The sequence below is a fragment of the Phormidesmis sp. 146-20 genome (assembly GCF_052939475.1).
This window is the reverse complement of record NZ_JBJPHT010000058.1, coordinates 1-41,374: the sequence shown is the minus strand read 5'-3', so window position 1 is coordinate 41,374 and position 41,374 is coordinate 1. Positions and strand designations below refer to the sequence as shown.

38 protein-coding genes and 1 riboswitch are annotated in these 41,374 nt (G+C 49.6%); of the genes, 23 read left to right on the top strand and 15 right to left on the bottom strand.

Going from position 1 to position 41,374, the window contains the following annotated elements; genetic code table 11:
• Positions 1 to 581: 581 nt before the first annotated feature.
• Positions 582 to 1,367 carry a nickel pincer cofactor biosynthesis protein LarB gene (gene larB / locus ACKFKH_RS28885; protein WP_446861819.1) on the top strand — a complete coding sequence of 262 codons (786 nt, stop codon included), beginning with the start codon at positions 582 to 584 and terminating at the stop codon, positions 1,365 to 1,367.
• A 172-nt stretch (positions 1,368 to 1,539) separates the two neighbouring features.
• Here larB and hppD read toward each other — a convergent pair whose 3' ends face one another.
• On the bottom strand, positions 1,540 to 2,655 hold the full coding sequence (hppD, locus tag ACKFKH_RS28880; protein WP_446861818.1) for a 4-hydroxyphenylpyruvate dioxygenase: 1,116 nt from the start codon (positions 2,653 to 2,655) through the stop codon (positions 1,540 to 1,542).
• A 301-nt stretch (positions 2,656 to 2,956) separates the two neighbouring features.
• On the opposite strand from hppD, the gene ACKFKH_RS28875 reads away from it, so the two are divergent.
• Positions 2,957 to 3,838 (top strand): helix-turn-helix domain-containing protein, encoded by an 882-nt coding sequence (locus ACKFKH_RS28875; RefSeq protein ID WP_446861817.1) that lies wholly within the window; start codon positions 2,957 to 2,959, stop codon positions 3,836 to 3,838.
• 69 nt (positions 3,839 to 3,907) lie between these two features.
• Here ACKFKH_RS28875 and ACKFKH_RS28870 read toward each other — a convergent pair whose 3' ends face one another.
• Together ACKFKH_RS28870 and ACKFKH_RS28865 are read right to left on the bottom strand one after the other, a co-directional pair.
• The gene (locus ACKFKH_RS28870; RefSeq protein ID WP_446861816.1) at positions 3,908 to 4,087 is read right to left on the bottom strand and encodes a hypothetical protein; all 180 of its coding nucleotides are present in this window, start codon (positions 4,085 to 4,087) and stop codon (positions 3,908 to 3,910) included.
• An 84-nt stretch (positions 4,088 to 4,171) separates the two neighbouring features.
• The gene (locus tag ACKFKH_RS28865) at positions 4,172 to 4,732 is read right to left on the bottom strand and encodes a hypothetical protein (RefSeq protein ID WP_446861815.1); all 561 of its coding nucleotides are present in this window, start codon (positions 4,730 to 4,732) and stop codon (positions 4,172 to 4,174) included.
• Positions 4,733 to 5,117: 385 nt separating this feature from the next.
• On the opposite strand from ACKFKH_RS28865, the gene tnpC reads away from it, so the two are divergent.
• Positions 5,118 to 6,482: an IS66 family transposase gene (gene tnpC, locus ACKFKH_RS28860; RefSeq protein ID WP_446861814.1), complete on the top strand. Its 1,365-nt coding sequence runs from the start codon at positions 5,118 to 5,120 to the stop codon at positions 6,480 to 6,482.
• 164 nt (positions 6,483 to 6,646) lie between these two features.
• A complete protein-coding gene (locus ACKFKH_RS28855) occupies positions 6,647 to 8,158 on the top strand; it encodes a UbiD family decarboxylase (protein ID WP_446861813.1) in 1,512 nt (503 codons plus the stop codon).
• A 37-nt stretch (positions 8,159 to 8,195) separates the two neighbouring features.
• On the opposite strand, the gene ACKFKH_RS28850 is transcribed toward ACKFKH_RS28855, so the two are convergent.
• The gene (locus tag ACKFKH_RS28850) at positions 8,196 to 9,692 is read right to left on the bottom strand and encodes a hydroxysqualene dehydroxylase (RefSeq protein WP_446861812.1); all 1,497 of its coding nucleotides are present in this window, start codon (positions 9,690 to 9,692) and stop codon (positions 8,196 to 8,198) included.
• Positions 9,693 to 9,793: 101 nt separating this feature from the next.
• Between ACKFKH_RS28850 and ACKFKH_RS28845 the strand changes: the two genes are divergently transcribed.
• Both ACKFKH_RS28845 and ACKFKH_RS28840 read left to right on the top strand, forming a co-directional pair.
• On the top strand, positions 9,794 to 10,087 hold the full coding sequence (locus tag ACKFKH_RS28845; protein WP_446861811.1) for a DUF2470 domain-containing protein: 294 nt from the start codon (positions 9,794 to 9,796) through the stop codon (positions 10,085 to 10,087).
• Positions 10,088 to 10,090: 3 nt separating this feature from the next.
• Positions 10,091 to 11,350 (top strand): glycosyltransferase family 4 protein, encoded by a 1,260-nt coding sequence (locus tag ACKFKH_RS28840; RefSeq protein WP_446861810.1) that lies wholly within the window; start codon positions 10,091 to 10,093, stop codon positions 11,348 to 11,350.
• A 2-nt stretch (positions 11,351 to 11,352) separates the two neighbouring features.
• Here the strand turns inward: ACKFKH_RS28840 and kaiC are convergent, their stop codons facing one another.
• From kaiC to ACKFKH_RS28825, 3 genes are all read right to left on the bottom strand, one after another.
• Positions 11,353 to 12,906, bottom strand: coding sequence for a circadian clock protein KaiC (gene kaiC / locus ACKFKH_RS28835; RefSeq protein ID WP_446861809.1), 1,554 nt, complete (start codon positions 12,904 to 12,906; stop codon positions 11,353 to 11,355).
• A gap of 125 nt (positions 12,907 to 13,031) precedes the next feature.
• A complete protein-coding gene (kaiB, locus tag ACKFKH_RS28830; protein ID WP_446861808.1) occupies positions 13,032 to 13,346 on the bottom strand; it encodes a circadian clock protein KaiB in 315 nt (104 codons plus the stop codon).
• A gap of 61 nt (positions 13,347 to 13,407) precedes the next feature.
• Positions 13,408 to 14,298 (bottom strand): circadian clock protein KaiA, encoded by an 891-nt coding sequence (locus tag ACKFKH_RS28825; RefSeq protein WP_446861807.1) that lies wholly within the window; start codon positions 14,296 to 14,298, stop codon positions 13,408 to 13,410.
• 359 nt (positions 14,299 to 14,657) lie between these two features.
• On the opposite strand from ACKFKH_RS28825, the gene ACKFKH_RS28820 reads away from it, so the two are divergent.
• The 10 genes from ACKFKH_RS28820 (at position 14,658) to ACKFKH_RS28775 (ending at position 25,617) form a co-directional block, all read left to right on the top strand.
• Positions 14,658 to 14,924 carry a hypothetical protein gene (locus tag ACKFKH_RS28820; protein ID WP_446861806.1) on the top strand — a complete coding sequence of 89 codons (267 nt, stop codon included), beginning with the start codon at positions 14,658 to 14,660 and terminating at the stop codon, positions 14,922 to 14,924.
• Between the two features lie 91 nt (positions 14,925 to 15,015).
• Positions 15,016 to 18,189: an ATP-binding protein gene (locus ACKFKH_RS28815; RefSeq protein WP_446861805.1), complete on the top strand. Its 3,174-nt coding sequence runs from the start codon at positions 15,016 to 15,018 to the stop codon at positions 18,187 to 18,189.
• Between the two features lie 306 nt (positions 18,190 to 18,495).
• Entirely contained in the window at positions 18,496 to 20,736 is a 2,241-nt protein-coding gene (locus ACKFKH_RS28810; protein ID WP_446861803.1) for an amylo-alpha-1,6-glucosidase, read from the top strand.
• A gap of 154 nt (positions 20,737 to 20,890) precedes the next feature.
• Positions 20,891 to 21,466, top strand: a complete 576-nt coding sequence (locus ACKFKH_RS28805) for a hypothetical protein (protein ID WP_446861802.1) — start codon at positions 20,891 to 20,893, stop codon at positions 21,464 to 21,466.
• Between the two features lie 279 nt (positions 21,467 to 21,745).
• Positions 21,746 to 22,060 (top strand): hypothetical protein, encoded by a 315-nt coding sequence (locus ACKFKH_RS28800; RefSeq protein WP_446861801.1) that lies wholly within the window; start codon positions 21,746 to 21,748, stop codon positions 22,058 to 22,060.
• Between the two features lie 79 nt (positions 22,061 to 22,139).
• A complete protein-coding gene (locus tag ACKFKH_RS28795) occupies positions 22,140 to 22,541 on the top strand; it encodes a hypothetical protein (protein ID WP_446861800.1) in 402 nt (133 codons plus the stop codon).
• Positions 22,542 to 22,630: 89 nt separating this feature from the next.
• Entirely contained in the window at positions 22,631 to 23,032 is a 402-nt protein-coding gene (locus ACKFKH_RS28790; RefSeq protein ID WP_446861799.1) for an HNH endonuclease, read from the top strand.
• A 64-nt stretch (positions 23,033 to 23,096) separates the two neighbouring features.
• Positions 23,097 to 23,714 carry a DUF938 domain-containing protein gene (locus tag ACKFKH_RS28785; RefSeq protein WP_446861798.1) on the top strand — a complete coding sequence of 206 codons (618 nt, stop codon included), beginning with the start codon at positions 23,097 to 23,099 and terminating at the stop codon, positions 23,712 to 23,714.
• Between the two features lie 319 nt (positions 23,715 to 24,033).
• On the top strand, positions 24,034 to 24,894 hold the full coding sequence (locus tag ACKFKH_RS28780; RefSeq protein ID WP_446861797.1) for a hypothetical protein: 861 nt from the start codon (positions 24,034 to 24,036) through the stop codon (positions 24,892 to 24,894).
• Between the two features lie 120 nt (positions 24,895 to 25,014).
• A complete protein-coding gene (locus tag ACKFKH_RS28775) occupies positions 25,015 to 25,617 on the top strand; it encodes a DUF6391 domain-containing protein (RefSeq protein ID WP_446861796.1) in 603 nt (200 codons plus the stop codon).
• Positions 25,618 to 25,724: 107 nt separating this feature from the next.
• Here the strand turns inward: ACKFKH_RS28775 and ACKFKH_RS28770 are convergent, their stop codons facing one another.
• On the bottom strand, positions 25,725 to 26,099 hold the full coding sequence (locus tag ACKFKH_RS28770) for a phospholipid-binding protein (RefSeq protein ID WP_446861795.1): 375 nt from the start codon (positions 26,097 to 26,099) through the stop codon (positions 25,725 to 25,727).
• A 320-nt stretch (positions 26,100 to 26,419) separates the two neighbouring features.
• On the opposite strand from ACKFKH_RS28770, the gene ilvN reads away from it, so the two are divergent.
• The 3 genes from ilvN to ACKFKH_RS28755 all read left to right on the top strand — a co-directional run bounded on the left by ilvN (position 26,420) and on the right by ACKFKH_RS28755 (position 28,945).
• Positions 26,420 to 26,938: an acetolactate synthase small subunit gene (gene ilvN, locus ACKFKH_RS28765; protein WP_446861794.1), complete on the top strand. Its 519-nt coding sequence runs from the start codon at positions 26,420 to 26,422 to the stop codon at positions 26,936 to 26,938.
• Positions 26,939 to 27,141: 203 nt separating this feature from the next.
• A complete protein-coding gene (locus ACKFKH_RS28760; protein ID WP_446861793.1) occupies positions 27,142 to 28,212 on the top strand; it encodes a ParA family protein in 1,071 nt (356 codons plus the stop codon).
• The gene (locus tag ACKFKH_RS28755; protein WP_446861792.1) at positions 28,196 to 28,945 is read left to right on the top strand and encodes a HEPN domain-containing protein; all 750 of its coding nucleotides are present in this window, start codon (positions 28,196 to 28,198) and stop codon (positions 28,943 to 28,945) included. Before ACKFKH_RS28760 ends, ACKFKH_RS28755 begins: the two co-directional genes overlap by 17 nt.
• A gap of 215 nt (positions 28,946 to 29,160) precedes the next feature.
• Here ACKFKH_RS28755 and pcrA read toward each other — a convergent pair whose 3' ends face one another.
• The 5 genes from pcrA to ACKFKH_RS28730 form a co-directional block, all read right to left on the bottom strand.
• A complete protein-coding gene (gene pcrA, locus ACKFKH_RS28750) occupies positions 29,161 to 31,506 on the bottom strand; it encodes a DNA helicase PcrA (protein ID WP_446861791.1) in 2,346 nt (781 codons plus the stop codon).
• 105 nt (positions 31,507 to 31,611) lie between these two features.
• The gene (locus ACKFKH_RS28745) at positions 31,612 to 34,143 is read right to left on the bottom strand and encodes a DUF3656 domain-containing U32 family peptidase (protein WP_446861790.1); all 2,532 of its coding nucleotides are present in this window, start codon (positions 34,141 to 34,143) and stop codon (positions 31,612 to 31,614) included.
• Between the two features lie 314 nt (positions 34,144 to 34,457).
• Positions 34,458 to 34,526: a hypothetical protein gene (locus ACKFKH_RS28740; RefSeq protein WP_446861820.1), complete on the bottom strand. Its 69-nt coding sequence runs from the start codon at positions 34,524 to 34,526 to the stop codon at positions 34,458 to 34,460.
• 38 nt (positions 34,527 to 34,564) lie between these two features.
• The gene (locus ACKFKH_RS28735) at positions 34,565 to 34,714 is read right to left on the bottom strand and encodes a CHAT domain-containing protein (protein ID WP_446861789.1); all 150 of its coding nucleotides are present in this window, start codon (positions 34,712 to 34,714) and stop codon (positions 34,565 to 34,567) included.
• A 111-nt stretch (positions 34,715 to 34,825) separates the two neighbouring features.
• Positions 34,826 to 35,680: an ABC transporter permease gene (locus ACKFKH_RS28730; RefSeq protein WP_446861788.1), complete on the bottom strand. Its 855-nt coding sequence runs from the start codon at positions 35,678 to 35,680 to the stop codon at positions 34,826 to 34,828.
• Between the two features lie 354 nt (positions 35,681 to 36,034).
• On the opposite strand from ACKFKH_RS28730, the gene ACKFKH_RS28725 reads away from it, so the two are divergent.
• The 3 genes from ACKFKH_RS28725 to ACKFKH_RS28715 all read left to right on the top strand — a co-directional run bounded on the left by ACKFKH_RS28725 (position 36,035) and on the right by ACKFKH_RS28715 (position 39,243).
• Complete coding sequence (locus tag ACKFKH_RS28725; protein ID WP_446861787.1) at positions 36,035 to 36,853, top strand: ABC transporter ATP-binding protein; 819 nt, start codon at positions 36,035 to 36,037, stop codon at positions 36,851 to 36,853.
• 249 nt (positions 36,854 to 37,102) lie between these two features.
• A riboswitch (guanidine-I (ykkC/yxkD leader) is annotated at positions 37,103 to 37,207 on the top strand.
• A gap of 100 nt (positions 37,208 to 37,307) precedes the next feature.
• A complete protein-coding gene (locus tag ACKFKH_RS28720; RefSeq protein ID WP_446861786.1) occupies positions 37,308 to 38,315 on the top strand; it encodes an ABC transporter substrate-binding protein in 1,008 nt (335 codons plus the stop codon).
• A gap of 172 nt (positions 38,316 to 38,487) precedes the next feature.
• Complete coding sequence (locus tag ACKFKH_RS28715; RefSeq protein WP_446861785.1) at positions 38,488 to 39,243, top strand: SDR family NAD(P)-dependent oxidoreductase; 756 nt, start codon at positions 38,488 to 38,490, stop codon at positions 39,241 to 39,243.
• On the opposite strand, the gene ACKFKH_RS28710 is transcribed toward ACKFKH_RS28715, so the two are convergent.
• Positions 39,211 to 40,008 (bottom strand): MBL fold metallo-hydrolase, encoded by a 798-nt coding sequence (locus tag ACKFKH_RS28710; RefSeq protein WP_446861784.1) that lies wholly within the window; start codon positions 40,006 to 40,008, stop codon positions 39,211 to 39,213. The genes ACKFKH_RS28715 and ACKFKH_RS28710 overlap by 33 nt on opposite strands.
• 14 nt (positions 40,009 to 40,022) lie before the next feature.
• Between ACKFKH_RS28710 and ACKFKH_RS28705 the strand changes: the two genes are divergently transcribed.
• On the top strand, positions 40,023 to 40,517 hold the full coding sequence (locus ACKFKH_RS28705; protein ID WP_446861783.1) for a GAF domain-containing protein: 495 nt from the start codon (positions 40,023 to 40,025) through the stop codon (positions 40,515 to 40,517).
• Here ACKFKH_RS28705 and ACKFKH_RS28700 read toward each other — a convergent pair.
• On the bottom strand, positions 40,462 to 41,289 hold the full coding sequence (locus tag ACKFKH_RS28700; RefSeq protein WP_446861782.1) for a creatininase: 828 nt from the start codon (positions 41,287 to 41,289) through the stop codon (positions 40,462 to 40,464). The genes ACKFKH_RS28705 and ACKFKH_RS28700 overlap by 56 nt on opposite strands.
• Positions 41,290 to 41,374: the final 85 nt, after the last annotated feature.

Here is a 41,374-nt window from a genome sequence, read left to right as displayed (position 1 = left end):
CCGATTTCCCCTCTAACTTTTCACCTTTGACACAAAACTATTGACATACCCTTGCTAGACATCCTGCGCCTACCTCAGACCATCACTGCCGAACCCTGGATCATCCCACTCCCACCTCAGAGTATCGTCAACTCACCTCAGAGTATCGCATTTGATTCTTTGAGCACCGTCAACCCACCTCAGAGCATCAGCAACCCACCTCAGAGTATCGCGCTTGATTCTTTGAGTATCGCCAACCCACTTCAGAGTATCGTCAACTCACCTCAGAGTATCGCGCTTGATTGTTTGAGTATCGCCAACCCACCTCAAATTAACGTGAATTCGATGAAGTTTTTTTGCTTCGTTCTTCAGTGCTTCTGCCCCCCAACCCCCCAAAAATGGGGGACTTTCAGACAAGATTTTGGGTTCAAAGTCCCTCACTCGTGGGGGATTTAGGGGGCTGCCTAGATTCACAACCGCAGCGAAAGATTTCATCGAATTCACGTCAAACTATCACCGCCGCACCTCAGACCATCAACTCAGATATAAACCGCTTCCCATTCGTCCCTCCTCACTCCTTACTCCTCACTCCTCACTTCAAAATGACTCAACCCGAAGTTCTCAAAAACCTCCTCAACGCCGTCGCCCAAGGAAACGTCAGCCCAGACGAAGCCATGACCAAACTCAAGCATCTCGACTACGAACCCGTCGGAGACTTTGCACACATTGACCATCATCGTGCCCTGCGGACTGGTTTTCCAGAAGTGATCTGGGGACAAGGCAAAACCCCCGACCAAATCGCTCAAATTATGGAAGCAATGCGCGATCGAGCCTCCGTTGTCATGGCTACCCGCGTCGATCCTGAAACCTACGCCTGGATCAAAGAGATGATCCCCGATGCTGAATACTACTCAATGGCTCGAATCTGTGCCCTAAAGCGTTCTGCCAACTCATCTCAGAGCTACACGAATCCGGGGACGATCGGCATCCTCTCGGCAGGCACCGCTGATCTCCCCGTCGCCGAAGAAGCGGCCGTCACAGCAGAACTTTCTGGCTTTCACGTCAAGCGACTCTGGGACGTAGGCGTTGCGGGCATTCATCGACTGTTGAGCAATCTGCATGTGATCGCCGATGCTGACGTGCTGATTGTCGTGGCTGGAATGGAGGGAGCCTTACCTAGTGTGGTGGCGGGTCTGGCAGACTGTGCGATCGTCGCAGTTCCCACAAGTGTCGGCTATGGGGCCAGCTTCAACGGTCTCGCCCCGCTTCTCACCATGCTCAATTCTTGTGCCGCAGGCGTAGGAGTCGTCAACATCGATAACGGCTTTGGGGCCGCAATTCTAGCCGGACAAATCCTCAGAACGGCTGCCAGACTCAAAGCTCAATAGCTGAGAATGTTAATTGAGCAAGTTTTTTTGCTTCGTTGTTCAGCGCTTCTGCCCCCCAAGCTGCCAATTCTGGAGGACTTTAAGAGAAGAGTTCCAGTTCATCCCTCCTCCCTCCTCCCTCCTCGCGCAGCGGATTACCCCCAAAGGGGGAACAGATCATCGCAGTTCTTCCTCATCCCTTCAAACTGCCTCGCCTGAGTTGCTCACGCTCGATCGCTTCAAACAACGCCCGAAAGTTTCCTTCTCCAAAGCCCTGTGCTTGTAGAAGTCGATCGTCCAGTGCATAAGTTCGCCGCTCGATCAGTTCAAAAAAGAAAGTCGGACACTCAAAGATCGGCTGAGTAAAAGTTTGAATCAACACCCCCTCTGGTCGATCGATTTGCCAATCTACCAAAAGCTGTTGCGCTCTAATCTCCATCAGTTGAGACTCAGAAAGCCGATAACTGGGACGCTGTTGTAGCTGCGTGTAATAACAGTCTGGAACCTGCAAAAAAGATAAACCCGTCTGACGAAACTGAGCGATCGCCTCCACAATATTTTCAGTGTGCAACGCAATATGTTGAATGCCTGCCCCCCGATTCAAATCCAAAAACTCCTGAATTTGTGAGCTTTCCGAAGTCGGCTCATTGATGGGCAACTTTACTGAACTGTCGGGATACTGCATGACACGACTGCACAACCCAGAGCGATCGGTCTTAATCGCAAACATCTGCTGCGGCTGAAACCCTAAAACTGCCTCATACCATCTAACCGCTTTCCCTAAGTCTCCTGATGCGACATTGAGAACGACGTGATCGATTTCGGTGAATTGGGTGAGGTGTGAGGTGTGAGGTGTGAGGTGTGAGGCGTGAGGCGTGAAGCGTGAGGAATCTAGCAAGCTTGGACTGCTTGAAGCTGTTCGCTCAATCAAAGTGTGTTTCAGCGTTCCCCAGGCGGCGATTTGAGCTGATTTGACCCTTGCTTGAGCGTCAAGTCGAATCGGCTGTAACACTGGAGTGCCAAGGGCGATCGCCCTTTCTATCACCGCCTCTAAATCCTGCACACAAAACGCCACATCGACTACGCCCGGAGGATGTTGCTGTAAAAAACGCTTGACAGGACTGGACGCGGCTAAAGGCGACGAGAGCAAAAACTTAACGGCACCATTGACGATCGTTTCCGTTTGAGTGTCATGATTCTGATTCTGCTCAACCGCTTGAAACCCCATCTTGTCAACGAACCAACTTCGAGCTGCGATCGCATCGTTTACATAAAAATGAATATGGTCAATTTTCATAAAAGCCAGCAAATTTGTCCAAAAAGCTTGCCTGTTGATTTTGCCGCGATTATCGAATTTTCAGGTCACTCTCAAGGAATAAACCAGATTGATCGAGACATCCCCCAGTTTTTCAGCTTCTATATCCGCACAGGGCTGACTCATCTCATTGGGCTGACAAGGATGACCCTGCTCTGCATCTTTATTTACATTTCTTTACGTCATTCTCCATCATACTGAACTCATCTCTAAATCGAGCAGCGCACTGATACCAAGCCGTTACTCTTGACTGAGATGGTACAGGCTGTTCTATCGTTTTAGAGTGAGATTAGTTGTGAAAAGAGGGGGAAGTGTGGAGTATCTGGAGTCATCGGGGCAGGCAGAACAGTTGCGAGAAATTGGGTCAAAACTCAGCCAAGAACGTCAAGCGCGATCGATATCCCTAGAAGAAATTGCCGCAAAAACCTACATTCCCATGCGATTGTTGGGCGCGATCGATGCAGGTCGCCTGGATCTGTTGCCAGAACCTGTCTTTATTCAAGGATTTATTCGTCGCTACGCGGATGCATTGGGTTTAGACGGTACAGTTTTGTCAAAGGGGTTCTCGATCGAACAGCCGCAAGCCCCACCCAAGCCAAATCTGATGGAAGCCCCTCAACACCCGCCCGAAGAGGTCTATCAGCCTCCTGTCTCTAAGCAACCTAACTGGCTCTACGTTGTCGGCGGCGTAGTTGGATTGGGTGTCCTGGGACTGATCGCCACCAGTCTTGCCAACCGCCCCAAAGTGGCGGAGCCATCCAAACCGATCTCGACTCAAAAGCCTGTTGTATCAGCCGCTTCATCTCCCGCCAAAAAAGCCTCACCCAAGGCGAGTCCGAGTGTGGTTGCTGCAAGCTCCGTCAAGGTTTCACCGAGTCCGAGTGTGGCTCCTTCACCGAGTCTCAGTCCTGCTGTCGCAACGGGCCCAGTCGAGGTCAAGGTCAACTTAATCGACGAAAGCTGGGTAGAAGTCCAGGTGGACGGCAAGCTGGCCTACGAGGGAACGCTACCCAAGGGCACACAAAAAAGCTGGTCAGGTAAGCAGCAGGTGGTGATCAGTTCGGGCAATGCGGGCGCAGTCTCGGCATCCTTTAACAATACAACCGCAAAACCTTTGGGAGCGTTGGGCGCAGTCACATCGGTGAGCTTTCCACCTGTCGCTTCTGCTGGGAATTAGGGACGCTGGACATGGGACTAAGCAGCATTTAGAGTTTCGGTCTAGTGTCTTTGATCTCCTGTCTTTGGTCTAGAGACTTTTTGGGGCGATCGCCACCGCCCGATCCAAACTTTGCGCCCGGTAAGTGTTGGGAGAATATTGGTCGAGGTGCTGAAATAGGGCGACTCTTGCAGTTTCTAAGCAGTGCGTTCCTGCGTTGCGGCAGGTGAAAAACTCCAGGGCTGCTTTGCCGTCGGGAAAGAGCCGCACCTTGGGCGACAGGTCTTTGATCCCTGAAGTGCGCCATTGCCACTGAGCAGACGGCAGCGAGTTGATCAGGTGATGGTCTGACCACTAGCGAGTTTTGCCCAATGCACCAGATTCTAAAAGCTCTCGGCGCAAAATCGAGGCAATGACGTAAGACATGGGAGACCGATCGCCCTCCACCGCCTCCATAAAATCAGCAAGTGCGCCCTTTGGCTCAGGCGGCTTGTCTCGATCCCCACCCATTCTCAGGGCCTCTTGAAGATGGGCTGTTGTGCTTAAGGATTCGGGTAGGGCCCAGGTTGCGTTGATGCCGTCTAGCTCGCGCCCTTGCTCAAGGCGATACAGATAGCTAACAAGCCGCATTTCTGGTTTTAGCCTCAGTCCGGGTAGCTTGGCTAACACTGACCCAGGATTGACTGCACTGATAAACCATTGCCCTTGAGTGTTGGGGCTGTGAATTGTTTCTTCAGGAATACCGCCAAAGTGAAACAGATCCCCCAGTCCATCTAGCGAATCAGGCTCTGGTAGTTCTTTGCCGCCAGCAGACCACTTTTTAGGATGATTCTCGGAATCGGGGAAGGTCAGCGCACTTGTAAGATACCGACGAATCTTTTGTAGGGCTTCGAGGGGGACTTTCTGAGTTGCCATGAGCACCGGAAGAGAGCGTGCTTCTAAGATACCCAAACGATCGGGAAAGTGAGGAGGGAGGGGCGAGGAGGGAGGAGGGAGGAGTGTTCTAGCAAGAGATGCCCTAAATCTTCTACAAGTGAGGGAGCTTGAACCGAAAATTGCCTTTCTAAAACGAATTCATCCTCTATGCCTCCCCGCGAAGCGGATTACCCCCAAAAGGGGAGCAGATCATCGAAGTTCTCCCTTCTCCCTCATAATGCTACCGTGTACACACAAGTCCGGAATCGCTTCGTTTCAATCGGCTTCAGCCCCCTAAATCCCCCATTCTGGGGGACTTTGACAAAGGAAAGATGTAATTGCTCAACCCCCTTGACGGATAGAGAAATTTGAGTAGGGTAAAGAGATGGATAAACTGCCCAACCTCAAAGAACTGTCAAGCGAGGCAAAAGATGCCTTGATCGAGCAGCTATGGGAAAAAGTAGAGGCATTGCAGCGGCAGATAGAAAGCAGAGACAAGCCCCCGAAGAAAACAGCCCAGAATTCAAGTTTGCCGTCGTCCAAGGGATTTAAGGCAAATGTCCAACCTGTGTCAGGACAGGGGGTAAAGCGGCAAGCCAGCGTTGGACGAGTAGGCGGCGGACGAAAGTTACACCCCGACCCCGACCAGGTGATTGTGGCGAAACTGAAGCGTTGTCCGGTGTGTGAGCAAGCAATCACGGCAGAACAACAACAGTTAGAGGGGCGCTATGACAAGATTGAGTTGCCGCCAGTGCAGCCAATCGTGACTCGGATAGAGCGTTACAGCGGATACTGCGAGTGCTGCCAACAGCGGTTTGTTGCGCCAGTGCCCGCGGGAATGGAATCGGGTAGTCCCTTTGGACGGAGCATTGAGAGTGTGGCCACTTATTGGCGCTACAGTCATGCCCTGAGCTACCAACGCTTGTCGCAGATGTTTGCCGAGGTGTTTGGACTGAGCATTTCAGAGGGCGGGCTTGCCCAACTGTTTGCGCGCGTCAAGACGCGATTAGATGCCCAAGTCGAGGCGATTTTGAGCCGCTTGCAGCAGAGCCGACTGGTTTGCTCAGACGAGACAAGTGCGCGGGTAAATGGTCAGACGCAGTGGGAATGGGTGTTTCAGAATGAATTGCTCTGTCTGCATGTGATTCGCCCGTCGCGGGGCACTCAAGTGATTCGAGAGGTCTTCCCGGAGCAGCGTCCGCAAGTCTGGGTGTCTGATTTGTTTAGTGCCCAGAAAAATCATCCCGCTTACCAGTGGCAAGTCTGTTTGGCACATCAACTGAGAGATTGCCAGTTTGCCATCGATGCTGGAGACCAGGTGTTTGCACCTGTCATGAAGCAACTGTTGCTCCGCTCCTTTGTGATTCACAAGCGTCGAGAACGCCTTGCCGATTCTACGCGCTATCAATATCGCTGCGATCTCTCGCGTCGCTTGCAGAAAGCCTTAGCGCTTGAACCGAAACAAAAGGATGGCATCCGATTACAGAAACGCTACGACAAGCTTCAAGACCACTTATTTCTGTTTCTTGAAGATGCGACGATTCCACCGACTAATAATTCCAGTGAGCAAGCCTTGCGCATGAGCGTCGTGTTTCGCAAAGTCACCCCCGGCTTTCGTTCCGATTGGGGACGGGACTTGTTTGCAGCAGTGCGTTCCGTTGTCAACACGGGCAAACGGCAGGGCTTGTCGGCTTTTGACTCAATTCAGAAAGCCCTCTCTGACAATCCTTCTCTATTTGAACCGGGTTGAGCAATTACGGAAAGATTTCCAAAGTTCAAAGCCATGACGACAGCTCAAAGTCCCCCAATTTTGGGGGATTTAGGGGGCGAAGGGTCTCGGCAATGATGGATCTAATCAACTTGTGTGTACACGGTAGCCCTCATAATGAGAAAAGACCTTTACATTGCTTCATCATGGCGAGAGATTTGCGGGGATTTATCAAACAGCTTGAGCAACGGGGCCAACTGCGACGGATTAGCGCTCCCGTAGATTCAGACTTGGAGATTGCCGAAATTGCGACCCGAATGTTGCAGCGAGGTGGGCCGGGGTTGCTGTTTGAAAATGTCAAAGGATCACCCTATCCCGTTGCGATCAATCTAATGGGAACGGTTCAGCGAGTCTGCTACGCCATGAATATGGAAACCCCCCAGGAGTTAGAATCGCTCGGCAAAAAATTGGCGCTGCTGTATCAGCCCAGACCTCCCAAAAAGATTTCTCAAGCGATCGACCTGGGTAAAGTTCTTTTTGATGTGATTAAGGCGAAACCCGATCGCGATCTCTTTCCCGTTTGCCAGCAGGTTGTTCTCAAAGACGATGAGGTCGATTTGACGAAACTGCCGCTGTTGCGTGTCTATCCCGGAGATGCCAACAAGGTGATGACGTTGGGGTTGATGATCACCAAAGATCCTGAAACCAAAATTGTCAACGTGGGCGTGTATCGCTTGCAGTTGCAGTCCAAAAACACGATGACGGTGCAGTGGCTATCGGTGCGGGGAGCGACTCGGCACTTGAGAAAAGCGGCTGCAATGGGCAAGAATCTGGAGGTGGCGATCGCTCTTGGGGTTGATCCTTTAGTGATCATGGCGGCAGCGACTCCCCTACCCGTAGACCTTTCAGAATGGTTGTTTGCGGGAATTTATGGCGGTAAAGGAATCAATCTTGCCAAGTGCAAAACCGTTGATTTAGAAGTGCCTGCGGATTCTGAAATCGTGTTGGAAGGAACGATTACCCCAGGCGAGACAGGTGTAGATGGGCCAGCAGGCGATCACATGGGCTACTACGGTGGCGTAAACGAGAAAGCGCCCTTGATTCACTTTAACTGCATGACGCACCGCAGAGATCCGATTTACCTAACCACATTTAGCGGTCGTCCTCCTAAAGAAGACGCAATGATGGCGATCGCCCTCAACCGCATTTACACCCCAATTCTCAGACAGCAGGTTCCCGAAATCATCGACTTCTTTTTGCCAATGGAAGCTTTGAGCTATAAGGCAGCGGTGATCTCAATCGACAAGGCCTATCCCGGACAGGCTCGACGGGCAGCTTTAGCGTTTTGGAGTGCGTTGCCTCAGTTCACATATACCAAGTTTGTGATTGTGGTCGATAAAGACATTAGCATTCGCGATCCAAGAGCCGTTGTGTGGGCGATTACCTCAAAAGTTGATCCTGCCAGAGACGTGTTTATTTTGCCCGACAATCCCTTTGACTCGCTAGATTTTGCGACTGAGAAGCCCGGTTTGGGCAGTCGCATGGGCATTGATGCAACGACGAAAATTTACCCCGAAACCGATCGACCCTGGGCAGCTCCGTTGAAGTCCGATCCCGATGTGGCGGCAATGGTCGAACGTCGCTGGGCAGAATACGGATTGGCAGACCTGCAAGCGGGCGAAGTCGATCCCAACCTGTTTGGCTACGACATGCGGTAAGCTTCGTGGGCGCTTTGATACGGGGCATCCGAGTCAATCAAGGCAGCCAAAAATTAGGCAGTAAGGCTTTACCGAGATCTCGCAGCGATCGATTCACTTGTCGAGCAGCCTGAATATGAGGTTCGTCGGCTGCGATCGGGAGAATCGTCGCATGAGAGCCACCGAAGCGATCGATGACGCGATTAGCCGCTTCTAACCCGGTCACGTAGGCTTTTTCTTGTGACCAGGAGCCATGATGAGTCATGACCCAATCGCCGCTCATAAACAAGTTTTGCACACTGGTTGTGCCGGGCAGCATGGAGGCGTAGCTTCCGGGTGAAAAGTGGGTGACGGCTCTGGGCAGGCGAATCACACTACTATCAACGACGCGGGCATCGCCAAAGGCAGGAAGACAGGTCGCCAAATCGCGGTGAACGATCGCCACAATTTCCTCATTGCTCAAGGGCAAAAACTGATTGGCGTGATAAAAGTCCGCTTCGACAACGGTTCCGGGTTCCTGCTGGTATTCGTCGTGCAGAGTGTTGAGGTCAAAGAACGTCCAGCCAGTTGTCTTGTCAAACCCAAAGCAGGCGTTTGAGGGGCGAGGAATGGCTACTTTGCGATCGAACCACAATCGAGTTGCCAAAACATCGATCGCGCCCAAATTCATCACATTGCGAAACTCAGGAAATCGCTGCAAACTCGGACTGTTGCTGATGATTTTCTGCATTCCACTCACGCCCACGGCAAAAATCACCGCATCCGCTTCAAACACCTCATCCCCACACACAACGCCTTTAACCGAGGCAAAATCGCCATCCTCCAAACTTAGATCACTCACCCGCCGCTGCGTTAAAACCTTGCCGCCGATCGCCTCGATTTTCTCAACCCACGGGCGAAAAATCATTTCTCCAACCGTTCCGCGACACCAGACCACATCAAAATCGGGCTGATGAGCGAGGATAAAGTAATAGAGCATTCCCAAAGCTGCCGCCGCCGAACACTGCTCACCAGGCGCAAACAGACCGACCAGCAGCATCGGTTCAAACGAGTCTTTGTAGAGCCGTGCCGAAACGCCAAAATCTTTGAACAATTCTCGCGCCGTGATTGCGTCGTAACGCTTCCAGGCTTCATCGGAGTTGTCAAAATCGACGATCGAGTACAGCAAAGGCAGCGCAGAAAGCCGATCGATTAGAGGCAACCGCTGAAATTCTGTATAGAGAAAGGTGCCAAGGGGAGTCGGTAGTCGAGGCTGATCTTGAAAAATCGGCGAAACCACTTCCAACCCGGCTGGAGAATACTGAGACGATCGCGTCCAGGGCGTAAAGGGACTCAACCCCAACTCTTTAACCAGCGAGAAAATATTGAAATAGGGATACCAGAAGCCATGAATGCCTGCTTCTACAGACCGTCCTCCGGCTGTCTTCCAGCCTGCAACCAATCCGCCCGGATAGCTTCCTGCCTCTAGCAGCGTCACGTCATAGCCCTGTTTTGCCAGGTGATAAGTGGCTCCCAATCCTGCCCAACCTGCCCCAACGACCACCACCTTCGCCATAGACCACCTCAAACTGCTGTTTTTAGGATGGCACGATCGAGCATTTTGGGTTGGATTCTCCTGATGCTAAGATCCCTGACAGTGAATTGGATCTGTTGAAAATGTCAGAAGTTAGTAATGACGTGTTTTCTAAAGCTGTGAGCGATCGCATCTGCAAACATATGAATGATGACCATGCCAGTGCGATCCTGGTGTATGCAAAAGTCTATGGTCAGACGGCTGAAGCGACAAAGGCAGAAATGTTGGCGATCGACGCGACCGGAATGGATCTCAACGCGCGAGTGAATGGAGAACCCGTGTCTTTGCGGATTCCGTTTGACCATGTGCTAAAAGATGCTGAAGACGCTCACCATACACTGGTTGATATGGCGAAGCAAGCACGTAATAAGGGATGAGGGATGAGGGAAGAAGGGTTAGCAGCAGAACTTGGATCGAGGCGGTTAGAACCTGGGTTGGAGAGTGACAATCATCTGAATCCATCAGGCGAGGAGTCAGCTTGTTCCTCCCTCCTCCCTCCTCCCTCCTCTCTCAAAAACGTGTTTGTGTTTTTGGAAATTTTTTCGATCGAAGGTGGCATTCAGTCCTACGTGAAGGATATTTTGCAGGCGTATTCTTCGCAGGTTGGGGGGGCGGATGTTTTTTTGTTGAGAGACGGAGCGGATGTAGAGAATCCGTTTGAGGCAAGTTCGCTCAAGTTTCACTATCTGAAGACTCGTTCTGTAAGTCTGGGACGAATTCGATTAGCCGCCGTTCTGTTTGCTCATTTGCTCAAAAATCGACCGCGACGGGTTTTTTGTGGTCACATCAATCTGGCTCCGTTGATTCGGGCGCTCTGTCAGCCGTTGGGCATTCCCTATACGGTGCTGACCTATGGCAAAGAAGTCTGGGAACCGCTGCCTGAAAATAAACGCAGAGCACTTCAGCAAGCCGATCGCATCTGGACGATTAGCCGATATTCTCGCGATCGCTGCTGTGCGGCTAACGAAATCGATCCCAACCGTGTCGAAATGTTGGCTTGTGCGATCGACGGCACTGCTTTCACACCGGGGGCGAGATTGGTTGAACTGGTCGATCGCTATCAGTTGACAGGTTCAAAGGTTCTGATGACCGTGGCGCGTCTCTGGTCAGGCGATCCCTATAAGGGCGTGGATGTGACGATTCGGGCGCTGCCTGAAATTCTCCGCGCCTTTCCGACGGTCAAATATCTGGTGATTGGGCGAGGAGACGATCAGCCCAGACTGGCGAAACTGGCCCAAGAATTGGGAGTGAGCGATCGCGTCGTCTTTGCAGGGTTTGTCGCGACTGAAGCGTTGGTCGATCATTATCGCTTGGCGGACGCTTACATCATGCCGTCTCAGGAAGGGTTTGGAATCGTCTACCTCGAAGCGATGGCCTGCGGAATTCCAGTTTTGTCAGGGGATGCTGATGGATCTGCTGATCCGCTCCAAGATGGTCAGTTGGGCTGGCGAGTGCCTCATCGCGATCCGTCTGCGGTGGCGGCGGCTTGTATTGAAATTCTTAAGGGCAACGATCGCCGCTGTGAGGGAACCTGGCTGAGGGAGCGATCGCTCGACCTGTTTGACAAACCTGCCTTTGCACAACGGTTGAAAGCGCTAGTGAGGAGTGAGGAGGATTCAATTCAAAACTACTCTTTTTAGAACTACTCTTTCTCGTCCTTTACGCCCTTAACAATTCGGGCGAGATCCATCTTTTCGTCTACTGCAATTCGGGTCGGTGAGCCGCTGATGATTCGCTCAAAGTTGCGGAATGAGTCTTTGATGTCGGGGCCTTGAGCGCTGATTGTGTATTCCCGAATGCCTTTATCGTGCCACGAGCCGCGCATCTTAAAGACGTTGAGCGCACGAGACATTTCGCCGCGAATCTCGACGTATTGCAGCATGATGATCGTGTCGGTGATCGTCGAGATGTGGGAATCGGTGATCGAATGTGACCCCATAAACTGATCGGTGGTGTTGGTGAAAAACCCGGTGATTTCTTCCTGTTTGGCAAAGCCCGTCACCCCAATCACAAACTGACGAAAGGCATTGTTGCTCACACCTCGCGCCAAAGCAGAGAGGGAATCGATCGCAATCCTCGACGGTTTGAATTCGGCAATCTCTGATTTGATGATTTGCAGATGATCCTCCAGTCCGGCGGATTCAGGGTAAGCGCAGATAATTTTTAGCAAGCCTTTCTGTTCTAAATCCTCAAAGTCGATGCCCCAGGAATACGCATTTCGAGAAAGCTGGGCGCGGGATTCTTCGTATGCAAACAGGATCGCCCGATCGCCTCGCTGACAAGCTTCCTGCAAAAATTTACTCACCAGCAGCGTTTTTCCAGTCCCGGTGGCACCCGTCGCCAAAATGATCGAGTCTTTAAAGAAACCGCCGCCACACATGCCATCCAGCGTAGTCACCCCTGACGAGACGCGAATATTGGACGATCGCTGAGTCAACCGCATCGCCCCCAACGGGAAGATATTGATGCCATTACGGGTGATCGTAAACGGATATTCGCCCTTCATGTGGGTCGTGCCCCGCAGCTTGAGAACTTCGATCGTGCGTCGTCGGCGTTCTCCTTCTAAAACATTCCGCACAATCACCACGTTGTCGGACACAAATTCTTCGACCCCAAATCGCGCGACCGGGCCGTATTCCTCCACTCGCTCAGTGGTCATAATCGTCGTCGCCCCCACCTGTTTGAGTCGGGCCACCAATCGAAAAATTTCGCGACGCACCACCGAAGCCGCATCATATTGCTGAAAGACAGCCGTTACCGAATCGATCGACACCCGTCTTGCCTTATATTTGCGAATGGCGTATTGAATCCGCTCGATCAGGGCTGAGAGATCAAAATTGCCGACAACATCCTGCCCCTCTGGATCGGGAGACGCATCTAAAATAAACAGCTTGCCTTCATCAATAAACTTCTGTAAATCCCAGCCAAAACTAAAAGCGTTTTTGATGATGTCAGCGGGCGATTCTTCAAAGGTGACAAAGATACCAGACTCGTCAAATTGAGTAATTCCGTTGTAGATAAACTGCACCGCCAGTAGGGTTTTCCCGGTTCCTGAAGTGCCACTGACAAGCGTTGTGCGACCGACAGGCAGCCCTCCGTGACTAATATCATCGAAGCCCTCGATCAGGGTGCTGATTTTTTGGACACCTGCCATATCGACTTGACTACTTTGGAGGCTTTGATTAATTGGATTCATAAGGTTGATTTTCAAACAAGTGGAGCGAACTTCTAAAAATGGACACCCGCTCTGTTACATTTCTTTACTATGAGTCTATCTAACCAGATTTTTGGGTTGGTTTGACGAATTGTTTAACGATCGATTTAACTATCAATTTCTTCCTCGCGCAGTTCTTCGTAGAGAAGGTCTAGCCCGATTAAAACCTTTTCTCGATCGGAGAGATCCCCGATAATTTTACGCACAGGCGGCGGTAGAATTTTGGCCAGAGTTGGAGTCGCTAAAATCTTGTCTTCTTCCGCAAGCTGAGGATTTTTCAACACATCAATCACCTTTAGCGCGTAGACTCCCTGAAACTCTTTTTCAAGAATATTGTTTAGGGTCTTGAGCGCACGAATGGAGTTAGGCGTGTTGCCTGCCACGTAGAGTTTGAGAACGTAGGTCTTCTTTAGGGGACTCATAGTTTAGCGATTAGCAGGCTGAAGGAACGGTAGACAGTCAAAGAAGAATAAGTGTAAGCCTTTAAGACTCTCTTGGAATTGAGCGCCGATACATTTCACAGAGATGAGCGATCGTATCGATCAAAGTCAGTCGATAATCCAGCAAAATTTCTTCGCTGCGCCCCTCTAATTTTAGCTGTTTAGAAAATTCATCCATTAGCTCCATGTGAACTTCAACAATTTGAGCGACTGAAATATCTGCAAAAAAAGCAGTATTCACAAAGTCATCAATTCGTTGATTTAAGGCAGTTCCTTCAGAAAAGTAATTCAAAATGATTGCTCGATAGTCCAGTCTTAACTGAGTTAAAAATTCCTGTTGTTCTTTTTTAGAAGAGTTGCGAAAAAAGTTTTTTGGGTTGCGTTTGTAATAAATTCCTAAATAGCCCAGTCGCTCTTTGAGCTTTTCGGTGAGTCGTCGCTGTTGTAAAAGTAAGAAGTTTTGGGCGCTCAGGTCGGTGGTCAAATCGAGAGCACGACTGCCCGGAAGCCGACAGGCAGGAGACAGATTGAGAAATTCGCTGATTGCCCGCTCAATGCCTTGGGTTAGTTGCTCTGTCTGGTTTGCAGAGATCCGCACCTCGCCCATGTGATAGAGAAAAGCTGGCTCAGGGAGATTGTCTAGAGCACGATCGCCCGCTTCTCGCTCTAAAATCAGCAGCGGCAAAAGGGTGGCCTTTCCGTGGAGCCAGTTGGCTAAATGGGGCAAGTTGGCGGTGTCGTCAAGAATTAGACAATCAAGCTGCTGTTTTTGATGCTCGATCAGATTGAAAAAGGCTTCATCCGACTCTGGCGCAGCAACCAGATAGCGATCGACACCCAAAGACTGCCGAATCGTTTGAGACAGCAGTTCTGAACTCAGGTACAGACACACAAATAAGTGAGGGCGCGGCAGGGGAGGAGGGGAGGCAGTCAAGGCTAGATAGACTCACGGGGATGAAGAACGGCAACGCTAAGAAATCCTTTGAGGCACAGAAACTCTAGGGGATTTCTACAGAATTACTTAATATTTGTTAAGAGCCATCATATTTGATTGAGGTTGTTTACGCCAACAGCAGCGATTTCACAACCGATTAAGTTCAGTATCAAGGTGGATGGAGGACTATTCACACTTCTCAATGATTCGTTAGACAGAAAGTTGTCTAGAGCAGGGTTAAGCAACTAAAGCTCTCTATAGTTTTTTAGATGTTTTTTTAGAACGATTCGATGAGTTTATTGAAGTCAATTTTTCTGCTGTGGGAAGGTGTTTTGTAGAACGCTGGCTGTAGGTATCGAATGAAGAAAAGTAGCATCGGATTTTTCTTCAACGATCGCCCCATCCAGATCCATCAATACAAAGGCAGGACAAAGGCAGGCTTCAAAAGCGTAGCATCTCCCATTGGGAGGGCATTCAAGCGCGCTATATTTGCCTTTGTTGCTAATGATTTCGAGAATGCAACAATCTGCCCTTTATTAGAGCAAGGTTCTAAAATAAGGGTTCTGAGTGGCGTTTTCTTCCCGCAGAACGGTGGCACAGGGGTTGATCCACGATTCAATCCGTGAATCCAATACGATCTATACGATCTAATTGATCGGAGTTGATCGGTTGAGTGCTACCGCTTCAGTTCTATCCTATTGCTCTAGCGGGTTTCCTATGTTCATGAACACTGCCTGTCTCAGCGATTTTCTCGAACCTGCACCGACCTGTTTCCAGACGGACACGCTGGCCGAGGTGCTGGAAGTTTTTAGTCGGGGAGGCTGCGATCGCCTGGTAGTAATCAATGAACAACGCTGCCCGATCGGACTGATTCAACTTCGCAGTCTGATGCCCGGCAATCCCGAAACGACGACTTTATTGATTGACTTTAAACGCGCTCTGTCGGCTGTGGGTGCCCCGCTTTTGGAGCCATTGCCTGCGTTGCCGGGTGACCTGTCGTTGAGCCAGTGTGCAATCGAATTTCGCGATCAGACGGAGCGATTTTGGGCCCTGGTGGATGGCGATCGTCATTTTCAAGGACTGATTGATAGTTTTTATGTGAGAAAGCTGATCGAGTTGGAAGCAGGGTCTCAAACCCCGACCGTGGTTGAGGAAACGCCAATCTCTGCGAGTTACCCGCAAGAAGTCGGCTCGATCGCAGGTTCTACACAGATTCCGCTCGAATTTGATGGTCTCAAGCAGCATTTGCGCGTTCAAATTGCCAAACTTCGCTCTCAGCTTCAACCAAAACCCCTTTTAGAATCGTCTGCCGTCCATCCGCTGATGCAGTTTTTGGAACGATTGCCGCTGCCGCTGATGCTGCAAACCAGTACTGGAAAGGCGCTGGCGCAAAACGCTTTGTGGCACGAGCAGTTTGGTGAAATTGTCGATCCGGGCTGGGTACAACGGGATGCCGATGCCGTCTTAGAGTTTGCGGCGCATCACCCTTCAGACTCAACGCGCATTGACTCGTGGGAACGGTCGATCGGCACTTCTAGCGAGTCTGCTTTAGCCAGCCTGTGTCACATCGGCTCAACGCCCAACACCTGTATTTGTGCTTGTCCGCTCAAGAATGGTCAAGAACGGATTTTGCAGTTGGTCAAGATTCCGTTGGGGGCAATGTTGCCAGAGATGAATCTGGGGCTGACTGACCTGTGGCAAATGCCCGTGGTGAGTGATCAGTGGTCGCTTGAAGATTTTCGCCTGGCTAAATTGGACGGCGGCGACCCTGCGACAACACCGCGCCCCTGGGTTACAGAAGAAAGTCTGTGGCTGGTACTGGCTCAAGATGTCACCGAACAGCAGCAGTTAGCGAGAGAGTTGGCTGCCAAAAATGCTGACCTGGTGCAGCTTAACCGCCTCAAAGATGAATTTTTGGCCTGCATCAGTCACGAATTGAGAACGCCTCTAACGGCGGTTTTGGGGTTGTCGAGTCTGCTCAAAGACCAGCTATCGGGGGGATTAAACGAACGACAAATTCGCTATGCTCAACTGATCTATCGTAGCGGTCGGCACCTGATGGCGATCGTCAACGACATTCTCGACCTCACCCGCATGGAAACGGGCCAGCTAGAACTCTCGTTGGAACCTGTAAACGTTCTCAGTGTGTGCGATCGAGCCTTTGAACAGGCGCAAAAAGTGCGATCTGAAGAAGCAAAGCCTGAAGCGGGACAGGAAGTTGACTCGGCTGCCCCTTCTTTTGTGCTGGAAATCGAACCTGGGCTAGAAACCCTCGTCGCAGATGAGATGCGGCTGCGTCAGATGTTGGTCAATCTGCTGTCAAATGCGCTCAAATTTACTGAGTCACCGGGCAGAATTGGGCTGCGCGTCAATCTTTGGGAAGGCTGGGTTACCTTTACGGTTTGGGACACGGGGATTGGCATTCCTGCCGAAAAGCAGCATTTGATCTTTCAGAAATTTCAGCAGTTAGAGAATCCCTTAACACGACGGTTTGAAGGGGCAGGATTGGGACTCGTTCTCACACAGCGATTGGCCAGACTACACGGCGGTGATGTGTCGTTTGTCTCCAAAGAAGGTCAGGGCAGTCAATTTACCTTGTTGTTGCCGCCGACTCACCCTCAGCCCACGATCGCTCTGGGCACTTCCCCTCTTCAAGCCTGTCGGACTGGACACAATCGTCTGGTGCTCGTCGTCGAAGCTGTTGTGAGATCGATCGAGCATCTCTCAGAGCAACTGTTTGAATTGGGCTATCGAGTCGTGATCGCCCGATCGGGCACCGAAGCGGTCGAAAAAGCCCGCAGGCTGCAACCCTGTTCGATTTTCGTCAATCCGCTCTTACCCACACTGTCAGGCTGGGACGTGCTAACCCTGCTCAAAGCCGATCTCCAAACGCAGCACATTCCCGTAATTGTCACCGCCACACGGGGCGATCGCGAACAGGCAACTCGCAATCAGGCAGATGGTTTCTTAAGCTTACCGATCGCCAGCAAAGCCCTCAAACAAACCCTGGCCCACCTGACCGAAGCCGCAGAACCCAGCGAAGCCTCGGAAAAACCTGTCGAAAGTCTGGTGATCTTACGGCTCAGTCCGACTCGCTATGGAGAACAAAGCCGCATTGGGCAACAGGCAACGATCGACCTCAATCATTTACTGCATCGCCACAATTACCGAGTCCTAGAAGCGGACGATCTCGAACAAGCTGAACTGTTGGCTCAGGTGTGGAAGCCCAATATTGTTTTGTTAGACGCGGCCATGCCCGACCCGATCGCTTACATTCGTCGTCTGAGTGAGCAGTCGTTTTTGGCTTCGTTGCCGATCGTCACGCTGGATCAAGCCACGACTCAAGCGGCCAACCAAATTGCTGGACTGTCGATCTTTCCTTGTCTCGCGCCCTTAATGGAACAGTCTGTATCATCGGGACAGTCAGAAACCTCAGCGTTGTTGCAGGTGATTCAAGTTGCGGCGGGGTTTGCGTGGCGGCCGTCTGTGTTGGCGATCGACCTGGCACATCTCAATCATGAATCTGCCAGAGAATCTGAATGGGTACAGGCGATGATGCAGTATATTCAGACCGCTGGATTTCGGGGGACTGTGGGGCGATCGTGGGCAGAAGTCCTGCAAAAACTCCAGTCTCAAAGCGTCGATCTGCTGCTGATTTGCTGGCACGACACCAAGATTTATTCGGCGACGCTACAAGCCGTCTCAAGCCTGAAATCGCTCAAATCAAAGCCGCCGATTCTCGTGTTGGATCATCGTCAAAAATCGGGCGCGATCGACTCCCCCGAAGTCAAAACCTTCTCAGAACTGCTGAGCGAATTGGCCATCCCCATCTTGCCCCAGTCGCTTCAAATGGAAGAATTGCTGAATCAAATTAATCAAATCCTGACATAGCTATTTCTTGAAAATTTAGATCATTGTATTCAAAAGTACATTGAGTTTTCAGATTCCCAGAAATTGTACGGAAGTTTGATTTCAGAACTGAGCGACTTTGATTTTTTGCATCTCAACCATTCTGAAAATCGTCGATTTAACTAAGCAAAACTAAGGAGTGAAATCCTGATCTACGGGCAATCATGCACGGATGAAAGTTAAAATACTAACCATCCGGATTTAGGCTAAAACTCCGACGATCTTCCGGCAAAACCAGATTAAATTTGGTTCCAGAAACCCCATACATCACTGGAAAAACTTGGCTTCATGTCCCCAGATATCATTGAATTTGACGGTAGAAAGTTCGTCCCGGCAGACCAATTGCCGATCCCAGAGTGGGCTTGCGTTCTCAACGAGCGTCCCCAGCCTGTCTTGACATTAAAAGATGATGATCTCTTTTTGCTCACGGACACGTTTGGCAACATTGGCGGAAATGCGGACGACGGCCGCAATGGCAGCATGGGGTTATTTTGTAACGACACTCGCTTTCTCAGTCGCCTGGAAATGCAAATCGATGGTCGTCCCCCAATTTTACTCAGCAGCACCGCCGAAAAAGGGTTCGTTCTCTCAGTGCTGTGTACCAATCCTCGTCTCGAAAAGATTCCTGCGGAATACATTGGCATCAAGCGAGAACTGGTGCTGAATGGGGGACTGTTTGAAGAAATCGAAGTCGCCAACTACAGCACAGAAGCCGTCAGTTTTGAGATCAGTCTCAGCTTTGATGCCGACTTTATCGATCTGTTTGAAGTGCGCGGTGCCCAACGAGAACAACGTGGGAAACTGCTGCGATCGCTCCCCGACACCCATTCCTTAGATCTTCTGGACGACGAAACCGATCGCCCCCCGGTTGAGATGTCGCTCGCTTACCAGGGTCTAGACGGGACTTTGCTCGAATCACGCCTGCAATTTTCTCACCATCAGCCCGATTTTCTCAAAGGCTACACCGCCGTCTGGAAACTGGAGATGGCTTCTCACGAGACGCTAACTCTGGGCTATCGGCTGCAAATGTTGGGCAACGGACGATCGGTTTCCCACGTTAACGCCCCCTACACGCTGTCTCAAGCCAAAGCGGCCGAAACGATGGAGGAGCAAACCTGGCAACAGCAAGTAACGCAGATTCGATCGGACAAAAGCACGTTTAACCGTGTGATCGAGCGGGCAGAACAGGACGTATATCTCTTGCGTCAAAGCTTTGGTAAGAATAAGGCGCTTTCGGCGGGGGTTCCCTGGTTTTCGACGTTATTTGGGCGCGACTCGATCATTGCCGCTTCTCAAACGCTGTTGCTTGATCCCCAGATTGCCCGTGAGACGCTGACGATTTTGGCCCACTACCAGGGCAAATCTGAGGACGAATGGCGCGACGAACAGCCCGGTAAGATTTTGCACGAAATCCGGTTTGGCGAAATGGCCCGCTGTCAAGAAATCCCCCATACGCCTTATTACGGCACGGTCGATGCTACGCCACTCTGGATCATGCTCTACGCAGAATATTTCTCCTGGACGGCGGATCATGAAACCCTGGATCGGCTGTGGTACAACGCACTGGCCGCGATGGAGTGGATCGATCGCAACCTCAAAGAAACGGGTTACCTCAGCTACGCCCGCAAATCAAAGCGTGGACTCGATAACCAGGGTTGGAAAGATTCGGACAACTGCATTGTGAATCGTAAAGGACAGCTTGCACGGGGAGCCATTACGCTGTGTGAGGTGCAGGGCTACGCCTACTCGGCCAAAGTGCGCCTCAGTCAGATTGCGCGTATGAAGAAGCGGATCGATCTCGCCGATCGCTGGGAAGAAGAAGCCAGAGATCTCAAGATGCGCTTTAATCGAGACTTTTGGATGGAGGATCAAGATTTCTGTGCGCTGGCATTGGATGGAGACGGCAATCATGTAGACAGCATCACCTCTAACCCCGGTCACTGTTTGAATCTGGGCATCTTCACGCCAGAGAAAGCCTACAGTGTTGCAGAACGGCTGCGCGGGCCGGATATGTTTAATGGTTGGGGCATTCGTACTTTGAGCAAGTCATCGCCGGCCTACAATCCGATGGGCTATCACATTGGGTCGGTCTGGCCTCACGACAATGCGATGATTGCGATCGGTCTACGGTCTCTCGGTTTGATCGATCAGGCGCTAGAACTGTGTAAAGGACTGTTGGATATGACGCGTCACCAGCCGTATCAGCGTCCACCAGAGTTGTTTTGTGGCTACGATCGCACCAACGACAATGCCCCGGTGCAGTATCCAGTCGCTTGTTCTCCGCAGGCTTGGGCGACGGGCAGCATTTTTCAACTGGTGCATATGATTGTCAACCTGGTGCCCGATGCGCCTGGAAACTATCTGCGAATTATTGATCCCTCTTTGCCGGAGTCGATCAATTATTTGTCGCTACAAAACCTGCGAGTCGGTCAGACGTTATTGGATCTAGAATTTGAGCGATCGGGGTCTTCTACGTCTTGTCGAGTCTCTAAAAAGCGGGGCAATTTGCGAGTCGTTATCGAAGCGTAAAGGTTTGAGAAATCCAGAGTTTGGGAAGTCAAATCAAGCGATCAACGCTCTCAAATTCTGGATAATAAATGAAGCGATCGGGATACAAATGGCAAATTTTGGATAGCATGACAGCACCGCTTCCCTTGTCGAATTCTATTCACTCCTTCAGATTATGGCAAAGCGCAAAAAAGACGACCTTCGCTGGATTAAAGAGACGTTGGAACTGAAAGAAGACCATCGCTGGCAATCGAAACCAGGATACAAAATATTTGTCGCCGATCGCGGGGCCGTGCGCTTTGATGTGCCCCATGATTGGCATTTTGAGCCAGATGTCAAGTCGTTTAAGTTTCTCGATCGCAAGCCCCCCGATGATGATTGTCGTCTAGAAATGTCGTTTAACCGTCTACCTCAAGGAGATTGGAGTCTGTTTCCTCTTCAGCACACGCTCAAGAAGATTGTGGAAGACGAAAAGCGCAACGTGATCGAAACGGGGGAAATCATCACGCTCAAGCGCCAAACCGCCCGCATTGTCTGGACAGAAGTCAAATTTATCGATGCTGGAGAAAACCGGGAAGCCTTCTCTCGAATCTGTATCGGGTTGGGGTCTAACGTGCAGTGTTTGATTACGTTTGACTATTGGGCAGATCAAGCCGATCGCCTGACTCCAGTCTGGGATCAAGTCCTCGATTCGCTGGTTTTAGGTCTGTATATTCGCGATCCCAAAACAGGTCTTGCCTTCCCAGATTGAAGCAATGGTGCGATGAATGCGATCGTTCTGCTCACGAGTTGCACCCTTTGTTCTGTTTGTCACGCTTATGCGTTGCTTACTGTCGCTTAACTTTTTCTTATTGCTGATGCAGCGATCCAAAGCAGCAAGTGAGTTGTCATAGTCGAGGCTTCTCCCGCAATCAGAACTCCTTCTCCTACATTTGGCTGCGATCAAGGAATTCTAAGCGCAGCTTCTTTTATAGTAAGTGCGGCTGAAGCGATCACAAGTTCTGCTTCTTGCTGAATCAGTTGCGATCGAGTGATCCTGAGTGTAGTTCGTTGTACGCTGAGTGAAGCAAATTCACCTAAACCTATTCCTCCTATTGATGCCTTCAACCGCATCTTAGAACCAGAAATCGCGATTTATGTGCAACGCAAACTGGAGTTTCTTGGCTCTAACAAAGCTAAGAAAATCGTTGCGGGATTGCAAGAAATTAGTAAGAATAAGGGTCACCAACCTTTTCGGTGTTTTGCTGAAATTTCAAGCATGTTGAAAGAGAAGCGGAAAAACGGATCAGTAAGTTTAATCTCTGCAAACAAAATGTTAGAGATAGTAGACCGCTGGAACTACTAGCAGCTTTTGGTTTGTTAAAGCTTCTGGATTGCAATTTAACTGCTCGTTAATACTTGTAACAAGCTGTAAATAGCGTGAATTGAGTGAATTATCTTTGATTCCAGAAGTGGGTAAAGACATGACGACTGTTGCTATCTTGCCAATTTCCGACATTAATGGTGAGCGAATCTATGAAGCGATCGCCGGAGACAAACGTTCCATCGGCAAAACTGTGGGTGAGGCCTTGGATGGGCTGACAGTCCAGTTAGAGAACGAAGAATTCAGCGCACTTCTGGTGATTCAGAGCTTTTCTCCTGACAATCTTTTTGGTGCCAAGCAGCAAGAACGCCTGTCTGAGTTAATGAACCTCTGGCGAACTGCACGAGATAGCGGACAATCCCTCTCCCCAGCCCAACAAATAGAGCTAGACCGCTTAGTAGAAGCTGAGTTAAAAGCAGCAACGGCACGATCGGAAGGAATTTTGCAGCAAATCATTGAATGAATCCTTTTTATATACCTAGCTTGCTTAGTGGAGACTGAATTGAAAGCAGCAACGGCACGATCGGAAGGAATTTTGCAGCAAGTCATCGAATGAATCCTTTTTATATACTGATCGCCGATCGTGCAGCTCATCGCTGTGAATACTGCCATGCTCCCGAACTCGTCTTCAACTTTCCCTTTGAAGTTGAGCACATTATTCCTGTCTGTCGGGGTGGTGCAGATGCAGAATCGAACTTGGCCCTCGCTTGTCGATCCTGTAATCTTCGTAAAGGAATGCGTATCAACAGTAAAGATCCTGAATCTGAGACTGAAATGCGCTTGTTCAATCCAAGAATTGACCAATGGAATGAGCATTTTCAGGCAGAAGCCGAGTCCAGCAGAATTTTAGGCATAACTTCGATCGGAAGAGCTACTGTGGATTGTTTGGACTTCAACAATCAAACACAACTGGGTGCACGCCGACTATGGAGCCGACTCGACCTATTTCCTTAGTCTTTTGAGTTTGGTAACACGGGCACTGTACAGATAATTTCAGAATAATTAAGAACTGTAAGCAATGGACGATCGCCAGTACGCACCCGCCACAGAACGCAACCGAGAAGCCATTTTAGACGTGCTTTTACAAGTTTTGCCGCCCACGGGCACCGTGTTAGAAATTTCTAGCGGCACTGGAGAACACGCCGTCTTTTTTGCTCCCCGCCTCGCCCCCCGCCACTGGCAACCCTCTGACCCCAACCCGCTCGCCCGCAACAGCATCGCCGCCTGGCAAACCCATCAGCCCGCCGACAATTTGTATCCCCCGATCGCGCTAGATGTGCGAGACCCCATCTGGATCGTTGAGCAACGTCAAGAACCGATTACCGCGGTCGTCAACATCAACATGATTCACATCGCCCCCTGGTCAGCCTGTCTGGGTTTATTGGATGGAGCCAAACGAACGCTTCCACCCGGCGGAGTTCTCTACCTATATGGCCCCTTCAAACAAAATGGCCGTCACATCGCCCCCAGCAATGCCGCATTTGATCAAAGCCTCCGATCGCAAAATCCTGAATGGGGAGTTCGAGATTTAGAAGAAGTTGTGTCCGTTGCCCAATCTCAACAGTTACATTTAGTCAATGTTGTACCCATGCCCGCCAATAATTTGTCTGTGATTTTTCAGACATCCAGCAGTTAAATGAAATCAACTTTACGCAGCGCCTAACTGAATTTGGGACTTCCTTCAAGGATTGCGATCGCTTTGCTTGCAAAATAAATTAATCGATCGCTTTAAATTTAGGGCATACTTAATTCATCTAGAAAGCTAACCTCAAATTTAAGAAGTTTTAACGAGTTTCAAAGTTTCCAGAATTCACTCATTTAAGATTGATTCAAAAGCTTTGATTATCTGAATCTGCAAGCGCCTGAGTTGGTTGCCTACACAGATTCTTCTCAAAAGATTCAACTTAGACAGAGGACGCGACGCTATCTTGAAATGGAGTTTTTGGGGAGAGGAAATGCGTAGACCTTTACTGATTGCATGTGCAGGAATATTGGCGCTCTGGGTAGGTGGCTGCGGCTCTGAAGACACTGCCAGCACGCCCGAAGCAAGTCCTTCTCCCGCCGCAGAGGCCACCCAAAGCCCAACCGCTACTCAAGGCTTTGCAAAACCTCTGGTGGCTGAGAAAAACGCCGCTAAGAAAGGGCAGATTGCCAACAGTCGAGTTCCGGGGTTGCTTCAGTCTACTGACCCAGAAGAGCGGGCCCGCCAAGTTCAAGCAGGCATCAACGTTAGAAGAACTCAGAACGATCCCTTTGCCAGCCTGCCTCCCTTAATTACATTGAGAACTCCTGCCGGAACGTCTGGCGGCATAAGCCCTTCTGAGAGAGGCAACGCAGGCACCGAGACAGCCCGACAGCCCCAGCTTCCTGATTCTTCTCGTTCTCCGCAAGGAGGGTCTGACCGGAGAACGGCAGCCAATCCTGCGACCAGAGCCGTTCCTCAAGGCACCCCCTCTGCGCCTGGTCTGCGACCTAGCGTTCCGACCATTAGCGCTTTACCGCCGCTGCCAGAGCCAACGTTAGCCAGAGCCGTCGAAGTGAGCGGCGTGGTCGTCGTCGGTGGAACTGCCCAAGCGATCGTCAAAGCGCCCAACGAGTCCACCAGCCGTTATGTTAGCGCCGGACAGCGCCTTTCTAATGGTCAAATCTTGGTGAAGCGAATCGAGGTGAATGCTGGGTCAGATCCGATCGTCATTCTGGAGCAAAACGGTATCGAAGTTTCCAGAGGGGTTGGCGAAAAATCGAGTCCGGCTGGCACACCCACGGCGCTCTCTCCGAGTTACCCGCAAGGGGTCGTTCCTCGCAACTTTGGTTAATCAGCCGATATAGACCACGCTAACTTACAATTTGCAACACTCAGCCATTTTGAGAAAGCAGACGCTAGAGTTAAATCATAATTTGACCTCTACAGTCTGCTGACTACGGAGTGTGCTGCGATGACTACAACAATCAACCCATCTCCCGACTTTTGGACTACTGTACTTCCCACACCTCAGCCAACCCAGGACGCTGACCTGATCCATCAAATTGGGTTTATTCCAGGGCTGAAGGATCTTTTAACCCTGCGACAGGTTCATGCCTTAGAGCACGCCACGGTTTGGATCTTGAGCAGTGGATCAACGTCAGAGGGGGATGCGCTGGGAGGACTGTCTACCGATCGCGGCTTTTACCTCTATGGTCAAGTCAAAACGGCGGATGTCAGTCGGGCGGTGAGTCAGGCCTTGAGACGTATTACTCAGGGCGAATGGGATTTGGCCGTCCATCCGCGCTGTGGCACAAATATCTCAGTAGGGATGGTACTGACGGCAGGGTTAACGTTGGGCGTTTCGGCACTGTTGCCACGGGGGCCGATCGAGCAGATTTTGGGGTTAGGGTTAGCTGCCACGACTGCCGCACAGTTGACTCCTGAGCTGGGGCGATTTGTACAGCAATATGTGACGACAGCGATTCCTTTTAATTTGACGGTGCAGAGCATCAGCGTCGTGCAAGATTATTGGGGTCGTCCTGCTCACTTTGTGCAAGTGCATTGGGTCGAGTAGAAAAGTCGAGTCGAAGGACAAAGTAATTCAATAAAAACCTCAATAAAAAACCTCAATAAAAAAGTAGCCCACTTTTGTAGGCTACCATCAGCAAAAATTTGCAAAGACTAACCAACCTGGACTTGAGCCGCATCGACCGCGCTGGCTCCGTTGACATTGTTAGCGATCTCAACCAACTTATTGAGAATTTCTTGGCTGGGGGCTTGACCCTTCAAGACAACCGTTGTGCCCAGTTGAGCCACATAAACGTGATCCACATCTGCCACCATTGGGTCTTGATCAAAGGCTAAAGCCACTCGCTTGGCAAGACCACTCTGGTCATATTCACCGTTGAGTCCGACTCGCTCAGGGGGAATTGTTTCGGCAGCGACGGTGGTGTCTCCGGGGGCATTCGTCGGGGCCTGTGGAACGGGTTGCCCACTCACGGCTTGCTCAGGATTTTTTGGCTTTTCTTGTCCAAACAGTCTTTGTAACCATCCCATAAAAACGCTTGCTCCAATTCAACTTACAGAGATTGATTAGACCGGGTAGCCCGTGAAAACGCATCCATCTATAGAGAGAATAATACTGAGTCTGTCAAAAAGCAAAGTGTTTTTGAAAACATACTGCGGAGATTTCTTGAAGTTTGAGCAGATTCTTGTGGGGGTTGGCGGTCAGATTTGGTTGCGATCGCTCCTCCGCACGATAGGATAGATTAATGGCTGCTTGAAGCTCAATTTCTGCTGAAGGATGGCAGAGATTCCGGTCGAGGTATTCTGGCTTCAATCAAGCCTTAACCCATCACAGCATTTTTTCCAAGGCAATGAAGCACACCCTTTCTGTTCTGGTTGAGGATGAAGCCGGAGTTTTGACTCGGATTGCAGGGCTGTTTGCCCGTCGGGGATTTAACATCGAAAGTCTAGCGGTCGGCCCCGCAGAACAGATGGGCGTATCGCGCATTACGATGGTCGTGCCGGGAGATGATTCCAGCATTGAGCAACTGACAAAGCAACTCTACAAACTGATCAACGTGATCAAGGTGCAAGATATTACTGAGGTGCCTTGTGTCGAGCGGGAGTTGATGCTGCTTAAGGTGAATGCGGGGAGCAACAATCGATCGGAGATCGTTGAGTTGGCGCAGATCTTTAGAGCCAGAGTGGTAGATGTGTCCGAAGATTCTCTGACGCTCGAAGTGGTGGGCGATCCGGGGAAGATGGTGGCGATCGTGCAGGTACTCAATAAGTTTGGGATTCGAGAAATTGCCCGAACGGGAAAGATTGCACTGACTCGTGAATCAGGCGTTAACACTGAGTTTCTCAAGTCTCTCGAAGCGAAAGTTTAACGGATCAAACCCAGTTAGCTGGCTGCGTTAGGTGTGCTGACGTAGTTCTAGGATTGTCGGTTAAACACCAAGCTCTTTGGGACGTAGGTTTTGCTCAGAAAGCTTCAAGCTACACTTAAGACTAGAGGGTAGGAGTAACCTCACCTTTTGAGTTCTGTTTCGAGCTGCTAGAGATCTCGATATTTACAAGAAGGCTTGGTGCAATGGTTCAAAAAATTGCCTTATTTAACCACAAGGGCGGAGTTAGCAAGACTACGACCACCTTCAACTTGGGCTGGATGCTCGCCTCAAAAGGGAAAAGAGTAATTCTTGTGGACAGCGACCCGCAATGCAATCTCACAGGCATGGCTTTGGGAGAGGAAACTGAAGATGACGAGGCGAGAATCCAAGAAATCTACAATACAACTTCAAACATAAAGACAGGATTGGCTCCTGCATTTGAGTCACAGCCAAGAGCTATTGAAGCAGTTGATTGTATCCCAGTACAAGGTCAAGATAATTTATTTCTATTGCCTGGTCATGTCGGTTTTGCTGAGTATGAAGTAACACTAGGCATCGCTCAAGAGCTAAGTGGTTCAATTCAAGCGCTTAAGAACTTACCAGGTTCTATCAATGATTTACTCGAGAAAACAGCAGCTAAGTTTAATGCAGACTATATTTTGATTGATATGAGTCCCAGCTTAGGCTCAATTAACCAGAATTTGCTAATGATCAGTGACTTTTTCTTAGTACCTACCACTGCCGACTTTTTCTCTGTAATGGCGATCGATTCTTTGGCTAAGGTACTGCCGAGATGGTATGCGTGGGCTAAGTCAGCAAGTTCACTTCAAATTCTAAGAGAGGCTAATTATCCTTTTCCTGATGTTAATCTGCGTTTCTTAGGAATAATCGTTCAAAACTATCGAATTATCCGAGGTAAGGAAACTGCTGCGTTTCAAACCTGGATTAGAAAAATTGAGGAAGCCGTTTCTAATAAGTTGATTCCAATCTTGAACCAAAGCAATATGATGCTACCGAATCAGATTTACAAGAATCAGGGAATTCAAGGTAGCTTTTCTCTTGCAAAAATTTCAAACTTTAATAGTCTGATTGCTCTATCCCAGGAACATCGAACCCCAGTTTATGCATTAAGCCCTCAGCAGTTGGGACAAACAGGAATTGTTCTAAGGGCAAATCAACAGAAACAGGAAGAGTTCAGGCAAACTTTTTCAGATTTGGCAGACAAAATTATTGCACTAAGTTCCGAAAGCTCCGTGTATGCAGTCAGCACTTGACCAATTTCGCATCAGCATTGGTCGCGTCCGAGACCTAATTGCACTTCATAATTCTGTCAGAGCTCAAGCTACGGGTGCGCTTGACGTGTCAGATATGTTGCGTGCTGCGCTGGTTCTTGCTGTGAGTGCATTGGATTATTACGTACATGAAGTTGTGACATTGGGAATGCTAGAGATCCATCGAGGACAACGTTCTGAGCCAGTCCCTTCAGCAAACACAACCCAATCAGCATTCTCCCGTTTTCAAGTGTCGTTGGGTAGTGCGCGACAAGATCGGCTAACAGCGATCGATATTGCCTCTTGGCTTGAAAATGAAATCCAGCAAACTCAAGGTTATACATTCCTCCAGCAATCTTACACAGTTTCAACCTTGATTCCCACAATATCGAATAGCCTTGTGAATAGGCTCAATAGTGCATCTTGGTTAGAGGGTGAGATTCGTGAGCGTTTAGGATATCAGAGCTTTCAACAAGCAGACAAAATTGCTGAGGCAATCAGATACATTTCCGATAAGAAGTTGTGGGATGAAGTAGCTGTCCAGATGACTAAACCCTCAAAAGATATTAAGCAGCAACTAAATTCGATTGTTGATCGAAGAAACAAAATTGCTCATGAAGCCGACATAGATCCAACTTTTAATATCGGCAGTCGATGGAATATTGATGAGTTGCTTGTCGGTAATGCTGTTGACTTTATTGAGATGCTTGTTGAGAGCATTCATCAAGTGCTGTAGAAATGGCATATGGCATAAACCAGCTAACAAATCGTTGCAGCGGCGGAATAAAAGTTATTGGTTGGATGCAAAGGTTGCCAGCGGCCGCTGAACTCAATCGTTCTCCTGCTGCGTTGTTCAGACTTGTGCTCCCCAAGCTGCCAATTCTGGGGTGCTTTTGGACAATCCTGATCAAAAGTTCTTTGTCTAAAGGGGATTCAAGAGGCGCTTCTGGCTTATTCGACGCGCTGAAGGGGGGTGAGTCGGGGATCGATGATCTTTTGTCCGCCATCGGGAAAGCGGATCGCCAGCGTGACTTTTTTGCCAGAGGAGAAGACATGTGTGATTTCACCTGCGCCAAACATGCGGTGAATTAGTCGATCGCCTACCTTCCAATTGGTTGAAACGGTGCCCGCAAAGTTAGATTCTGGCACTTTTTGCGAGATCGGCTTTGTCCAGCGAGTTGGCAGTCCGGCTCCGACATTGGTTTCCATCAGATCTTTGGGCAATTCTGACAAAAAGACAGACGGGCTGGCAATTTCGCGATTTCCATACAAACGACGTTCGCGGGCGTAGGTGATGAAGAGGCGCTCTTGGGCGCGAGTGATGCCCACATAACAGAGGCGACGTTCTTCTTCGAGGGCAGAAGGGTCGTCGAGCGATCGAAAGCTCGGAAACAACCCTTGCTCTAAGCCCACCAAAAAGACAACGGGAAATTCTAATCCCTTAGACGAGTGCAGCGTCATCAGAGACACTTTGGTCGATTCGTCTTGTTTGTCGTCTAGATCGGATTGCAGGGCGGCGTTTTGCAGAAAAGCCGTCAGAGAATTGTTGTCTTCGTTTTCTTCTTCAAATTGCAGAACGGCATTGTAAAGCTCCTGGACGTTTTGAAAGCGTTCTTCGGCTTCGTCGGTGCCCTGAGATTTTAAGTCCTGCACATAGCCAGAATCTTCGAGAATGCCCTGGACAATTTCAGACGCGGAGGCAGTTTCTAGCTGCTCTTGATATTTTTGAATAGTTTGAGCAAAGCTGATGACCCCTTTAGAAGCGCGCCCTGCCAGGGTTTTGACCGACGTTTCATCAATGAGAATTTCCCAGAGCGGAATCGCTAATTCTATAGAGGCTTTTTGCAGAGCATCGATCGACGCTTTACCCACTCCCCGTCTTGGCGTATTGATCACCCGCAGTAAGCTCATGGTGTCAGAAGGATTGACGATCGCTCTCAAATAGCCCAGTACATCTTTAATCTCTTTGCGATCGTAGAATCGCAGACCGCCGACTACCTTGTAGGGAACGCGCGATCGTACCAGTGATTCCTCAAGGGCGCGAGATTGGGCGTTGGTGCGATAGAGAATGGCAAATTTGCCCCAGTGCAATTCGGGGTTTTGGCGCTCTAATTTTTGAATCTGCTGTACCACAAATTCGGCTTCGGCAACCTCGTCGTCAGAACGGTGACAATAGACAGATTCGCCTTCTCCACGAGTTGGTTTTAATACTTTGTCGATGCGTTCGGTGTTGTTTTCGATCAGGTGATTGGCCAGTTGCAGAATGTTCTCAGTGGATCGATAGTTTTCCTCTAGCTTGACCATCGTGCGCGTATCGTCGTCGGGCAAGCGATCGCCAAAATCTTGCTGAAACCCCATGAGAATCTTGAAGTCAGCCATTCTAAACGAGTAGATCGACTGGTCTGCATCCCCTACTACGAAGATCGATCGATAGTTCCAGTCTTCAAACGATCGGGCGGCTTCTCCATTCGTAGCTAATAGCTGAACCAAATCATACTGAGTCTGATTAGTATCCTGATATTCATCAACGAGAATGTGTCGAAAGCGTTTGTGCCAGTATGCGCGAATCTGTTCGTTTTGGCGAAGCAATTTCACCGGAATCAGGATTAAATCGTCAAAGTCTAATGCATTATTTTCGGCTAACTTGTCTTGATACATGCTGTAGACATTCGCAATCACCCGTCCTTTAAAGTTGGGTTGTTCTTGCTCTAGATCTTGCGGTGACCAACCTTTGTTTTTAGCGTTGCTAATCGCAAATCTTACCGATCGCGGGTCAAACTTTTTGTCATCCAAATTCAATTGATTGATGATGATATCTTTGACCAGACTTTGAGCATCTGATTCATCAAAAATCGAAAAGCTCTTTGTCCATTTGCGTCCTTTCTCGTCCTGAAATTTCTCGATATCAAAGCGCAAAATTCGTGAACAAAGCGCGTGAAACGTCCCAATCCACAAGTCTTTGATGATGTTTTTATACACCTTTGATCGCAGACTGGTTTGTTGATGAGCGGGAAGGGCTTCGAGGGGCTTACCAAAATCGGCGTGGGCCTGGCGATCGGCAAACAGTTTCTCGATCCGCTCCTTCATTTCTTTGGCGGCTTTGTTGGTAAAGGTGACGGCCAAAATATTCTCTGGGTCAACCTTATGAGTCAGGACGAGATTGGCAATCCGATAGGTCAAGGCGCGCGTTTTGCCAGATCCCGCCCCTGCAATCACCAAAAGCGGCCCGCAGTGATGTTCGACCGCTTGGCGCTGTGAAGGGTTGAGGTGACTGAGAAAATCAGTAGGTTGCGTCATGGCAGGATCAAGGGGAAACGGTCTCTGTTTCAAGCCTATCGCATCTTGGGGGTGAGGAGGGAGGGAAGAGGGAGGAGGGAGGAGGGAGGAGGGAGGAGAATTTTGTTAGAAGGTGCCTCGTGTTACGCCTAGTTGGTTGTGTAGGTTTAGGTCGCGCCAGAGTTGGGAGCCGTTGATTTTGCCTTCGAGGAGTTGACGGTAGCGATCGATGGTCTCGATCACCTGGCTGGGCGTTTCGTTCACAAACTCGATGCGGAAGTGTTGAACGCCCCATTCTCGCAAGTGTTGAAAATATTCGGCTCCAGTTTGGGCTTTCCCATTAAAAACGGTGTTTCGGCAGCCTGAGTCGGCTTTGAGAATATGTTCTGTACCAATGCGATCGCGTAGTTTGACTTCGTGTTCTTCGCAGGGTCGCCCACAGTTTGTATAATCCGTTCCTTCTGACAGAAAGGCACAGAAGACGCAGTGTTCCATATGAAACATCGGCATGTGTTGGTGTAGCGTGACCTCAAACCATTCCGGCGGACAGCTTTTTAGCAATGCTTGAAGTTGAGCAATGTTGAGATCGTAAGATGCCGTCAGGCGTTGTAGTCCGCGTTGGATAAAGTGATCTGCGGTGAGTGGATTTACCACATTTAATGAGAAATCTCCGATACAGTTATCCTGTTCAAAAAACTTCAGATGATCGTAATTTCTGGCTAAATATCCGTCTGCCTCACTCGCCCGAACCTGCTGCAAAATCCAGGTTTCGCCCGGTTTGGTAATGCGAGGAGGGGCGACGAAGATCTGTGAGGCGTGAGGCGTGCGTGAGGCGTGACGAACTAACTGGACGGCTTGGCGGTAGTTGCGAGGGTCTTCAAATTCGCAGTAGAGGGTCTGAATGTTAGCTGAGAGGGCTGCCTGAAGTTGGTCTAAATTGCGAACCAGAACGATTAGATTAGCTGAGGTAGAAATGGGCCTCTGAGAGACGACAGGCAGCAGCGTTTTGAGCGTAGCGGTGGGGTGAAGTTGCCAGCGTTTGGGTTGGGCGCGGAGTGTTTCTAGCTGAGTAACGATTTCTCGCCGCAGACGGTTGAGTTCGCTGACGGGTAGCATCACGGAACCCTGCACAAAATTGGTGAGCGTTTCTAACAAAAAGGGCGTGTTTCCTAATCGTCCTAGCTGTTCTTGTAAGCGATCGCTCGTCAACGGTTTGCTGTGCGCTTCGACTAACGCCATCTCGGACTCAACCTGGACAAGATTGCCGGACAAATCACGCGCGATCGCAATCAATTTTTGCCCCACTGCGCCATGAACTTCTAAGGAAATCGGACGCTGAAATTGGGGATGTTCGCCTGTGAAACTTTGTCTGACCTGTCGATCGAGTTCTGGGTCACTGGTTTTCCAGACGCGATCGCCGAGGTGGATTTTTCGCAGATTTAACGCCGATCGTCCAAATGAGAGAACGGCTTCTCGATCGTATAAATCAACAGTGTAAACTCGTCCGCCTTGTTCGGCAGCTTCGGGGTGCCCACTGTCAAACACGATGCCGTCTCCTGGCTTAACGGGCGCTTCTAATTGGATCGTGACCTGCTCCCCCCGAATCTGAGTAACTTCGCCCAAGTACACGCCGCGCTTTTTGCCAAATCTTGCATGGACTAATTCTTGATTGTTGATGCCTTCAAACCAACCTGTAGAGAGGCCACGAGAGAAGGCCATTTCTAAGTTGTAGCGATCGGGTGTGGGGTGTGGGGTGTGGGGTGTGGGGGGGAGTAAGTTTGCGTCGGGTTGTAGGGATTGCATGACGCGATCGAGAGCCTGACGATAGACGCGGGTGACGTTGGCGACATATTCTGGAGACTTGAGGCGACCTTCGATTTTGAGGCTAGTGACTCCGGTTTTGACGAGTTCTGGTAATACGTCTAGTCCGGCGAGATCCTGGGGACTGAGAAGATACTTGCGATCGCCCAACTCGACAACTCTGCCATCTGAAAGCAACTCATAAGGCATTCGGCAAGCCTGAGCGCATTCCCCTCGATTGGCAGAGCGTCCACCCAGCGATTCACTGGTCAAACATTGCCCTGAATACGCCACACAGAGCGCCCCATGTACAAACACTTCGAGCGGCAGGGATTTTTGTTGAGTGATCTGATGCTGAATTTTGTGAATCTCTTTCAGCGAACATTCTCGCGCCAACACCACCAACTGAGCACCGATCGACTCCGCAAACTCAACCCCTGCGGCACTGGTAATCGTCATCTGCGTCGAAGCGTGAATCGGAAAATCGGGCGAAAGGTGCCGAATCAGCCGACAAATGCCCACATCCTGCACGATCGCCGCATCGACTCCAGCCGCAATAATGGTGCGAAGATACTGCTCTGCCTCGACCAATTCTTGAGGAAAAATCAGCGTATTTAGCGTCACATAGCCCTTGACCCCGCGAATGTGCAAAAATTCCATTAAATCGGGCAAATCCGCCTCACTAAAGTTTTCGGCTCTCATGCGGGCGTTAAATCGCTCTAGCCCAAAATAAATCGCGTCGGCTCCATTCTCGACGGCCGCCTTGGCACAGTCCCAATGTCCAGCAGGGGCGAGCAGTTCAGGTCGATGCAGGGTTGACTGATGCGAATTAGAAGCTGGGTTGGGAGCGGTGTACATGACAAGGAGAAAGCAGGGGCTTATTCATGATAGCGGCCGTGGGGAATCAGAGTTAGAAGCCAAAAGAGAAGAACAAAAGATGGATCAGAAGAAATTCGGGCGTTGCTGAATCAGAATATGAATCTGTCCGTCGAAGCTGAATCCTCTCGCCCCCTAAATCCCCCACAAGTGAGGGACTTTGAACGAGAAATATTGTCTCAAAGTCTCCCAAAATTGGCAGCTTGGGGGGCAGAAGTGCTGAACAACGAAGCGAGAAAACTCCATCGACTTCACGTTCGATGATCAGGACGATTATTAATAGGCAACACGTCAACTTAAAGCCAGTTGCCAACCAGGATAAACGGGGCCCAATAGAAAGGATGGGCGTACTGTGGGGTTTTCAGGAGTATGAGTTGAGCTTGTCGGAGAATCTCTGCTCTACTTAAATGTTGCTGAGTCTTAAATGTTGCTGAGTCAAAACGCGATAAAACTCAGCCATCAAATCTGCGGTCGAGTCATTGCTTACAGAACACAATGTTGCCAGGGTACTCCGGGCACCAGAACGCACCGCCAGTCCGGACAGATCAATCAAAAATGGAAGGTCGCGATCGACAGACCACGATTCTTTCTTAGGTCGCTCTTTTGAAGTTGTATTTATCAGAAAACTGCATCAAAGCAAGGTTGAAACAATGTTCTGACTGGATCAATGTCGAGTTTGATCAGCCCAGGGCGTGAGCATTGTTGAAATCCATTTTAAGCCGTAGTCGATCGCCAGTCCGATCAGTCCGATCAGTAGAATGCAGAACAAAACTTTCTCAGTTTGCAGAAACCGCTGTGCCTGGATGATTCTAAATCCTAAGCCCGTTTGAGCGGCGACCAGTTCGGCAATGACGAGGTAGTTCCATGCGCCAGAAATATTCACTCGCAAGGTATCTAACACGCTCGGAAAAGTCGCGGGAACAATCACCTTAAACAAAACATCGCGTCGAGTTGCACCCAGCGTATAGGCAACATTGATCATCTCACTGGGAATAAACTTCACCGCATCCGCAACCATGATCGCGTTGTACAACACAACTCCTAATGTAATGATCAAGATTTTTGATTCTTCACCCAACCCCAGCCAGATTACAATCAACGGCACAAAGGCGGTCACGGGCATATAGCGCACAGTTCCCACAAACGGCGCAAACAAACTGTTCATGCTGTAGAACGTCCCCATCGCAATGCCCATCGGCACCCCAACGATCGCTGCTGTCAAAAAGCCCGCCAACACTCGACCACAACTGACCAGCACATCCGCCATCAGGTCATTGTTTGCAAACATCTCAATTCCCGCTTGCACCACTGCCGTCGGAGTCGGCAAAAACATCGGGGGAACTAGCTTGGCATAGCTGACGATCGACCACAATAACAGCGGCACCGCCATCGAAACTGCGACAATCAACACAGCCAATCGCCGCGAAAAGCCCTGCCGAATGCTCCAGAAGACCGAAGGCTTGAGATAGTGATATTGACGATCGGGTGCAGGAGATGAATCTAAACTCGCATTAGCCACAGAAATAGTCCTTTACAGGTGATACAACGATTTGCGGTAGAACGTTGGCTCTGTCACTGATCGGCAATGTCAACCTTCGTCAACATTCACTGACATCTCTTTTAGTCTAGGGAGACATTCAGGCTTTTTTGTATTCAAGACTACTCGATCGTCTTTTTGCACCTGAGTAAAATCGCAAAATCAAGTATTTCTAACGTCCCTGCGTAAGTTTTCAGCCGCTCACCTGCCGGAAAGATTTATTCGTTTTTATTAAACAGAGTAATTGGTTATGTATCTAAACTGACACTCTGAGACCACACAATCTAGTTAGCTAGTAGAGATTCGACGTTGTTGCCCACTCCTGGAAGCTCCACTATGCTCGATACTCGATCGCAAGACTTACAGCGTGAGCGGACTGCCACCGACCTGACTTCAATGCCTGCCAAGCTTGAGGTTCGTGACTTGTCCAAGTCGTTTGCGATTCAGAGCGGCGCTTTGACAGTTTTGGAGAATATTAACTTTCAGCTTTTTGCGCGAGAGTTTGTCTGTCTGGTTGGGGCATCTGGGTGTGGCAAATCGACATTGCTCAACATTGTGGCAGGGCTGGCCAGTCCTTCTTCGGGTCATGTGCTGGTAGACGGGCGAGAAGTGACGGGCCCAGGCTCCGATCGCGGGATGGTCTTTCAAAACTACACGCTTTATCCGTGGCTGACCGTTTCTCAAAACATTGCTTTTGGGTTGCAGCTTCGTAAAATGCCCAAAACCGAGCAGCGAGAGCGAATCGAATATTATCTAGACGTGGTGGGGCTGACCCAGTTTTCCAAGTCTTATCCCAAACAATTGTCGGGTGGTATGAAGCAGCGAGTGGCGATCGCCCGTGCATTAGCCAATGAGCCAGCCGTATTGCTAATGGATGAGCCGTTTGGGGCGCTAGACGCTCAAACCAAAGAGCAGATGCAGCAATTCTTACTTGAACTCTGGGAACAAACCCACGTCACCGTTTTGATGATCACCCACGATGTCGAAGAAGCAATTTTTCTATCTCAGCGCGTCTATGTGATGAGTGCGCGTCCGGGACGAATGAAGCTAGAAGTGCCCGTTAATTTGCCCGAACACCGCGACTTAGATATGAAGCTGTCGCCTGAATTTGTGGAAGTAAAACGTCAGATTTTACATTCCCTTCGCGACGAGTAAACCATCCCAACTAACAGAATGCTAACCCTGTGACGGCGGTTAAAGAAACGAATGTTTGGGTGGATAAATTGGGGGCGATCGATGAAAAATCTTGGCGGAGGATTCGATTAAACTTGCATTAAAAGCAGGATGTTAGCAGAGTGTAATGTTTAATACTTTTTTCTGGCGGGCGCATGTTGAAAATGGTGACATCGATCACAGCACCCAGGAGTCACACATTGCCCGATTAAGGTAATCTTTGCCCACAAAACTGATCGCTTCTAGGGTTCCGGTTGAAGGTTCAGCGTCTGGTCCGAGAGAAGCAAACTGTTTGACATGCAGACAGCCACACGGCGGGACAAAAGCCCGGGAGAGACGATTAACAGCGATGAGTCTGTTGCGCCTCTTTCGGGTTTTTTGATTTCTAAAACTGTATCTTTTGTGATTTACTTTATGCTCTCCGAGGAATTCTCGAATGTTTAATTTTCGCTCAATCAAACTGATCGCCTTTGCATTGGTCGCTCTATTGTGGACGGTTGCGTGTTCTCCTCAATCTGCCAGTAACAACGCAGCTAACAATCCTGCTCAACCCCAAACGCTGACGATCGCCACTAACCCCTGGTCTGGCTATTCGGGGCATCACGTTGCGGTGAAAAAAGGCTTTTATGAGCAAGCTGGCCTCAAAATTCAGGACATTTTGTTTCAATCCAACACAGAGCAAATTACGGCGTTTCTGTCGGGTAAGGTTGATCTGGCGTGGCTGACGGCGGGGGATGTGATTCAAATGACTGGCAAAGATCCCAACCTCAAAATTATTTTTCTCTGTGATTACTCCAACGGGGCGGATGGCATTCTCGGACGTGGCATCAAAACACCTACTGACTTAAAGGGTAAAACGCTGGCTCGTGAAGATGTGTTGTTTCAGAAAGTGCTGCTGCGGGCGTATCTCGACAAAGGCGGTGTGACTGAAAAGGATTTTACGATTAGAGACATGCCTGCTGCCGATGCGGCGACAGCCTTTAGCGCCAAACGAGTGGATGCGGCGGTGACTTATGAGCCGTTTCTGACTAAAGCAGCCAAAGAAGGCGGTGGAGAAGTAATTTTTAGCTCTAAAGGCACGAATTTGATTGCGGATGTTTTGGTGACCCGTCCCAATTTGATTGCTAATCGTAGAACCGAATTGCTCTCAGTTCTCAAAGCGGCCGATCAAGGAATCAAATTGCTGAAGGCGGGCGATGCGGATGCGATCAATGCCGCCGCCGAAAAGCTAGGAATCAAACCCGAAGAACTGCGCGAACAACTCACAGGAATCACGCTGTTTGACATTGAGGATAATAAGACGATCGGGTTCAATCCTGATCATCCTAACAATGCGATCAAGAGTTTTGAATTGGTTGCTAAAGCTGCTTACGATTTTAAGGTGGTGTCGCAACCGCTGGATGTCAAAGCACTCTATGATGATTCGCTTGTAAAGTCGCTCTAGAATTGAGATTGTTTGAGAGTGGAGATCAAATTTTCACTCTCAAATGATGACAAAACTTTTTGGGCGGTGACTGCTAATAGATTAGGGTTTTAGAACTTTTGTCAGTCAATCACCTCGGATGACTCTGTGCAACAACACAATATTGAATGCTGAACAATACAATCATTTTTATATGAAACTCGATCGAAAAGTTGTTGTGATTACAGGAGTCGGGTCTGGAATTGGACGATCGGCTGCCCAAATTTTTGCACAAGCAGGCGCGACGGTGTTTGGAGTCGATGTTGATATTAAAGCAGGACGATCGCTTGCTCAAGAACTCAGTTCTCTCAAGTTTGAGTTTTTTGCCGCCGATTTGTCTGAGCAGCAGGGAGCCGTAGAGACGATCGCCGCCTGCCATCAAACCTATGGGCGAGTCGATGTACTCTACAACAATGCTGGAATCTCTGTTGTTGAGCCGTTTTTAACCGTCAGTCAAGCAACGCTAGAAAAGATTTTGGCGGTTAACTTTTTGGCTACTTTTTATCTTTGTCGGCAGGTGATCCCCATTATGCAGCAGCAAAAAGCAGGCGTGATCATCAATACGGCTTCTGAGTTGGCTGTAGTCGCTCAACCTTTGTATTCTGCTTATTGCGCCAGTAAGGGAGCCGTGTTGTCTTTTACTCGTGCTTTGGCGCTGGAATATGCTCGCGATAATATTCGCATTAATGCACTGTGTCCGGGCCCGATCGACACTCAAATGTTGGATCAGGAATTTGAACTAGACGCTGACCCAACTAAAGCCAGAGAAGACAGCATTGCAGGAATGCCGATCGCTCGTCTAGGACAGCCGGACGAAATCGCTCAAGTGGCTTTATTTTTGGCCAGTGATGCGCCTCGATTGCTACATGGCTCAACGCTACTCGTGGATGGCGGAAAAACAATTTTGTGAGAGGTGATCAGACGGACAACCCGGCTTGCGTCTGGCTTCTAGATACTCGACAATGATTTGCTGATACCGCTCTTGACCAAAGATCTGATAATGCCCTGGATAAACGGTTTGAATGGGAAGCGCTTGTAAACGTTCATAGCTGGTAATGTAAGTGGGAATATGACTGCAATGAAGCTCATCTAACAAATCGCCATCATAAATGACATCGCCAGAGAACAATTCATCACGCTGCGGATCATACAATCCAATACACCCCGGAGAATGCCCTGGTAAATGCAGTACTTCAAAGGCTCGATCGCCCAGATCTAATACGTCGCCTTCCTGTAGGATTTGAGTCGGTTCGGTCGCTTGCAGCGTGTATTGTTCTACAGTGAATTGAGGATGGGGCAGCAAATCGAAATGTTCTTGCAAAACAAATCCATGTTCGGGGCTGCATAGCGCTTCATGATCGTCACCCGTTCGGAGTGCGTCAGCTTCGGCAGCGTGAATAGCTCGATGGTCAAATTCGTGCATTCCGCCAGCGTGATCAAAGTGAATGTGAGAGGCGATCGCTAATAGCGGTTTGTCCATTAAGGAGGCAATATGTTGGCGTAAGCTAGAAACGCCCAATCCGGTGTCAATCAGCAAATCTCGATCGCGTCCTTTGATCAGCCACAGATTAGCGCGATTCCACCAGTAGTAGTGCGGTTCGCTAATCAGATACAGTCCATCATTGATCTTTTCAGTCGAAAACCATTGTTCACAAGCTAATTGAGTGTTTTCCATTCTCATCACCTCTCATGATTGATTTAGACACTATTTTTACGGTTGGATCTGATCCTAACGCAGTCTTTACTGCATTGATGCCAGCATTGTGTGAAGCATTAGAGTGCGATCGCTGTTTCCTTTATCTTCGCAATCCCGCAACTAGCCAAGGAACGGTTACTCACTGTTACAGCCGTCATTCACCGTTTGCCGACCTGACAGGCTCAACATTTATTGAAGCAGAGGCTGTAGAAGATCCTTTAATGGGGATGGCGTTTCGCACTCCAGAAGCGGTGTTTGTAGACGATATCGAAACAGCAGGTTCCGACGTGGTGAATGTGGTTTACGAGCGAGAAGCTTTTGGGCATCGTGCCTTAATTCATGCACCTCTTTACTACAAAGGTGAGCTTTATGGCATTCTAGAACCCTGTGTGTTTGGGCAGCCTAGAAAATGGAGTGAGCACGATCGCGCCCTCATTCACCTGGTACAACAGCGATCGGCGACCTTTGTCGTTCAGTATCTTCGGTAGTCTGTTGATAGTGTGGGAATTCTTGAGCGATCGCCGCTGCAATCTGTTGAGCAATCTGGGCTGACATGAGAGTTCCTTTCTCGATGCTGGCAGTCTTAGCGGAAGACAATACCCCCGAAGGCGGCACCCAGTCTAATTTTGGTGGATACAGATCATAGGGCGGAAAGTCAGCGGGCTTGTCGTCTGGAATCAAGTGCAACCGAACTAACTTGGGATAGTAGTGCAACATGAGCGAGGTTTCTATTACGGCCGCATGTTCGAGCGCATAGCCAGGAAAGCCATCTGGAAAAACCTGGCTTAAGGTTAATTTGGTCAAAAAGTCCCAATATTCTAGTCGCATGACCTTTAGGCTCGGCGCAGTGCCCACATCTCGAAGCGCCAGGTCAATTCCTTCTGTCAAAAACCATTGATTCTCATAGTGTCCATCAATGACAACCAGGCTAGTTGCTCCCTGCCGCGCCAACTCTCGAATCACATCTCGAATCATCTGACTCAAGGTATTCCCATCTAAGCTAGTTGTGCCAGGAAAGTGCTGTCCGCCGCCTGATTTGGGTTGAGACTTGTAGCCATAGCTAAAGGTCGGAGCAACAATCCCATTCACAAGTTCGGCTACACTTTGAGCGATCGCTGTACTCAACAAAGCATCCGTTCCTAAAGGCAAATGAGGGCCGTGCTGTTCGAGTGCGCCACAGGGAATAAACACCGGAACTTTAGTCTGAATCCGTTCTCGATACTCAACCCAACTAAGCGAACTCATTAATAGTGGATGCATAGAACCGCTCCTATCATGACCCTAACAACAATTAGACCTTTCCGAGAATTTACAAGCGAGACTACTCCTGGGTTTGAGGTCATTT

What these genes read in the sequence shown, in the direction of transcription:
- larB (WP_446861819.1), top strand. Translation starts at nt 582, where the DNA reads ATGACTCAACCCGAAGTTCTCAAAAACCTCCTCAACGCCGTCGCCCAA.
- ACKFKH_RS28865 (WP_446861815.1), bottom strand. Translation starts at nt 4,732, where the DNA reads ATGGCAACTCAGAAAGTCCCCCTCGAAGCCCTACAAAAGATTCGTCGG.
- tnpC (WP_446861814.1), top strand. Translation starts at nt 5,118, where the DNA reads ATGGATAAACTGCCCAACCTCAAAGAACTGTCAAGCGAGGCAAAAGAT.
- ACKFKH_RS28855 (WP_446861813.1), top strand. Translation starts at nt 6,647, where the DNA reads ATGGCGAGAGATTTGCGGGGATTTATCAAACAGCTTGAGCAACGGGGC.
- ACKFKH_RS28850 (WP_446861812.1), bottom strand. Translation starts at nt 9,692, where the DNA reads ATGGCGAAGGTGGTGGTCGTTGGGGCAGGTTGGGCAGGATTGGGAGCC.
- ACKFKH_RS28845 (WP_446861811.1), top strand. Translation starts at nt 9,794, where the DNA reads ATGTCAGAAGTTAGTAATGACGTGTTTTCTAAAGCTGTGAGCGATCGC.
- ACKFKH_RS28840 (WP_446861810.1), top strand. Translation starts at nt 10,091, where the DNA reads ATGAGGGAAGAAGGGTTAGCAGCAGAACTTGGATCGAGGCGGTTAGAA.
- kaiC (WP_446861809.1), bottom strand. Translation starts at nt 12,906, where the DNA reads ATGAATCCAATTAATCAAAGCCTCCAAAGTAGTCAAGTCGATATGGCA.
- kaiB (WP_446861808.1), bottom strand. Translation starts at nt 13,346, where the DNA reads ATGAGTCCCCTAAAGAAGACCTACGTTCTCAAACTCTACGTGGCAGGC.
- ACKFKH_RS28820 (WP_446861806.1), top strand. Translation starts at nt 14,658, where the DNA reads ATGAAGAAAAGTAGCATCGGATTTTTCTTCAACGATCGCCCCATCCAG.
- ACKFKH_RS28815 (WP_446861805.1), top strand. Translation starts at nt 15,016, where the DNA reads ATGTTCATGAACACTGCCTGTCTCAGCGATTTTCTCGAACCTGCACCG.
- ACKFKH_RS28810 (WP_446861803.1), top strand. Translation starts at nt 18,496, where the DNA reads ATGTCCCCAGATATCATTGAATTTGACGGTAGAAAGTTCGTCCCGGCA.
- ACKFKH_RS28805 (WP_446861802.1), top strand. Translation starts at nt 20,891, where the DNA reads ATGGCAAAGCGCAAAAAAGACGACCTTCGCTGGATTAAAGAGACGTTG.
- ACKFKH_RS28790 (WP_446861799.1), top strand. Translation starts at nt 22,631, where the DNA reads ATGAATCCTTTTTATATACTGATCGCCGATCGTGCAGCTCATCGCTGT.
- ACKFKH_RS28785 (WP_446861798.1), top strand. Translation starts at nt 23,097, where the DNA reads ATGGACGATCGCCAGTACGCACCCGCCACAGAACGCAACCGAGAAGCC.
- ACKFKH_RS28780 (WP_446861797.1), top strand. Translation starts at nt 24,034, where the DNA reads ATGCGTAGACCTTTACTGATTGCATGTGCAGGAATATTGGCGCTCTGG.
- ACKFKH_RS28775 (WP_446861796.1), top strand. Translation starts at nt 25,015, where the DNA reads ATGACTACAACAATCAACCCATCTCCCGACTTTTGGACTACTGTACTT.
- ACKFKH_RS28770 (WP_446861795.1), bottom strand. Translation starts at nt 26,099, where the DNA reads ATGGGATGGTTACAAAGACTGTTTGGACAAGAAAAGCCAAAAAATCCT.
- ilvN (WP_446861794.1), top strand. Translation starts at nt 26,420, where the DNA reads ATGAAGCACACCCTTTCTGTTCTGGTTGAGGATGAAGCCGGAGTTTTG.
- ACKFKH_RS28760 (WP_446861793.1), top strand. Translation starts at nt 27,142, where the DNA reads ATGGTTCAAAAAATTGCCTTATTTAACCACAAGGGCGGAGTTAGCAAG.
- ACKFKH_RS28755 (WP_446861792.1), top strand. Translation starts at nt 28,196, where the DNA reads ATGCAGTCAGCACTTGACCAATTTCGCATCAGCATTGGTCGCGTCCGA.
- pcrA (WP_446861791.1), bottom strand. Translation starts at nt 31,506, where the DNA reads ATGACGCAACCTACTGATTTTCTCAGTCACCTCAACCCTTCACAGCGC.
- ACKFKH_RS28745 (WP_446861790.1), bottom strand. Translation starts at nt 34,143, where the DNA reads ATGTACACCGCTCCCAACCCAGCTTCTAATTCGCATCAGTCAACCCTG.
- ACKFKH_RS28725 (WP_446861787.1), top strand. Translation starts at nt 36,035, where the DNA reads ATGCTCGATACTCGATCGCAAGACTTACAGCGTGAGCGGACTGCCACC.
- ACKFKH_RS28720 (WP_446861786.1), top strand. Translation starts at nt 37,308, where the DNA reads ATGTTTAATTTTCGCTCAATCAAACTGATCGCCTTTGCATTGGTCGCT.
- ACKFKH_RS28715 (WP_446861785.1), top strand. Translation starts at nt 38,488, where the DNA reads ATGAAACTCGATCGAAAAGTTGTTGTGATTACAGGAGTCGGGTCTGGA.
- ACKFKH_RS28710 (WP_446861784.1), bottom strand. Translation starts at nt 40,008, where the DNA reads ATGGAAAACACTCAATTAGCTTGTGAACAATGGTTTTCGACTGAAAAG.
- ACKFKH_RS28705 (WP_446861783.1), top strand. Translation starts at nt 40,023, where the DNA reads ATGATTGATTTAGACACTATTTTTACGGTTGGATCTGATCCTAACGCA.
- ACKFKH_RS28700 (WP_446861782.1), bottom strand. Translation starts at nt 41,289, where the DNA reads ATGCATCCACTATTAATGAGTTCGCTTAGTTGGGTTGAGTATCGAGAA.